This window comes from Metabacillus sp. RB-C-LZQ-3-1, from assembly GCF_058315175.1.
This window is the reverse complement of the sequence record NZ_JBZFLI010000024.1, coordinates 1-56,951: the sequence shown is the minus strand read 5'-3', so window position 1 is coordinate 56,951 and position 56,951 is coordinate 1. Positions and strand designations below refer to the sequence as shown.

The window sequence follows — 56,951 nt, the reverse complement described above, 5'->3', positions numbered from 1 at the left end:
ATTGCTTAACACAACTTTTATATCATAACAAACTTCCAAGATGTTTGTCAACAACTTTTTTATTTTGTTTTTAAAAGTTAACTGCATGTTTCGCAGCAACGTATTCAAATATACCATCACCTAATAATTAAATCAAGAACTTTTTTAAAAAAAATTAAAACTCCTGCAATTGCAGGAGTTTTACCTTAACGATGTCTCATTTGAGGGAATAATAACACATCTCTAATGGATGGAGAATTAGTTAACAGCATCACCAAACGGTCAATACCAATGCCTAATCCGCCTGTCGGAGGCATACCATATTCTAGCGCTTCTATAAAGTCCTCATCCATCATATGAGCTTCATCGTTCCCTTGCTCACGTTCTTTAAGTTGAGCTTCAAAACGTTCTTTCTGATCAATTGGATCATTTAACTCAGTGAAGGCATTTGCATGCTCACGTGCAACAATAAATAGCTCAAAACGATCCGTAAAACGAGGATCTTGATCATTTTTCTTGGCCAAAGGAGAGATTTCTACTGGATGTCCATATATGAAGGTTGGTTGAATTAACTTTTCTTCAACTTTTTGTTCAAAAAATTCATTTACAATATGTCCATACTGCATATGTTCGTTTATTTCAACATTATGCTTATCAGCAAGTTCACGCGCTTCTTCAACCGACATCTCTTTCCAGAAGTCTGCACCGGTATGTTCTTTAATAGCATCTACCATATGAAGTCTTGCCCATTGAGGCTCAAGATTCACTTCATAGTCTCCGTATTGAACTGTTGTAGTTCCCAATACTTCTTTCGCCACGTGTGCGATAACATTCTCGGTTAATGTCATAATATCTTGGTAATCTGCATATGCTTCATAAAGTTCGATCATTGTGAATTCAGGGTTGTGACGTGTTGAAACTCCTTCATTTCTAAACACTCGGCCAATTTCATAAACCTTTTCTAACCCACCGACAATTAGACGTTTCAAATGAAGTTCAATCGCAATACGCATATATAACGGCATGTCCAAAGCGTTGTGATGAGTTATAAATGGACGTGCAGATGCTCCACCAGGTATAGAGTGCATTGTAGGTGTTTCAACCTCTAAATATCCTTGATCATCTAAATAGCGTCTCATAGCTTGAATAATTTTACTTCTTGTAATAAATGTTTTTTTGCTTTCAGGACTCATGATTAAATCTACATATCTCTGACGGTAGCGTTGTTCAATGTCTTTTAAACCATGAAATTTATCAGGTAATGGACGTAGAGATTTCGTTAATAATTCAAAGGATTTAACTTTAATAGAAAGCTCTCCGACTTTTGTCTTGAAAATAACACCCGAAACACCAACAATATCACCAAGGTCAGCTGTATTAAAGATTTCATACGCTTCCTCACCAATTTCATCTTTACGAACATAAATTTGAATCTGTCCCGTTAAATCTTGGATATGCGCAAAGCCGGCTTTCCCTTTTCCACGCTTTGTCATAATTCTGCCAGCAATTGTGACAGATACTTCTTTTTCCTCTAGTTCTTCCTTCTCAAACTCATTGTACACAGTAATAATTTCTTCCGTTTGATGTGTTCTTTCAAAACGTTTACCGAATGGATCTAACCCTTTTTCTCTTAAGTTATGTAATTTCTCTCGTCTGACTTTAAGTTGGTCACTTAATTCTTCATGATTCATTTCTTCCTGACTCATCCTGCCAACACTCCTTCTTCACAAATTTAAAAAAGCAGAAAACTGCCAGGTGTACTGGCAGTATAACAACGACTTCAAATCCTTAGAATCAACCTGCTTGGCTAGTGCTTTTTTCTTTTGCCTCAATCTCTAGAACAAACTCATCTAAAAGTGCAACTAGCTCATCTCGTGTGTTCATTAAATTAACTTCATTACGAACCTTTGCATTGCCTCTAATACCTTTTAGGTACCAAGCTGCATGCTTTCTCATTTCACGAACTGCTATATTTTCATTTTTAAGAGCAATCAGGCGATCTAAATGAAGCTTACAAACTTCCATTTTTTCACGCACCCCTGGTTCATCCATTAACTCGCCAGTTTCTAAATATTTTACTGTACGATAAATCATCCATGGATTTCCTAAAGCAGCACGGCCGATCATTACACCGTCTACACCTGTCTCATCAAGCATGCGCTTCGCATCTTGAGGTGTTGTGACATCACCGTTTCCTATGACAGGAATATTAACTGATTCTTTTACTTCTTTAATGATATCCCAATTTGCTGTTCCTTCATACATTTGTACACGAGTACGACCATGCAAAGCAACTGCTTTTCCACCTGCACGTTCAACAGCTTGTGCGTTACGGACAGCAAAAATATGCTCATCATCCCATCCCATACGCATTTTAACTGTAACAGGTTTATCAACCGCTTCAACTACAGCAGATACCATGTCATAAATCTTGTTTGGATCTAAAAGCCACTTCGCTCCGGCATCACATTTAGTAATTTTAGGAACAGGACAACCCATATTTATATCTATAATATCAGCCGTTGTATTTTTATCAACAAATTTGGCCGCTTCAACAAGGGTTTCCTTTTCCCCACCAAAAATTTGCAAGCTTAGTGGTTTTTCACGCTCATCAATATAAAGCATTCCCATTGTTCTAGCGTTATTATATAGAATCGCTTTATCACTAACCATTTCCGCACAAACTAAACCTGCACCAAATTCTTTTACAGTTAAACGAAATGCTGAGTTACAAACTCCTGCCATCGGAGCTAAAACTACTCTGTTTTTTAATTCAATATCACCAATTTTAAACATTCTTTCTTACCTCCTTTCTAGTTATCCGGGCTTAGCTCATCAATTGATACATTAAGAGATTTAGCCACATCCTCTAAAAATTCTTTGCTGGGTTCACGATTGCCTCTTTCTATTTCACCTAATACGGAAACAGACACACCAAGATCTTTCGCAAAACTTTCTTGGGTGAATCCTTTTAACTTTCTAAAAGCGCGAATACGTCTACCCCATTTTTCTGCTTCCATATTCGTACTCCTTCTTTATCGTGTAATTGATCTATGATAGTTAAGATTGATTCATCTACATTTGGAATGCTAACTTCTTGATTTAATTCATATAATGGTATAAGAACAAAAGCTCGTTCATGCATTCTAGGATGAGGAACAATTAATTGTTCTGCTTCAATATTTTCATGATTAAAAAGCAAAATGTCAAGATCTAAAGTTCTTGGTCCCCATTTTATCTCTCGTTTACGATTTAGTTGCCTTTCAATTTCCTGTAAAGTTGAAAGAAGCTGAAATGCTGTTAAATCAGTATTTACGTAAATAACCATGTTTAAAAATTGATCTTGATCTGTGTATCCAACAGGATCTGTTTCATAAATAGAGGATATATTTACCACTTCAATATTAGGTTGTTGATGTATTTTCTTAATTGCTTCTATGAGATATCGCTCACGGTCTCCCATGTTTGATCCAAGAGCTATATAGGCTTGATTTTTCATGATCTTCCCCTTCTAATTTCCACAGCCACTTCTTTATAATGGCCAGGAATAGGAGGATCTGGCTTAACGACCTTTACGGTACAATCATTTATTAATGAAAAATCGGCTAAGATATTAGCAGCAATTTGTTCTGCAACAGTCTCAACAAGCTTATACGGCTTACCTTCAACAATATCCTGACAAACTTTATATAATGATGCATAGTTGACACTATGTTCTAAGGAATCCGATTCTCCAGCCCTCTGCAAATCTAATTCTACCACTAAATCAACTCTAAATCGTTGCCCAAGTTTTGTTTCCTCTTTAAACACACCGTGGTAACCGTAAAATTCCATTCCATTCACGTAAATTTTATCGATCGTGCTCCCCTCCTTTTCCGAGCATTGCATCCATCATTTTGGCCATTCTGGCTATTTCTAACACATCATGAACTCTCACCATGTGGCAACCTTTCTGAATTCCGAGACAAACTGTAGCACCTGTACCTTCCATTCGTTCTGTTGGAGGTAAATCAAGAACATGCCCGATAAACCTTTTACGAGAAGTAGCTAACAATAATGGATAACCGAGTTGAACAAACGCTTCTAAATTTCTCATGACTACTAAATTATCCTCCATTGACTTAGCAAAGCCTATACCAGGGTCTAGAATAATATTCTCATCCTTCACTCCAGCATTTTTAGCTATTGTAACTGATTCCATTAAATCTGCAATCATGTCTGGTATTAATTGATCATAATTTTGGTTGTCTCGATTATGCATGAGGATTATTGGGACATTATAGTCGGCTGCAACCTTCGCCATATTTGGATCTGCCTTAGCTCCCCAAACGTCATTTATGATTGTAGCACCAGCTTCGACTGCTTGCTTTGCTACTTCAGCTTTATACGTATCAATTGAAATAGGCACACTAATTTCACGAGAAAGTCTTTTAATAACCGGAATCACCCGTTTCATTTCCTCTTCAGCTGTAACAGTGGTGAACCCAGGTCTTGTAGACTCTCCTCCAATATCAATGATATCAGCACCTTGTTTAATCATTTCCTTTGCATGAGCTACTGCTTTTTCAATATCAATATAACGGCCGCCATCAGAAAATGAATCAGGAGTAATATTTAAAATCCCCATGATCATCGTCTTATCCTGAATATTAAGTGTATATTTACCACACTTTACTTGTTGATGCTTCACTGTCGTTTGTTTCATCTTCTTCAATCCTTTATAACTCATCTATACTTAATAGTTTCATCCTATTCTTTGCATATAAATCATTTAGCTTTTGAATCATTATTCCATCTTTACCACTAAATTCATACCCATCTATTTCTTTTATAGCTAAGACCTCTTGTGAAGAGTTTGTCATGATCACTTCTTTAGAATTGAACATTTGTTCCTTAACGAAGAATCCTTCTTTTACTGGTATTTGCAGCAACTGTAAACATTTCAAGACAAATTGCCTTGTAATTCCATTAAGAATACCTGTATCTAGTGATGGAGTATATACCCCATTCTCATCACCCCAAAAAACGTTTGATACAATCCCTTCGGCAACAAAGCCTTGTTCAGTTAAAAAAATACCGTCTATATTCGGAGTCTCGATAAGCTCTCTTTTTCCAAGAATATTATTTAAATAATGATGTGACTTAAGACGGTAGTTTCCTTCTGGGGTATTTCTTCTTAATTTTAAGACAGTCGCATTTTTTTCAATCATTTTTGCCGGAGGAGCTTTTCTTAAAAAACAGAGAACCGTTGGATTGTCATAAGCCTGGAGAAGTTGTCCAACTTCTCCATTTCCCGCAGAAATGTTTAAACGAACCGTTACATCCTCAAAATCACAGTGATTAAGTGTGATTAACTCTTGAATCATATCAAAAATTTCTTGACGATTTATTCTATACGATATTCCCAGCTCATCTACGGCAACTTGAAGGCGATCAAGGTGATCATGCAATAGGAATGGAAAGCCTTTATATACTCGGAATGTTTCAAATACACCTAAACCATAAAGAAAGCCATGATCAAATGGAGAAATCGTGGCTTCAGAATCTTTTATAAACTTTGAATTATGATATATATACACTTGTTTAGCTCTTTTCTACAGGTTTATATTGAGTAATAAAGTTTTTTAACAAATCTTTTCCAAACGAAGTCATAATGGATTCTGGATGAAATTGTACACCTTCTATAGGTAAAGTTTTATGTCGAATTGCCATGATTTCATTGTCTTTAGTCCGAGCAGTTACTTCAAGGCAATCAGGTAATGTCTCATTTTTTACAATTAGAGAATGATATCGTGTCGCTGTAAAAGGATTTTCCATTCCTTTAAAAATGGTTTCTCCATTATGGTGCATTTCAGACGTTTTTCCATGCATTAATCGTTCAGCGCGAACAACATCTCCCCCGAAAACCTGTGCAATCGATTGATGGCCTAAACAAACACCAAAAATCGGGATTTTCCCAGCGAAATGTTTGATAGCGTCCATACTAATTCCCGCCTCATTTGGACTACATGGTCCTGGAGAAATCATTAGAAATTGCGGATTTAACTCTTCAATTTCAGAAATTGTGATTTCATCATTTCTCTTTACGACTAGTTCCTCTCCAAGCTCACCTAAGTACTGCACTAAATTAAACGTAAATGAATCATAATTATCAATCATTAAAATCACTAGACTCACCTCAACCTAATATTTTCTCTTCTTTGCTCAACTCAATTGCTTTTACTATAGCCTTCGCTTTCTTTAAGGCCTCTTTATATTCATAATCCGGATTAGAATCAATCACAATACCTGCACCAGATTGAACATACCCATAACCGTCTTTTGCAATCATTGTCCGTATAACGATATTTAATTCCATATTCTCATCAAAACCAATCCAACCAATTGAACCTGTATATATTCCTCTTCTGGTCGGTTCAAGCTCCTCAATGATTTCCATTGTTCGAACTTTAGGTGCTCCTGTTATTGTACCACCAGGGAATGTCGCTTTGATAATATCTGCATAATTTGCATCTTTTTTTAATGTCCCTTGTACATTTGAAACAATATGCATGACATGAGAATATTTTTCAATTACCATAAATTCATTTACATGAACAGAACCATATTCACATACACGACCAAGATCATTTCTCTCTAAGTCAACAAGCATCACGTGCTCGGCTCTTTCCTTCTCATTCTGAATCAGCTCATTAGCTAGTCTCATATCTTCTTGTTCATCCTTACCTCGCGAACGTGTCCCAGCAATTGGGCGAGTGCTCACAAGGTTTTCCTTCTTTTTGACAAGTAATTCAGGTGAGCCACTAACAATCTGAAGATCAGGAAAATGCAAATAAGCCATATAAGGCGAAGGGTTTACTTCACGTAAAGCTTCATAAATCTTTAGCGGATGGCTTTCTAGTAAAAAATGCTGCCTTAAGGATAAATTGACTTGGAATACATCACCTTGTCCAATATAATCCTTTATTGATTCCACAGCTCTTTTAAACGCATCCTCTGTAAAAATAATTGGATCAGAGGTTTTAACCTTGATGCTTTCCATTTTGCTTATAACCTTCTGTTCACACGTCCACTTTTCCTTCATTTGTTTTAATTTTTCATAAGCTTGTTGGGTTTGTTCCTCTTGATAGTAATGTGTAATTAACCATAGCTTTGACGTATCGTGATCATACACTGCGATATCATCAAACAATAAAAAATATAAATCAGGAGTTTCTAAATCATCTACAGCAATTTCAGGTAAGGTTTCAAAATGACGAACACAGTCATAGCTAATAAAGCCAATAGCTCCTCCTTGAAAATCAGGTAGATTTGGGTCTGTACTTGTATAATATTGCTTAAACCACTCTCTAAAAAGATCCAGAGGCTTGCCTTCTAACACAGTCTTCTCGTCACCATTTGAGATAACTAGCTGTTCAGCTTTTCCTCTGACCGTAGCAAATGGTCTAATTCCTGCAATACTGTACCTTCCACCACGTCCACTTTCTAAAAAGGCATGTTGTTCTTCATCTTTAGAAAGATATTGATACTGGCTGAAAAAATCGAGTGTATAGTCAAAATGTACACTTAAAGGTGTCCTTCTTTGCTGCATGATTCAATCGCTCCTTTAAAACTCTTACTTACATTTTACATAATTGTTATCAAGAAATCATAATATTTTATCTTTTTTCTAAAGATTGTTTGTCTTAGGTTGTTTATTTCAAATTTTATTGCTATTTAACAAGTATTGATGCACTCCAGGATGATCACTTCTAGTTATTCCCATATAATGCCGACCTTCTGCTACAATCAACCTAAATCGCTATAAATTAAAATCCTAATAAAAACAGACTTAGAAAAAGATCCTTATCTAATATGAACTTTCCTTAGTATGCGGCAGTCCTTTCGATAATATAAAGTGAATCAAGTATATTAAAAAGAGGCTGACTAAGTAGTCAACCTCTAAGCGAGCATGATATTAATCAAATTGGTATAAAGGTGTGCTTAGGTAACGTTCACCGTTACTTGGAAGTACAGCTAATACTTTTTTGCCTTTACCTAATTCTTTCGCAACTTTCAATGCTGCATAAATTGCCGCACCTGATGAAATACCGCCTAGAATACCTTCTTGGCTAGCTGCTTTTCTAGCTGTTTCGAAAGCTTCTTCATTTTTTACAGTGATTACTTCATCATACACGTTAGTATCTAAAATATCTGGAACAAACCCTGCTCCAATACCTTGGATTTTATGTGGACCTGGTTTCCCACCAGAAAGAACTGGTGAATCCGTTGGTTCAACTGCATAAATTTTAATTGAAGGATAGTTTTCTTTTAAAACTGATCCAGCACCAGTAATTGTACCGCCAGTACCGATACCCGCTACAAAAGCATCAAGTTGATCACCCATTTGTTCAACAATTTCTTTCCCTGTTGTTAAACGGTGTACTTCTGGGTTCGCTTCGTTTTTAAATTGCTGTGGCATAAAGTAGCCATGCTCTTTTGAAAGCTCTTCCGCTTTACGGATCGCGCCTCCCATTCCTTCAGAACCAGGTGTTAAAACAAGTTCTGCACCATATGCACGAAGTAAGTTTCTACGCTCCATACTCATTGTATCAGGCATTACTAAGATAGCTTTAAGACCTTTTGCTGCAGCAACCATCGCTAAACCAATTCCAGTATTACCGCTAGTCGGTTCAATGATTGTATCGCCAGCTTTTAAATCACCCTTCTTTTCAGCAGCTTCAATCATCGCAAGACCGATACGATCTTTTACGCTGCTACCAGGGTTCATAAATTCTAGTTTTAAATAAACATCTGCACTATTATCATCAACAAGTCTGTTTAATTTTACAATAGGTGTTTCACCGATTAATTCATGTATTGAATTTGCAACGCGTGCCATGCTTTTCCTCCCCTATCCCGAGTAAATTTATTGGATTTATAAGTAATATAGCAATTTAATTCGAAATTGTCAAAACCTTTTGTGCTATTTGTACTATTTTTTCCTTATTCCTCACCATAAAACCATGTAACACCCATTTCTTCCCATAAAGGATCAACCGTTACTGAACCTTCCATTTGCTCTAATGCAATCTGTCTTCGGATTTGATCTTTTACATCCTCAAAACTAAATGTTTGTCCCTTCATCTTTTCATGCAAAAAAAGAACAGCATACCCTGTATCAACTTCGACAGGTTCACTCCAATCTCCTTCTTGTAATGTTGAAGCTACTTCAAAATATGGTTGTGGAACATACGTATTGCTCTTTGAAATAAACCCTAAATCTCCTCCTGAATTAGCCGTGAACTCATCAATTGAAGCCTCCAAAGCAAGAGCTTCAAAACTTGAACCACCTTCTAATTCATCGATAATTACCTTCGCTTCTTTTTCGGTTTTTACGACGATATGTGATAAATGATAGGATTCATCAATATCATATAAATCCTTATTGTCCTCGTAAAACTTTCTTATATCTTTCTCAGATACTGAAACATCACGTGTTAATAGTTCCTCTAATAAGATACTATAGCGAATTTGCTTTTCCCAATTATCCTCATTACCAAACTGCTCTTCATCTAACGAATTATACATAGATTTATAAACAGCCAGCTCTCTATTAATAACCTCTTCAGATACCGTAATGTTATGCTTTTTTGCTAACTCTTCCACTACTTGAATATTAATTAACTCTCTTAATGTATCTTTTCCATAACGACTTTCAAGCTCAGCCATCCACTGCTCTCGTGTTATGGTTGTATCACCAATTGTGGCAATCGTTTCACTAGTTGTTTCATGACTAGCCACTGGTATTGCCTCCGTTTTTCCTGACACAAAGTAGCCTATTGTTAAGCAATTAATAATAACTAAGCCAAAAATAATGCTCCACAACACTTTACCGCTCAAGTTCTCAACTCCCAGTACTTCTCCATATCTATTTCTTATTTACTTGCTTCTGCTTTTAATTCTTCTAAGTCTTCTTTCGTTAATAAATACACTTCATTGCAAAAATGACATTGTGCCTCAGCTTGTCCATCCTCATCAATCATAGCCTGAATTTCATCGGGTCCTAAACTAACAATTGCATTTTCAATACGCTCCTTAGAGCATTGACATTTAAACGCAACAGGTTGTTTTTCTAATACTTTAACATTTCCCTCACCAAGTACTTCCTCAAGTATTTCTTCTGGTGTTAATCCTCTTTGTATTAGTTTTGAAATTGGCTCCATTGCTCCTAATCTTTTTTCGATTTCTGTAATTGTTTCTTCATCCGTTCCAGGAAGCAGTTGAATGATAAAGCCGCCTGAAGCTAATATGGTGTTGTCAGGATTCACAAGAACACCCACGCCTACCGATGATGGAATTTGTTCAGAAGTAACAAGATAGTATGTAAAATCCTCTCCTAATTCGCCTGATACAATTGGTACTTGTCCTGAAAAATGGTCTTTTAACCCCAGGTCTTTAACAATCGTTAAGTTCCCTTGGGTCCCTACTGCTCTTGCTACATCTAGCTTACCCTTTTCATTAAGATCAAAATGCGTCTGAGGATTAGTGACATACCCTCTTACTTCTCCCTTCGCATTGCTGTCAACAATAATAACTCCGATTGGGCCGCCACCTTCAACCTTTATTGTAAGCTTCGCATCTCCCTTTAACATCGACCCAAGCATTACTCCAGCAGTCATAGATCTACCTAATGCAGCAGATGCCGTCGGCCAGGTCTGATGTCTTCTTTGTGCTTCGCCTATCGTCTCGGTTGTTCTTGCAGCATAAGCTCTAACCTGATTATTAAAAGCGATAGCTTTAATTAAATAGTCTGTCATAAGTATTTAACTCCCTTTCAAAAAGCAATGTGATTATTTTATCTGATTCTTATTCATTCACATTACGTTTATAAATAAGTTGCAGGCCTCGTAGTGTTAAGAAAGGATCTACAATATCAATACAATCCGATTCTTTAGCAATAAGAGTAGCAAGGCCGCCAGTTGCAATAACTCTTGGTACTTCCTTAGATTGTTCTTTCATACGCTTAACAATACCTTCTACTTGTCCTACATATCCATATAGTATCCCTGATTGCATTGCACTAACAGTGTTTTTCCCAATAATATGATCAGGGCGTGTAATTTCTATCCTTGGCAATTTTGCCGCTCTTGAGTAAAGGGCTTCTGTTGAAATGTTGATGCCAGGGGCAATTGCTCCCCCCATATATTGTTTATGTTCATTGATATAGCAATATGTAGTTGCTGTTCCAAAATCTACAATGATAAGGGGACTGCCATAGTCTTGTATTCCTGCAACTGCATTGACAATTCTGTCAGCTCCAACTTCTCTTGGATTTTCATATTTAATATTGAGTCCTGTTTTTATTCCAGGTCCAACCACTAACGGTTTTATGTCAAAATATTTGCTGCACATTCTTTCAAGTGCAAACATAATAGGAGGGACAACAGAAGAAATAATGATACCCTCAATTTGATGAAATGAGATATTTTCATGCTCAAAAAGATTTTTTATAAGCATACCAAATTCATCTTCGGTCTTATTACGACTCGTCTCAATTCTCCAATGATGTTTTAATGTATCTTGACTATATACCCCTAAAACGGTATTTGTATTTCCTACGTCCAATACTAAAATCAAAAGGATCACCACTTTATCTAGTTCTATTTTTCTTTACCGTACTATTTTATCATAAAGTACCTTTACTTCCATATTCGGAGATTATCAGAAAAGCGCAAGCGCCTTGATCAGCCCCGACAAGCATAAGACGATTTGGAATAGAAGGTGTTCTTTACCTTCAATTCCAAATTGGCTTATGACTCGAGGGGCTAGGCGCTGGAGCTAGATACCAACACTCTGTAAAATGTTATACTTTCTTAACGTACAAATAAAAGACCGGTGACAAATGTCACCGGTCTTTTTAAAGGGAAATTATTTATCAGAAGAAGTGTTATCCTCTTCTTTTTTTGTATTGATATTGACTTTTACATCCTCTGATTTATCTTCCTTGTCCTCATTAACGACTGCTGGACGTTCAGGAAGTTTTCCTGTTTCAACAAGGCTTGAAATTTGAGCTGCATCAAGTGTTTCTACTTCTAACAATGTTTGTGCTACAAGCTCCAGCTTCTCGCGGTTTTCTGTTAGAATTTGACGTGCTCTTTCATACGATTCCTTAATGAAACGTTGAATTTCCATATCAATTTCATGAGCGATTGCATCACTGTAGTTTTGTTCATTATGAAGATCTCTTCCTAAGAACACTTGACCACCTTGCGCTTGACCAAATTGTAATGGTCCAAGCTTTTCGCTCATTCCATATTCTGTAACCATTTTTCTTGCAATATTTGTCGCTCTTTGGAAGTCGTTATGTGCACCTGTACTTACTTCACCAAAGATGATTTCTTCAGCAACTCGACCACCAAGCAAGCCAGTGATCTTATCTAGCAATTCAGGTTTTGTCATGAAGTAACGATCTTCTTTTGGAAGCATAACAGCATATCCGCCGGCTTGCCCACGAGGAACGATTGTTACCTTATGTACCATATCCGCTTCATCTAAGACAACACCAATAATCGTGTGACCTGCTTCATGATAAGCAACAATATTTCGCTCTTTCTTAGAAATAACACGACTCTTCTTGGCAGGTCCGGCGATCACGCGGTCTGTTGCTTCATCAAGGTCCGTATTATCAATTTTCTTCTTATTTTGTCTTGCCGCTACTAGAGCCGCTTCATTTAATAAGTTTTCTAAATCTGCACCAGAGAATCCTGGCGTACGGGCAGCGATTGCTTTTAAATCAACTGATTCATCGAGCGGTTTATTGCGAGCATGCACTTTAAGTACTGCTTCACGTCCATTTACATCTGGACGGTCAACTGTAATTTGACGGTCAAATCGTCCCGGACGAAGTAATGCAGGGTCTAAAATATCTGGTCTATTCGTTGCAGCAATAATGATAATTCCTTCATTCGCTCCAAAACCATCCATTTCAACAAGCAATTGGTTAAGTGTTTGCTCACGTTCATCATGACCGCCACCTAAACCAGCTCCACGTTGACGTCCGACAGCATCAATTTCATCGATAAAAATAATACATGGTGCGTTCTTTTTAGCGTTTTCGAATAAGTCTCGAACACGTGAAGCCCCGACACCGACAAACATTTCAACGAAATCTGATCCACTAATTGAGAAGAAAGGAACGCCAGCTTCACCAGCTACAGCACGGGCAAGTAAAGTCTTACCTGTACCAGGTGGTCCAACTAAAAGAACACCTTTAGGAATTCTAGCACCTAACTCAGCAAATTTGCGAGGGTCTTTTAAGAATTCAACAACTTCAACGAGTTCTTGCTTTTCTTCATCAGCACCCGCTACATCTTTAAATTTAACTTTTTTCTTTTCCTCACTGTAAAGCTTAGCCTTACTTTTCCCGAAGTTCATAACACGGCTGCCACCGCCCTGAGCTTGGTTAAGCAAAAAGAAGAAGAGTATAAAGATAATGACGAATGGTATGATGGATGTGAAAAAAGTTACCCATCCACTTGTTTCTTCTGCTGGGGCAATATCCAACTTCTGAACATTGTTCGCTTCAGCAGCCTTATCAACACGGTCTAGCCCTTGTTCAGTTGGTATATATGTTAAAAAGGTCTCGTCATCTTCATAACCTTTCATTTTACCTCTAACCTCAAATACACCTCGAACCGGCTGTACGGTCATTTCTGTTACATTTCCATTGTTTAAGTCAGAAATGAAATCATTATACGTGATTTGCTCTGTTTTTGGATTAGCACCTGTAAAGAAGCTAACAACTCCAATGATGACTAAAAATATAAGTAAATAAAATATGGTATTACGGAAGATCCGATTCATTCCTTACCTCCTCCCACAGTAAACACAACTATTTTAAATAGTATCATAGAAAATCATGGTAATACAACAAATTAGAAAAACTGATTATTTCTGATAAATCTCAGGCTTTAACACGCCGATATACGGAAGGTTTCGGTATTTTTCAATATAATCCAATCCATAACCAACAACAAATGCATCCGGAACTTCAAAACCTACATAATCTGCATTTATATCGGCTTTTCTACCTGTAGGCTTATCAAGCAAAGTAACAATCTTAATTGATTTTGCTTTACGATAACGGAAAAGTTTAACCAAATAACTTAATGTTAAACCACTATCAATGATATCCTCAATAATCAGGATATCTCTTCCTTCTACAGAAGTATCTAAGTCCTTAATAATCTTTACTTCACCAGAAGAAACTGTGGATGTACCATAACTTGAAACATCCATAAAATCCATTTCCAAGTATGTATCAATGTTCTTTAAAAGATCACCCATAAAAGGCATTGCACCTTTTAAAACACCAATTGCAAGCGGAAAACGGTCTTTATATTCTTCTGTTAAGACTTTTCCTAATTCTTTTACCTTTTCTTGAATCTGTTCTGATGTAACTAAAATTTCTTGAATATCTTGTCTCATTAATGTGTGCCCCCTAGAAGATTAGCTTCTAAATTCTAATACAATACATCTATCCCCATCTATACTCCTTGTCTCAAAGCTTGATTTTTTAAGACCTGGAATCCAAAGGATGTTCCCTTTCCCATCTTCTACGATTGGCCAGGAATTTCGGCTATGTAATGGAATTTTTTCATCAATAAATATATCTTTGACTTTTTTCCTGCCGTTCATGCCTTTCAATTTAATTTTGTCTCCCTGTCTTCTCGTTCGAACAATTAGAGGTTCAGTTAAATCTTTTTCACTCAGTAGAAAAATGTCGTTTCCCTTGTCCTTTATAGGAACCTGAGTTAACTTACAAGAAATACTATACCCATTTGGGAGTGTGACCACAGAAGGAATTTCAAGGACATGAAAGTATTCTCTATCTTCATCATGTTCAAAAGTAAACAAACATGTCTGATAGGATTTAATCACTTTAAGACCGTCTGGGTAATCAAGCGAACCTGAAGGGTGATCCTGTGAGAGCAATGAAAGTAAACTCTCGATATGTATTGAAGAAAGGGAAGATGGAATATTTACATATAGATAGTTTAATATTAGTTTAATCCCTCTTCTTTGTAAAGGCAAAGGTAGGCTTAGAAACGTGTTGATATCCATTTCAACAATCGAATTTTCCTTCCTTTTGATTACTGTATTCATGTTTTTTTCGGTTAATGCATGTAAATACGTTTCATCCTCTAATAAGGTTTCACTAAAATATTGAAATTTTTCATGAGCTAGTGGATTTTCTTGTTTTACAAAAGGAAGCACATATTTTCTAAACCGATTCCTTGTGTAATCTGTTTTTTCGTTGCTGGGATCAAATCTCGGCCTTAATTGATTTTCATTGCAATAATGAAGGATTTGCTCCTTTGAGAAATCTAGTAACGGTCTAATAATATACCCATTATGAAATGGTCTCTCCCGCTTCATTCCAGCTAACGCTTCACCTGTATTACCTCTTACAAGTCTCATAAGGATTGTTTCGATTTGATCATCACCATGGTGACCTAAAGCCAAATAGGTTGCCTGATGCTTATCAAGAATTTCTTTAAAAAACTGATACCTGCATTCTCTTGCAGCAACTTGTGAGCTCAATTTATTTTTTATTGCATAAGCTTTTACATCAATTTGCCGGGCTTCACACGTGATCCCCAGCTCTTCACAAAATGTTATGACAAACTCCATTTCAGCTCGGGACTGTTCCCCTCTAAACATATGATCTACATGGGCAGCCACAACATTCAGATCCAATTTCTCCATATGTTTGTAAAGCATATGGAGCAGAGCTAAAGAATCGGGCCCACCTGATACACCTACAACAATCGATGATCCTTTTTTAATAAGTTGTTGTCGCTGAATCAGGTTATCTAAATTTTCCACCTTTTTCCCCTCTTTATACGGTATTCCTCAAAGTTTTCATATATTTATCCTACCATTATTTTAAATAAAATAACAAAGAAGAAGGAACCGTTCACATATTCAACATATTTTTTCTACAAATTGACAAAAATTCGGTAATTATAATAGAACATGATAAACATATAATGAATAGATAACACAGACTCCGATTAAAATTACAACTGTTTCAAGAAAAAAGTTTGCCTTCTTTTTCTTCTTTTTTACTTGCTGCCTTGTCTGCTGTGTCTGTGTTTTTTTAGGTTTATGTGGTTGGGGTCCACTTTGTTTGGAAACCTTTGTTTTATAGGAAGAAGAAGCTGATCTTCCTTTGCATGTTTTCTTAGACAGCAAATGGATAAAATCTGACTTCATTTCACCTGCACTTAGGTAATTCCCTGTTAATGCCTTTTCTAAAACATCCTCATGTTTAAGTAAAAAAGGGTGTTGCTTAATTTTTTCTATTAGCTGACTTTGTCCATCACGATCATTTGATTTTTTAAAGCGTTTTGGATATGCAGCATTAATCATAATCATTGCTACTGAAAACAAATCATATGCCGGCTCTGCCTTTCGGTTTCCCATTCCCCAATATCCACGATCAAAGAACTCTGTAAACTCTTTTATCGATCTTCCTTGTTGAGTTGTTCCTCCTACATCAATGCATCGAATTCTCGGTGGTGGTCCTGAAACGATTAAATTTTCAGGCTTTAAGTCACCAAATATCCAACCCGCTTGATGGAGGCTTTCTAAGTTTGTTAAAAGTTGAAGAGTTAAGACCCCTGCCCACTCTATACCTCTTTGTTCTGTAAACTCAAGAAAGTTTTTACCTTGCACATATTCCATAACATAAAATGAAACTAGCCTCTGTGAGTTATATTTCCAATCATCCACATCAAGTAAAGAAGGTCCAAGTAAAGTACCTTGGACCTTAGAGAAATGTTTTAGTACATTTACCTCAGATGTAATTGCCATGCTGTTTTCACTAAGTTTAAGTGCTACGTTCCCTCTTCTGCAATCTGCCAAGTAAACATTGCCTGTTGCACCTTGTCCTAAGGCCTTAATGATTGTATAACGCTCCTGATTCCATTTACCTGTAATAACGGAACCAGGAGCGAGGTTACATACTTGATTCATCGTAATACTCTTCTTCATTTCTTAATAGATTTCTAAGGGAACGCTTCTTTTTAAACTGCCCTATAGCTTCTCTAATTGCTGGACCTGTTGGAGTGATTCCTCCTGTTGATAACTTAGGAAAGATTGATGATAGTGATTCAAGCCTTGGTGTCCAATCAAGAACCTGTTCAACATCATCCTTTTTCCCAGGAAATACTGAGACCGAGAAACGATTATCTCCTATCCTTGAATTTAAGCTAATGGATAGATCTAGTAATGCTTCTTTCACTGTTGGAAGTTTTGGTTTCATACTCGCGCTTGTATCAACTAAAATTAGAATCTCCAGGCTTGTAGTCTCACCCAACTCATCCACTACTTCCATTACTTCTCCTCTTTTTTCAGGCGGTAATTCCTCCATTGATGTATGTTTACCTAAAATTTGTTGAAGTTCCTTATTTACCACACCTTGTAAAGTTTGTGTCATAGCTTTTCTTGTCACATGCTGTACAGTTTGTGAGAGCTGATGAGCGTAGACAATTTGGTGAACACCTCCACCTGACATGGCAATTCCTTCAACCTCTTGTAGAGATTCCTGATCTATCACATTTTCCTCTAATACACCAATAACGTTAACTGTAATACCTTGTTCTTGGGCTAAAGCCGCCATTGCTATTGGATCTTCCCCGTGATTTGAGCAACCATCTGTAATAAGTAGAATTTGTTTTAAATGACCTTTTTCCATACTTACCCTCCTAGAGAGATGTTCCATTCTCCATAAATTTTCCCTTTGTTCAATCATTCCGTGACGTAAAACTATTATCATACTCGCCAGGAGGGTTTTATTTTATACTTCTTCCTATCCTATTTTCTTTGATGAAACAGGGATGCTCGCCCACTTTGGTGTATTATGCTCAATAGCTGAAACTACAACTGTCATATCATCTTCTATTTTCCCTGATCTTGTTCTAATCACTTCCTCCATAATGAGATCTGCAATTTCCTGCGGATCAGTTGTTTTCATTTCACTGATTTTTCGCTTCATCCATAAATCATGATTTTCTACATGCTTCGGCCCTTCAAAGATTCCGTCACTCATCATAATAAGTAAATCTCCAGCTTTTAGCTTTTCACCTACAACGTCAACATCAAAATCGTCAATGATCCCCATTGGTAAATTACTTGCCTCAATTTTAATAATTTGATCTCCCCGCTTCACAAAACTAGGTGTTGAACCAATTTTTAAGAATTTACTGTTTCCATCTTGTAGATCAACAATTGCTAGATCAAGAGTCGAAAAGATTTCGTCTGTTGTTCTTAAAGATAAGATCGAGTTAATTGTTTTAATAGCAACCTTCTCTTCAATGCCTGATTGTAAGATTTTTTGCAGAAGCTTAATGGTTTCATTGCTTTCAAAATGAGCTCTAACTCCATTTCCCATTCCATCACTAATCGCAACAGCAAATTTCCCTACACCTAAATCAATCATTGAATAACTGTCTCCTGATACTAAGCCACCACCTTTAGCTGCATGTGCAACCCCTGTTTCAATCCGGTATTTCTTAGCTGATCCAAAAGAAACATGACAATATCCATTTGGATAGTTTGCACATTCTTCATTTTTTACGATAATTGACTCTTCTAGTATGTCTGAAAGCATCGGAGCAATAATTTTTTCACACTCCCCATGTCCATTGCAGAACGGGATGCTCATTTCAATATCAACATTTCCTTGTTCTAAACTGAAAATATCAACATTCACGATTTCAATTCCGAAGTTTTGTAGTGCATCTAATATTTGCTCTTCTTGTACAAAGTGATTTTCCCTTTCCCTTTTAATTTCTTTTGATAAATCACCCATAACATTAGAAACTCCTAATAATTGTTCAGCAACTAATCTTCTGCTTTCCTGCACCTCTTTCTTTAATTTTTGATTTGCTTGGAAATAATTAATTTCCTGCTCAATTGCCTCCTCTACTTTATTTGCTTTTGAACAATGTCGATCAAATTCCTTTCTAAGTTTCATATTGCTCTTATACGTATTTTGTTTATTCTCATGCATAATGTTTTGCATTAAATCATAAGTTTTATCAAAGTTCTCAACCCAACATTTTTCTTTTTTGAAACAATGCTGACAGGTGCTTTCTGTAATACTGCTTAAGAATAAATCTGTTTCACGTTGCTCTGTATTATCTTGTTCATCCTTATCATAAAATGTAGCGAAGCTCTCTGATAATGCATGAAAAACATGTGAAAACTGCTCAACTCTATGAGCTGTGACATCTCGAATTTTTCGCACATACTGCTGTTGCTCTTGCGCATGCTCGTTTGTCCCAGGTATATGTTTAGCTAATCTCGCTGTAACCGCCTTTGGTGTAAGTAAAAAAAGCAAAATGGCAATCATTGATTCTAGTAATGTTGTCATTAAATCTGCTGACCCTTGTCCATATAAGGAGATTAGAACAGTGCCTACTAATAATCCAATTGCTGTTCCAAGCTTTTGCCCTTCTCGCAAAAGCCCGCCTAGTAAGCCCGAAAATGCTAGGAGACTCATATGATATAAATTCCCCACGTTCGCTAGACTTAGAATTAAACCTGTCACCACTCCAACTGTACAACCAATACTTGAACCGCCAATAAAAGCAAACAGAAGAACGATATAGCGTGAAAAAATATGTTCTGCTTGGAGATTTTGGAATGATACTCCCACAAGTCCAGTCATAACTGAAGCAAGAAGGATCATAATGCAAATAATCTCTTCAACCTTTAAAGAATGCTTATATTTTCGTGCCGAAATTAATGGAATACTTTGAAGAAAAATTAACGTAAGGATAAATGAAAGTCCTGATTCTACCCCTGCCATCATATAGTCATACAACATTAACTCTGATTTAACAGCAAGGGAGTAAGCTAGTCTTGTTAAAGCAACCGTACCAAATATAACAAAAGGAAGGACTTTTATTTGATCCTTAAATACATAAGATACAAATCGATTTAAAATCAGAAAGAAAATGATAGAGATCGTAATCACTAAAGAAACCTGATAAGAAATCGTTAATCCACCGGCAATAAGTGAGACCCCTGCTAACATGGCCTTATCCCGCTTCATAAGTAAGACTGCCCCAAAGAATGGAAGAGCAAAAGGCAATACCTCTGATAGAATAATGGCTCGTCCTAACAAAAATCCGATCAATGCATAAATAATCCCTTTGTGTAAGAGGAAAAGTTGTATTTTAGATGAAATTCGATGAAAGAGTCGATTGAACACTTGTTGGGTTTTTTCCATTCCCAATTCCGAGATTGGCTCCATTAACCTTCTTTCTACTTTTTCCATTTTTTCATTCCTCCACTTATTCATGTTGCTTGTAATTATAGCGAAGCTTATCATAGGAATTTGTCAAAAGAAGGTAGAGTATCCAAAGAACCGTTCGACTGTTTTTGAAAAAAGCGACAAATATCTAATCGTTTAGTATTTTTTCCATCAAGTCTTACATCAAATTTGTGTGAAACCTGTAATGTCTAGTCAGGAATAGTCAAAAGAAAATTGGAATAGAATGAATGTTATTAGGGGAAATTTTTTAGATCCCCAATTTATACTTTCTTAAACAACAAAAAAACTAGCTGCATAGAAGCAACTAGTTTTTTATACTGATGACCCGTACGGGATTCGAACCCGTGTTACCGCCGTGAAAGGGCGGTGTCTTAACCGCTTGACCAACGGGCCTTAAATTTTCTATGGTAGCGGCGGAGGGAATCGAACCCACGACCTCACGGGTATGAACCGTACGCTCTAGCCAGCTGAGCTACACCGCCATAGTTTTAAAAACACAACGCTTATTTGTACCTGTTTTAAGACACAAGATATATAATACAATCGATTGAGACTATCGTCAATATAAATTTATAAAATTTTTATAATTTCTTTAGGAGTTTGTTGTTGCTTACTTAGCATTAAAAAAGGAAAACATGCAGAACATGTTTTCCTTACACACAAAATGTATATGAAAGCAGCAAGCTATCCTCTTCTAGCTCCACGACCACCACGTTTTGATTCGGTATTGCGCTTTAATGAAGCTAGACGATCTTCACTATCTTTTAAGAAACGATTCATCTTTTGTTCAAAGCTTTCTTTGTTATTATTACGGAAATCATTCCCTCGTTGTCTAGGGCGATCTGAGTTTCTAGGGCGTTCCGGACGTTCTGGGCGCTCTGGACGGTCTATTGCTTTTTTAATTGACAAACCAATTTTACCATCATTTTCAACATTTATAACCTTAACTGTAACTTCATCACCGACTTTTAAGTGATCATTAATATCCTTCACATAATTATCGGCTACCTCACTAATGTGAACGAGACCTGTGGATCCGCCTGGTAACTCCACAAACGCTCCAAAATTAGTAATGCCCGTCACTTTACCCTGTAACTTGCTGCCAACTTCAATCGACATAAAAATAATGCTCCTCCTTAAACAGATAAAAAATCATTCGAACCTTTATTATATTATACATAAATAAAAAATCTAGTGTCAACAAGGCTACTCTTTTATATTGAAGATGATCTCATTATCATCTGATAAAAAATAGTCTCGTCTTGCAATCTTAGCTATATACTCATCATCATTAAGTTTTACAATTTCTTCTCTTAACAGCTTTTCTTCTTTTTCCAAGCCAGCTAATTCTTCTTCGAGCTTTTCTTTTTGTTCGAGCTTTTCATTTATTGCTGATGACTGACTAAATAACGTGGTCAAAATAACAGAAGAAGTGATGATGACTAAGATTCCCAGTACCAATAGTCTCCTAAACAAGCCTCTTTTCCGCCTTTTGGACAATTGCTGTTGTCTCTCTTGGTCCATTGCATATTGTGATTGTAGTTCTGTAATTTTCTTCGATCTTTCGAGACTCATCATTCTCCTCCTTACTTCTTTGTTAAACGTTGCCACCACAATTTTAGCTTAATCAATGTATTCTTGATTTTCTTTAGATATCCTGCTACTTTAAAAACAATTCTTGTAAGAAACTGCCTGAATTGTAATGGGATAAGTTTCCACAATAAACCTATTATCCATCTGACAGGTGCTAATAAAATTTTAACCAATGAATATAGAAATTGAAAAGCCCATTTTAACAAATTCCATATAACTTTTAAAATTCCAAGAACAATTATGATCAAAAGTTGTATGAAGGCCTGGATTGGCCGAACAATCATTAGCTGTCCGATCTTAATTGTGATGCTGTATATTCGAATGCTTGTCTCTATTAAATATTCTAACAGCTTTAAATAGAGATGCTTAAATAGTCCCTGATATGCGGCATATCCACAAAATAAGGCAAGGAAGATATAGATCCTAAGTTCCCCTTCATTTACAAGTAACAAAAGATAGAATAGAATTAGCCCCTGTACAACCCAAAACATAAAGTCATTGATAAAAACGACCCATCTAGCCCTCAATGGCCGCTTCAAAAAGCGACCATATGTGTCAAGAGCCACACCTATCCAACTACCCATTCCTACCATCGCAAGCATAGTGTAAAACTGTGTTGTTAAGCTCATTTAAATAACTTGCTAAAGAGTCCTTTAGCTTTCTCCGAATGCTGCTCATCTAGATAAATAAGGTCGAAAATTCTACTCCCCTTTATCGATACGATTCCTTTATCCACATCTAAATTTTTCATTTGAAGGTTTTGACCTCGTATCGCTAAAGCCCCCATGACCGTATCCAATAAGAACTCCTCACTATCAAAGCTTTCAACCTGCTTTACCCCTGTGATCTCTATCAACTTCCTGCCTCGCATGATTACATCATGCTCTTGAATCGTACCTTTATGGACAGACGCATTATTTTCATAGTATTGGCTCATATTCTACCTCCGAATTCTAATAAAGGATTTTCTTTTACATGTGTATGTTCCTTAAATTCGGTTTAGAACAAGCTATTAGAAAAGCGCAAGCGCCCCGTTTAGCGACGTACGGACTGGACTGAGCCTGTAGGAGATAAAGGAAACACGACGAACGAAGTGAGTCGATGTTGACTTATCGTACAGAGGGGTGAGGGAAGTCTCGCCGGGCGCTGGCAGTCAAAATACGCGACGTCCTGTGCTTCGGAGCTAGACCCAAAACTAAGTATAAAAAACTAATACTCTTTTACCTTTTTAGAAATACGCAAGCGCCTTGATCAGACTTAGGCAGACATTAAGACCACCACTTATAAAGATTCTTGCTCGATCTTTTCTTCCTTCACCACTCGATAAAGATTTGATGCCTCTTCCTTTCTAGTGGTTTCCTTGAGGTCTTCAATGACGACAGTCACTAGCTTTTGCCCAAAACGAATAACAAGCTCGTCACCAACTTTTACATTGGAGCTTGCCTTTCCTGATGTTCCATTTATTGAAATTCTCCCTTGGTCTGCTATTTCTTTTGCTAATGTTCTTCTTTTTATTAATCTTGAAACCTTTAAAAATTTATCTAATCTCATCTTACATCCCTCATTCTTTATCTAGTTTTTTCGCTTCATTCCAATAGTAATCCATCTCTTCTAATGACATATTCTGAAGTTCTTGATGACGTTCATGAGCCATCTTTTCTATGTATCTAAACCGATCAAAGAATTTTACATTTGTTGAAGATAATGCTTCCTCAGGCTCGATCTTATAATGTCTTCCCACATTCACAAATGCAAATAAGAGGTCACCAAACTCTTTCATAATGAACTGCTGATCGTTATTCACAGCAAGTTCTTCCTCAAATTCTTTTAGTTCCTCTTTTACCTTCTCCCAAGCTCCTTCAACTGAAGGCCAATCAAAACCAACCTTTGCCGCCTTCTTTTGTAAATGATAGGCTTTAGATAGTGCTGGAAGTGAAGATGCAACAGCATCTAATACAGATTGATCTTCTCGTGTCCCCTTCTCTTTCCGCTTTATTTCTTCCCAATTCGCTAGGACTTCATTTGAGTCAGAAACAGAGTGGTTCCCAAAAACATGAGGGTGTCGACGAACCATTTTTTCGGCTACTCCTCTAATCACTTCATCAATGGAAAACATCCCTTCATCCTCACCAATTTGTGCATGAAGAACGACCTGTAATAATACATCTCCTAGCTCTTCAATGATATGATCAATATCATCCTTGTCAATCGCCTCTAATAATTCATAGCATTCTTCAATGAGATACTTCTTCAAGGATTGATGTGTTTGTTCTTTATCCCAAGGACAACCATTTGGTCCCCGTAACTCAGCAATAATCTCCCGGAAGGAAGAAAATTGATGATAGAGAATTGTTTCATCCTTAACAGGTGGAACATAAATGCTTGTTAAATTATTGATCGTTGTTTCGCGATCTAATTCATAGAGCTCAATTTCTTTTAATTCCTGAAAACTACTGCCTGCAGCTGTAACAATCTTAATTTTATAATCATCTGGTAATTGCTCCATTAACGTCAGCTTGACTTCTGAAGCAATGATTTGATCATAAACTTGTGTGATAATGACATGTCCCTTTAGCTGAAGCATATCTCTTTTTAAATCAAATGCATCAACAAGTTGGAATCCTTCCACAGGATCAATCTCTAATGCTTGGAAAGTGGAATCTAAAAAGCTTTGACCTCCCTCTATTTTAACTGTATACCCTTTTTCTCTTCCTTCTTTTAAAAGAAGCTGAACCGTTTTTTCAGCAACAAGCGGATGACCTGGTACGGCATATATTAAATCCATTTCATTTGCTTTTGTAAGGAGATTTTCAACAATCGATGTATATACTTGATCAAAATCATCATTTTCCTCATAAATGACATCAAAGGATTCATAGTGTATCTGATCCCCTAACTCACTTATCACCGGATGCTCCTTCGTTCGCAAAAAAAGCTGCTTCGATTGAGTTAATAATCGATAAACACCATAAGGCAATTGGTTCAGATCCCCTGCCCCTAGTCCTACAATTGTTATTTCTTTTGTCATCTATGTACCTCTTTTCTATTTGAAAAGTTTTTTATTACAGGAATATATTGAATCTCTGTATGGGAAAATACCTCTATTTTCAAAATCGTTATCACATAAAGAATTCCGCCTATTAATACTCCGATTAAAGCAATCATTGATGAGTGTGCACGAGTTTCAGCACCTACAAGAGCCAGCCCTAACTTGAGAATAATAACCATAATAAAAATTGAAATTCCTATCTGACCAAATGTTTTTAAGTATGAGAAAGAAAAACCTTTCGCTTTTATGAATACCATCATGACCAAAGCAACAATGAAATATGCTACTAAACTCGATATAGCTGCTCCCATTACAGCATACTTTGGAATAAGCACTAAATTTCCAAAGTATTTAAAGCTCACACCGAGCAAAACTGCTATTGCAGGCACAAATGTATAGCCTAAACCTTGCAAAATAGCAAACATTGTCAGGCATATTGAAGTAAATATAATAGAACAACTTAAGATCATAAGTACGCCTGACCCGGAAGCATCTTTAAAAAGCATCATATTAATCGGCTCTATTAACGCAATTAATCCTCCAGTTGCTCCTGCTCCGATAACTAAACATAATTTTAAAGAAAGTTGTAGCTTTTCCTTTATAAAATCCTCATTGTGTTGCAGTTTTGCTTGGGCTATAGCGGGAACAAGGGATAATGCAAAAGACGTTGCCACAACTGTACCTAATTGAATTAAGGGCTGTCCTCTGTCATACACACCCTTTGCTACCTTTGCAAGTTCCTCATCCATTCCAATATGAAGTAATAAAGCATATAAATGTAATGCATCAACTAACTGAATGAGAATAAGCAATAAGCTGCTTATCCCAAAGGTAAAACTGTATTTTATTAAGGTTGTTACAATATCTCTAGTTTGAATTGAAGCCGACACATTCCATTGTAATATTCGGCTTCTTCGGTTTCGTCTCCACATTAAAAGAAGGATAAGAAGTCCCGCTAAACTTCCTATGACAGACGATAATAAAGCCCCCCATCCAGCTGTATAGAGATCAAATCCCAAATGAATGAAAAGATAAGAGCTTATCAAAATAAAAGAAACTCGAATGCCTTGTTCAACCACTTGTGATATAGCAGTTGGTTGCATATTCTGCTCATATTGAAAATATCCTCTTAGTAATGATACAAAAGGAACTAACAAGAATGATATAGATGCTATTTTTATAAGAGGTGCTAATTGCATATCCCCCATAATAGCAGAGATAGGATTGGCATATATGTAAAGAAGTAAAAACAATAGGCTCCCAAAGATCGTAAGGTATATCATTGTTATGGACATAATTTTTGAGCGAACTTGCTCAGATTTCCCGTGCCCCAAGTCACTCATTACCTTTGATATCATAACAGGAAAGCCTGAAGTTGCTAAAACAACACTCATTCCATAAAAAGGATACACCTGCTGATAAATATAAAAACCAATATCCCCTACGATATTTTGATAGGGAACACGATAAACTGCACTTAATACTTTTGTAACTAACCCTGCAATCGTAAGGATGACGACCCCCCGCAAGGCTATTTTCATATGTTTTTTTTCGGTGTTCATTCTAACTCCTCTCAAACAACCCCTATGTGCAATTATAGCATAGACAAAAGCGCAAGCGCCTTGTTTAGCTCCGACAAGCATAAGACGCAAATGAATAGAAGACGTTCTTTGTCTTCAATTCATTTGTGGCTTATGACTCGAGGAGCTAGGCGCTGGAGCTGGATGTCAAGCGCTAACTATTACTTAACAACGAGAACTAAAGCGCAAGCGCCTCGTTTAGCCACGACAAGCGTATAATTAAAAACTCATAAAAAGAGGTAGCGATATCGCTACCTCTTCCTTATTGCTCCATTTGGCGAGCTAAAAATCCTGCAGCTGTTTCAACTGCCTTGTGTTCAACCTCTCCAATCGACTGCTCCTTGGAAAGAATGATAACAGCTCCAATTGGGTCCCCATTTGCCACGATTGGTCCAATTGTATATGATTTAATATCCTCGCTTAAACCTTCAACGATTTGCATGTCTCCTGCATCGGTTTTGAGAACTGAATTTCTTTCCTCCATTACCTTCTCGACAACTTCACTAATGTTCTTGTTTAAGTATTCTTTTTTAGAGCCGCCGGATACAGCAATGAATGTGTCTCTATCACAGATTAATACTGGATGTCCTAAACTATCGTATAGGGCATCGGCATATTCTTTAGAAAAATCGCTTAGCTCGCTAATTGGTGAATATTTCTTTAAAATAACTTCACCATCGCGATCTACAAATATTTCTAAAGGATCTCCTTCCCGAATTCGTAGAGTTCTACGTATTTCCTTCGGGATTACTACGCGACCTAAATCATCAATGCGACGAACAATACCAGTTGCTTTCATCTTATGTTGCCTCACTTTCATCGGATGATAGGAAATTGATGATTGTTGATCCTGCTTGTAAGTATAAAAATAATAATCATTTATGACAGGAATTTTTCTTTCTATGTAACAATCACCTTTTGTTGAAATTAGTATCCTTCACCAATCGTGTAATATACATCCTTAACCGGATTTTTTAAGGAGAAAATAAAAAGCAACTAATAAGATTTGCCTTTAAATACATTTTTTAAACTTATTTCGCTGGGATTTCTTCTTTTTTTACCTGTGAAAGACCATTTAAAAGATCTGTAACGATTGCCAGCCATTTCGGTACATCAAGACCTTTTGTATTAACCGTTAACTTTAACCTGCTGCCTTCCATTCCTAACCCGACAATTCGAGGATATTTATTACTTAAATCAAACAGCTTTTGGCCATCAATTTGATTACTTGCTTCATCTTCTATAAGCATAATAATTGTTTCTTTTTCTTGCTTAATGAGTTCCACTCGTTCCTGAATAGCAAAAACCTTAATTTTTGCAATCTTGAAGAGGTACTCGACTTCAACTGGATATTCTCCAAATCGGTCGATCATTTCTTCCTGTAACTCTTCTAGTTCTTGTAATTCTGTAATTGATCTAAAGCGTTTATACATATCAATTTTTTGACGTCCATCCGTTATATATGTCTGTGGAAGATAAGCATCAACCTGGAGATCAATTTCCACATCAATCTTCTTCTGCTTAGGCTTATCTATTTGTCTTTCTTCAATAGCTTCTTTTAGCATTTGAGAGTATAAATCAAACCCAACAGAATCAATAAAACCATGCTGTTGAGCGCCTAATAGATTCCCGGCTCCTCTAATGGAAAGGTCCCTCATCGCGATTTTAAACCCTGAACCAAGCTCAGTGAATTCCTTTATTGCTTGTAATCGTTTCTCTGCAACCTCTGTTAAGACTTTATCTTTTCTGTAAGTAAAATACGCATATGCGACTCGATTAGATCGTCCAACCCTGCCACGGAGCTGATAAAGCTGTGATAATCCCATTTTATCTGCATCATTCACAATTAATGTATTAACATTAGGGATATCTACACCTGTTTCGATAATCGTCGTACTTACCAGCACATCATATTCTCCCTCAAGGAAGCTCAGCATGACTGATTCAAGTTCATTTTCAGTCATTTTCCCATGAGCAAAGGTAACCCTTGCATCAGGTACAAGCATCGATATTTCCTCTGCTTTCCGGTCTATATCTTCAACACGATTATATAAGAAAAACACTTGACCACCACGAGCCATTTCTCTTTCAATTGCTTCTCTTACTAATGCCCCATTGTACTCTACAACATATGTCTGAACTGGAAAGCGATTTTCAGGCGGTGTTTCGATAACTGATAAATCTCTTACTCCAAGCATTGACATATGTAATGTTCTTGGAATTGGCGTTGCCGTTAATGTAAGCACATCTACATTTGCTTTTAATTGCTTTATTTTTTCTTTATGTGTTACTCCAAATCGTTGCTCTTCATCAATAATAAGTAATCCTAAATCCTTGTACTTAATGTCCTTTGAAAGCAGACGATGGGTTCCTATAACCATATCAACGGTTCCATTACTTAACCCTTTTGTTGTCTCATTAATTTCTTTTCTTGTTCTAAAACGGCTCAGTAGGCCCACATTAATAGGGTAATCCTGGAAACGCTCTCGAACTGTTTCATAATGCTGTTGAGCTAAAATAGTTGTTGGTACAAGCAATGCGACTTGTTTCCCATCAGCTATTGCCTTAAACGCAGCTCGAATCGCAACCTCTGTTTTTCCATACCCTACATCTCCACATAATAAGCGGTCCATTGGGCGAAGTCTTTCCATATCCTTTTTAATCTCTGCAATGGAACGAATTTGGTCCTCGGTTTCTTGGTAAGGAAATGCTAGTTCGAATTCTTTTTGCATTTCACCATCAGGAGAAAAGGCAAAGCCTTCACTTGCTTCCCGCTCAGCGTATAGTTTGATTAAATCGTCTGCAATATCCTGTACAGAAGACTCAACCTTCTTCTTCACTCTACGCCAGTCATTTCCACCTAATTTATAAATTTTCGGCTCTTTTCCTTCAGAGCCCACATATTTTTGAACTTGATCAATTTGATCAACAGGAACATAAAGCTGGTCACTACCTTGGTATCGAATATTTAAGTAATCCTTATGAATCCCGTTAATCTCAAGTGTTTCAATTCCAAGGTATTTCCCTATCCCATGATTAACATGAACAACATAGTCCCCAATTTCCAACTCCGAGTAACTCTTAATCCGCTCAGCATTTGAAAGCTTTTGTCTTCTAACCTGCTTTTTGACTCTCTTCTTAAACAGCTCTTCTTCTGTAATAATAGCTAATTTTTGCATTGGGAGTTCAAAGCCTGTTTGCAAATCCCCTTCAACAATCGAGATTTTTCCAGCTTGCAGAAATTCATCTTCCCCTAAAATCTTAGCCTCAATTTCATAGTCTTCTAATACATCTTGAAGCTTTTTTGTCCTTTCCTCATTTACACCTAAAAATGCAACCGAAAACTGTGCTTTCTCCCAACGCTCCAACTCATTTTTCAGCACATTCATTTGGCCATGGAAGCTTTGCATTTGTTTGCAAGATAGATTTAGTATATTTTGAGGACTAGTATGTGGTACATGCCTTAGAAATAGGGAAAGATAAATGGAAGGATGCTTGCTCTTTGACATAACTTCCATATAAGAATGCGACATTTTCACATCCTGAAAAATCTTACCTTCCTCTAGCAAACCAGTAAACCACTCTGCTTCTTCACGTTCTAACTGATCATATGTCTCATGGATTCTGCTTATTTCATCAAGAATCACCATGGAATCTACTGGAAAATAATCTAGTAAACTAGCAGGCGGTTCATAGAAGAGAGATGAGAACTTAAACATATCCTGTGTTAGCTGATTGTTACGTAATCGTTCGATATCATATTGAATATTCTCAATAAGCATTTCCTTTTGCTGTTCACTCTTCATTTTTTTGAGACTTTTGGCCAGTCCCTCTTCTACTTTTTGGATACATCTTTCTCTTGATTCATCCGTTACAATCATTTCCACAGCAGGACCGATCATAACACTTTTTAACATCTTAATTGATCTTTGGTCTTCTATATTAAACGATCTAATTGAATCAATTTCGGTATCAAATAATTCAATTCTTATCGCATGGTCTTCAGTAAGAGGATAAATATCAATAATCCCTCCACGGACACTGAATTCTCCCGGAGAACTGACCATATCAACTCGTTCATATCCTAATGAGATAAATTGCTGAATATATTCATCTAAGTCTATATCTTGTCCTAAAGACAATGTAAATTGCTTTTGTTTCCAAAGCGATTTTGGTGGTAGTAATCTTCTTATCCCTGCGACCGGAGCTACTACGATTGAAGTTTTGCCTGCTGACAATTGATTTAAAACTTCGATTCTTTGTGCTTTTAACTCAGGACTCGCTACAGCAACCTCAGAGGCTATTAAATCATTGACAGGATAAAGATAAACATCATCTTTAATTAAGTTTATTAAATCCTCATAAACCTTTTGAGCTTGGAAGAGGTTATGTGTCACAATTAAGATCGATTTATTTAATTCACGATAGAGTGAAGCCGTAAAAACTGTTCTTGCTGAACCAGAAAGACCTGCGACAAGTTGTTCTTTTAGACCTTCTTCAATGCCAGATACAATTGTTTTAAAATCATCATTATCATAAAAAAACTGCTGTAAACTTTTCAAGCTCAGCCCCCCTCTCAATATTTGCATTCTTTTTCCTTTTTTAATTAAGCAATGTTTGTTAATTTTTGCTCCGCATAGCAAATTTTCATGGTATCAACAATTATATCATTCGTATAAATGTATCTCTTTAAAAACCATTCTTCTATCGGCAGTGGAGAGGCAAACAGAAAAACGCTTTGGGTGTCACCCAAAGCTCTTACTGAATGAAGTGCTCCACTTGATGAAAATCAGGGTTTCTATGTAATGCATCCTGACAATCCTCGCAAATCGTTTTAATGTGCATATCACCATTTTGCTCATATGTAATCATCTCTTGCCGTTCATCATGTGTTAAATGATGAAAACCCAGCTGTTCACTAGAAACGGAGATATTATCAAGGCTACCTACCTTTACTCCACAGTGTCTACAATAATAATGCAAAGCCATCATTTGCCTCCTGTAAAAAGGAATGTTTTATGTCTATTATGATCCTTTTTAAAAGAGACTATACGTACTGTCGATTAAGATGAGCAAAATGTTAACTAGAGTCTTATTTAGTTATATTCATTCATCACTTGAACAAAGCTCTTTTGAATCCAGCTTTCACAAGCCTTCGAACTATTATCAATCGCTTGATTGATATCTTCTATTTCTTCATTAGTGAATTTTCCTAACACATAGTCAGTGATTTTCATTCCATTTACCGGACGATCAATTCCTACTCGTATGCGGTTGAACTCTTGTGTTCCTAAGTGAAGAATCATAGATTTAATTCCATTATGTCCGCCAGCACTTCCTTTAGATCTTAATCGGATTTTTCCAACCGGAAGATCTAGATCATCATATATGACAACGATTTCTTCTGCACTTATATCATAGAAATCCATTAAAGGGCGAATGCATTCCCCTGATAAATTCATGTATGTAAGTGGTTTTAATAATATGACTTTCTCTCCGGAAATATGACCTATACCATATACCCCGTTAAATTTTTGCCGATCAAGAGGAATAGCTAAGTCCTCAGATAGCTTATCAATCACTTTAAATCCAACATTATGCCTGGTATCTTCATACTGTCTCCCAGGGTTTCCAAGCCCAATGATGAGCTTCATAAACACCCTCCTCATCTAAAAAAAGATTATCTATTCAAAAATCATTAGAATCTAATATTCGTTTAGTATTTTTCATATTATCCTATTTAGCATATAAATTCTTTCCATAAAAGTAAAGTGCCAGCCTCCATTTCCTTAAAATATAGAAAATAAAGATCTATATAAAGGCAGATAAAAGACTGACACTATTTTGGTTCTATTTTATTTATCCTATTCTCAACAGGCAGTTAAACCCACCTTAAGATTCTAGAGAAGATAGGCAGGGGATAATTGCTCGTAAAGATTCGATAAGTCTCGTTTTATTTTACTCTTCCCGACCTTCTTCATTCTCTGGTTGTCCTGGCTCTTGCTCCTCTCCATTATCAATTTCTTCTTCCTGTTGTGGAGGTAAAATAGAAGCAATAACCTGTTCCTCATCTTGAACAAATTGATAATTTTGACTTGTTGAGAGATCTTTAATATAGAGAGTTTCATTCACACCTAAATTTGCAATGTCTACATCTATAGATTGAGGGATGCTACCTGGTTTGGCTGTAATGGTCACTTCATGTAATGATTGCTGCAATACGCCTCCGTCTTTGACACCTTGCGCTTCTCCAATTAAATGAACGGGTACTTGAACCTCAACATCTGCATGCATGTCCACAATATGAAAATCAGCATGGATGATTTCATTTTTTAACGGATCTGTTTGCATATCATACAACATAACAGCGTGTGATGATCCATCTACATCTAAGTGAAGAACGGTATTTTTCCCTTCTTCTCTGAGGGTTTTAATTAATTCTATACTATCTAGTGCTACTGGCTGGCTTTCTTTAGCCTTACCATAGATAATAGCTGGAACCTTACCAGATTCACGTACTTTTCTTTTTGCTGAATTAGTAAACTCTGTTCTTTTAATTGCTTGTAATGTTGTCATATTTACACCTTCCTAACGGTATTCGTTCATATATATTGTTTGCCCATAACGAGAAAGGTATAAACATTTTTCTTTAAATTATAGAACAGCAGCAGTGCGTTTTTTTGAGGGAGTTTTTGTGCAACTGATACCAAAAAGCCTATTCAATACCTTTATTCTTTTAATAGAAATAAGGATTAAATAGGCTTTTTATATGATATTAATCAAAAAGTAAACTTACTGATTGCTTTTCATGTACTCGAATGATCGCTTCTCCAATAAGCGGAGCAACTGAAAGTTCTACTAGCTTATCGATTCTTTTTTCTTCAGGAAGTAGAATTGAATTTGTCACAACTAATTCTTTAATTTTAGAATTAGCGATTCTGTCAATTGCTGGTCCTGATAGAACAGGATGTGTACAGCAAGCATAAACAGCCTTAGCTCCATTCTCCTCTAGAGCATTTGCAGCTAATGTAATTGTCCCGGCTGTATCAATGATATCATCAATCAGGATTGCTGTTTTACCTTCAATATGACCAACAATATTCATAACCTCTGCCACATTTGGTCTTGGACGTCTTTTGTCAATAATCGCAATAGGAGCTTTTAACTTATCGGCTAATTTACGAGCTCTTGTTACACCACCATGGTCAGGAGAAACAATAACGATATCTTCTAGATTTTTACCTAAGAAATATTCACCTAAGATCGGTACTCCCATCAAGTGATCAATTGGAATATCAAAGAACCCTTGAATTTGTGGTGCATGAAGATCTAATGTTATCACTCGTGTTGAGCCAGCTGTTTCTAGTAAGTTCGCAACAAGTTTAGCTGTAATTGGCTCTCTTGCTCTCGCTTTTCGGTCTTGCCTAGCATATCCGTAGTAAGGAATAACAATGTTTATTGTTTTTGCTGATGCACGCTTCAAAGCATCAATCATAATTAGAAGTTCCATGAGATGCTCATTTACAGGATTACTAGTTGATTGGATAATGTACACATCACATCCACGGATACTTTCCTCAATGTTTATTTGAATCTCTCCATCACTAAAACGTGTAACAGAACATTTTCCTAAATCAACACCAACAATATCAGCAATTTCCTTTGCCAATGCAGGATTTGAGTTTAGTGTAAATATTTTTAAATTTGAATCTCCATAGCGATTAGACATGTAAAGTGAAAACCTCCATTAGGAATTTTTATGATTTAAACGGTCGACATAATTCTCTTTATTTACTTGTCGAGCACGCGCAACTGTTAAAGCTTTTTCAGGTACATCATTCGTTACAGTAGAGCCTGCCGCAACATATGCTCCTTTTCCAACTGTAACCGGTGCAATTAAATTCGAATTACAACCTATAAAAGCACCATCTTCTATTTTTGTTAAGAATTTATTTTTTCCATCATAGTTAACTGTAATAGATCCACATCCAAGGTTTACATCAGATCCAACCTCAGCATCTCCAATATAGCTTAGATGAGATGCCTTACTACCTTTGCCCATTGTTGACTTCTTCACTTCGACAAAGTTTCCAATCTTCACTTCATCAGAGATGTTAGAAGAAGGACGAATATGTGCAAATGGACCTATTTGTACTTCGCTGCCAATTTTACTATCATGTGCAACTGATTGTCTGATCGTCGTTTTATGATCAATGTTACAATTTTTTATTTCTGTATTTGGCCCGATTACACATTCTTCGCCAATTACAGTTTCACCAATAATCATTGTTCCAGGATAAATAGTCGTATCACGTCCTATCTTTGCATCAACAGAAATATACGTATTATCCGGATCTATGATCGTCACACCATTTCTCATATGCTCTTTATTAATACGCTGCTTCATTATTTTTTCCGCTTGTGATAACGCAATTCGATCATTTACTCCTAATGTTTCTTCAAATGATGCTGTTTGATACGCTGAAATGACTTTTCCTTCTTTTTGTAAAATTTCAATTACATCTGGTAAATAATATTCTCCTTGAACATTATCATTTGAAACATTATTTAATGCCTTGAATAATTCTTTATTGTCAAAGCAATATGTACCTGTATTAATTTCCGTAATCGTACGTTCAGCATCAGTCGCATCTTTATGTTCGACAATCTTTTCTACTGTTCCCTCTTGATTACGAACAATACGCCCGTATCCAGTTGGATCTTCTGCATTAGCTGTTAGAATCGTTGCTTTTGCATTTGTTTCTTGATGATGTGCTAATAAGGCAGACATCGTATTGGCTGTAATTAATGGCGTGTCACCACAGATTACGATTGTTGTTCCCTCTTCATTCTCAAGAAATGATGCAGCTTGCATAACTGCATGAGCCGTCCCTAATTGTTCACTTTGTAATGCATACTCTGTTTTATCACTAAGCTCAGATTTCACTTTTTCTGCCCCATGGCCAACAATTGTGACAACTTTCGACAATGATAATTGTGTTACTTGATCTAGTACATGCTGAACCATTGGTTTTCCACAAACAGGATGCAATACTTTATATAGTGAGGATTTCATTCGTGTCCCTTGTCCAGCAGCCAAAATAACTGCATACCGATTATCCATTTATTAAGCCTCCAATTAGCTAATAATCATTAGAAAAAACCAAATAAGCCTGGGCTTTTCCTATTCGTAAAAAAACAGAACCTTTTTATCCATAAAAAAATATATCTTAATTTAAGTCGTATTTCAAGACAGCAAACAAAAGTACATGATATTTCTAATTTTATCACAAGTTTTTCTTTTCCGAGTGAGTGTGACATGAAAATCATTATTCTTGTCAGCAGTTTTGAAAATATTGTCGAAAAACAACCTTTCATATAGTACTTTATTATTCCCAAAATCAAAAAAAGAACCTTGTACAATTGTACAAAGTTCTTTTGTTATTTTATGAAGCACCTGCTTCTTCAAATTCTACTTCTAATTCACCTAATCGATGATATTCAGCTAGTACAGCATCTTGAATTTTTCCGCGTGTACTAGAATTGATAGGGTGTGCAATATCTCTGAATTCACCATCAGGAGTGCGCTTACTTGGCATCGCAACAAAGAGACCATTATTACCATCAATTACGCGAATGTCATGAACAACAAACTCATGATCTAACGTAATAGATGCAATTGCTCTCATACGTCCTTCGGTATTTACGCGGCGTAATCTTACGTCTGTAACTTCCATTCTGTTCACCACCTTTTCCCCATATGAAAAACTTTAGTTACTAAATTCAACGTTACTTCTGTTATTCCTTCCTTATTTTGAATTTTTTTTTAATTTTAGGCAAAATAATTGCAAAAAATTTTATTTTCTTCAAAAATATGACAAACACGCACAAATCCCACTTATCGATTATTGCCTTAGGGATTCTCCCCCTATACATCAAAGCAAAAACAAAAAGCCAACCACATCTGTGATTGACTCTTTTCCATTTATTTAACTAACGCAATGACTTCAATTTCAACTAGAGAATCTTTTGGTAATCTTGCAACTTCAACACATGAACGTGCTGGTTTATGGATAGAGAAATATTGTCCGTATACTTCATTAAACCGGGCAAAATCATTCATATCATGAAGAAACACTGTTGCTTTTACAACACTTTCTAGAGATGAACCTGCTTCCTCTAGTACAGCTGTTAAGTTCTTAAATACTTGGTGGGTTTGAGCTTCGATATCCCCTGTGATCATGTCCCCTTCAGCTGTTAGAGGGATTTGACCTGAGCTGTAAAATAGATTGTTCACAATAATTCCTTGTGAATACGGTCCAATTGCTGCTGGTGCTTGACTTGTACTAACTGTCTTCATTAAGAATCCTCTCCAATCTCCTCATTATTTACAATTTGAAAATAGGTACCTTCTGATACTTGGATATTGCGTTCACGAACATCAACGTCAGCTAGTTTTACCAATGATACATATTCATCAACTAATCTTTCTTCAACACCCTCTGTTTCCACTAGAACACCAATGCCCGCCACAGTTGCTTTAAATTCTTCTAAGAGGCTAATCATGCCGTTGATTGTTCCCCCAGCCTTCATGAAGTCATCAATAATGAGAACATTAGAGCCTTCTTTTAAGCTGCGCTTTGCAAGCAACATTGTTTGAATTCGCTTTGATGATCCAGAAACATAGTTTATGCTCACTGTCGAACCTTCTGTTACCTTACTGTCTTTTCTCACAATGACAACAGGTACATCTAACTGTGCTGCTACGGCATATGCCAATGGAATCCCCTTTGTTGCAACTGTCATAACCACATCAATTTTCCGGTTATTGAAAACCGTTGCAAAAAGTCGGCCAATTTTATTTACGATAGATGGGGTTCCTAAAAGGTCTGTTAAATATAAATAACCCCCAGGAAGTAATCTCTCTGGTTTTGCTATAAGCTCACATAAGTCGGCAATAAATTGCTTTGCCTCATTTGCTTCTACCTTCGGGATAAATTTTACTCCGCCTGCAGCACCTGGCACAGTTAATAATGTCCCGATCCCTTGTTGTTCAAAAGTTTCTTTAATAATCGTTAAGTCTTCACTAATGGATGATTTAGCAGATTGATATTTCTCAGAAAAATATGTTAATGGTACTAAAGAATGTGGATGATGAAGCAAGTAGTTTGTCATATCAACAAGTCGACCACTACGGCGAAATTTCATGAACTGGTTACCCCCAAAATCCGAATATTATTATTGTAAATATAACTTAATATCCGTATTTAATCAAGGATGTTTCGCTCACCAAGCATCCTAACAGCAAAAACCTGATCACAGAAGCCCCGCAATCCATTATATACACGCGGCAAGCGTGACTCATACTGTACCAAACCGAAAACTGTTGGTCCGCTTCCACTCATTAATACAGCATCAGCACCAAACCTTTTCATTTGGTCTTTGATATTTGCTACTTCCGGGTGCATACGTAAGGTAACTTCTTCTAATACATTTCCCATTAAAGCACAAATTTCTTCATAATCATTTCTATGTAAGGCATTTATCATCCCATCTACATCAGGATGTTGAATCGTTTGAAGATTTAAATTTCGATAAACATCTGCTGTTGAAACTCCTATTGTTGGTTTTGCAAGAACAACCCAACAATGTGGCGGAGGATCAATTTGTTGGATAATTTCACCGCGACCGGTAGCTAATGCAGTTCCTCCATAAACACAAAAAGATACATCCGATCCGATCTCTGCCCCTAGCTCAGCTAGTTCATCAAGGGTTAAACCGAGCTCCCATAACTTATTTAATCCTCTTAACGTTGCTGCCGCATCACTGCTGCCTCCAGCTAACCCTGCAGCAACCGGGATTGTTTTCGTTATCGAGATAGACACACCTCTTTCAATATTAAAACGATCCTTCAAAAGCTTTGTTGCTTGATAAGCTAAATTTCGCTGATCATCTGGTACAAACCGATTATGTGAAACTATACGAATTTCATTCAAGGGAATATCAACTAATTCAACACGATCAGCCAGATCAATCGTCGTCATGATCATTTTAACCTCATGGAAACCGTCATCCCGTTTGCGAAGGACATCCAGCGATAAATTTATCTTGGCTGGTGCTTTTTCTAAAACACGCATCATTGTCACCTACTTAAACGAACTAAAATTGTATCAACATTGTACCACAAAAGCAGGTATCGTATTGCTTTTTTCGACATTTCTATCGTATTTGAAACAGATTCTTAAGAAAAGCGCAAGCGCTATGATTAGCCTCGGGCAAATAAGACGCAAATGAATAGAAGACGTTCTTTGTCTTCAATCCATTTGTGGCTTATGACCTCGAGGCAGTTACTTACGGGGCTAGGCGCTAGAGCTAGACACTTTAAGTACAAAATTTTATACTTTCTTATTTTCTTAAAAAACTTGGCTTGTTGCCACGCCTATTGCATAAGCCTTATTTCAGCATAAAATCTTTATACTACCGATGATACAAGTTCCTCTGTTCATTTCTTATCATAATCCGGGTATTTTATTCTTTTTAGGGGTAAATAGTCTAGAAAACACGGTGATTAAGTTTTCAACATAAAAAAAGGCTGGCTAAATATCATCCAAAAAATGAATGAATTTAAGCCAACCTATTGCCGCTATCTATTCTTTATTTATGTTGTTGGGCAAGCTGTGCCTCAGCTAATTCAATCGCCCGCTTAACCATATTTCCTGCATCGCGTGAGCGAATTGCTCCCCAGCCTTCTTCCTTCACGGTATCGTAAAATCCTAGGTCTTTTGCTAATTCATATTTAAAGCTCTCAGACATTATTCCACGACGTCTCGCCATAAAGCAAACACACTTCCCTTCAAAGGATAAGCTTAGAGTTTCCAAAACAGAAAAAGTACTGCGGCATATTTAGTATTTGTATAAATAAAAGAAGGTATGTAAATATGTCATTCACTTCGGTTTTTAGACAAAGAAAAAACAGTAAACATGTGCTGTTTACTGTCCACTAACTGCAAAAGATCCTGTTGTATCTTCAAAAAATGTAAGTTGTACTGTTTCAGTTAAAACATCGGCATAGCTGTAAGATACACGTTCAAACGAGTTTTCATCTTGATCAAGCTCAATAACAAAGACAGATGGATAGGTTTCTGCTAGTACACCACAGCGTTCTATCGTTTTTCTACGACCACCATTAGCTTTAAGAGTTAGTCGTCTGCCAAGATTACCATCCAAGGATTTTTTAATATCCGTTAGAGTTTTTCCCATTGCATCCACCTCACTAAGATTATTATACAACCTTTCGCCTATGTAAGTCAAATAAAATTTAAATTATAACAGTATCTTTTCATCACTGTCAATAAAATATTTTCAACAAAATTCTCATTTGACCCTCATAGTTTAAACGAATCTCATCGCTTTTATGTAAGAATAATGAATGTTTTTTATTTTTTAGGTATGAATGTTCATTTTTATAATATAAAGCAAGTATTTAATAGGGGAAAAAACCGAGAAAATATGAAAATAATGAATATTTTCTTTTCATGTAAAAGATGGAAACCAGTTAAAACAACTAAAATTTAGTCGAAAACAGCAGATGAAATTTTTCATTTAAACATAGAAAAGTCTCGATCGTTTCAGAATGGGATTTTTATGTTTCATTTTAGGATAAAGAAAACCTGGCAATTGGCGGGCATGTAAAGGGCGAAGATAGAGTCCTAGTTGCCCTTATGCTCCATACATTAAATGTCACCACGCGCTCGAATATCCCCCTCGCTGCCAATTTATACTTTCTTAGTATAAAAAATAGCCACTTACATACTTAAAACGTAAGCGGCTATAACTCATTGACTTGTTGGCTTTCTATACGGCATACCTGTTCTAAGGACTCCTCTTGTTTCAACCCCTCCAAGTCCCTTTTCCCTTGTGAGGGTGTTTCGTAAAACATCCCATACATTGATCCGCTCGACAAAAGGTGTGAAGCTGATCTTTGCCACGATATAAACAGGGTCTAGTGCATGAATATTAACTCTAGATGGAGAGCTTGCAAAATTAGCACCTGCCCGGATAAGTGATTCAAAATGTGACTGACATGCTCCGGCAAAGATCACTAGCTGATCAAGATGAGGAACTTTATTTCGTGCTTGTCGTACGGTTTGAACAAAGTGCTTAGAATGCCTATAAGCATTAATATCATCAATGCTTCCTTTATGCTTTGAATAAGCATCATGTCCTGTAACAACTAATATATCTGGTCGATACCGCGTTAAAAGATCTGTAATTTTTTCAGGCATTTCTTTTTCATTTACATGGACACCATTTACAGGTACTCCAATCTTTTCATAAAGTGAGAGGCACTTTTGTAAATAAAGAGGATCTCCATCAACATGAAGAACTCTACCCGGAATGTGAAAAAACTCCTCGTTATGACTATAGCTTGAAGTTGCATAGTATTCCTGTTTTTCTCTAAGTAGCTGGTAGTCCTGTCGAAATAAAAAATATGATTGATCTATTCGTTCTTTTTCTTTTTGTTTTCTCGTATTTTTTTCTGCCTCATCCACGACGACTAAATCATTGCACACTGCATCTGCAATTAGTCTTACTTCATCACCATATAAAATTGCTACCTGCTCTCCGGTAGCAGATATTTTTACGTCTATAACACGAAATAATAAATCTTGATTATATGATTTTCTCGCTACAACATCTCCAATTTTCACTTGCATAATATATCACTCCAATGAATGATTCACCTGTTGTCCTCTCAAGTTTACACAAAACGTCAGGTCCTTTTGGCTAGGGTCCTCATAAAATAGATCCTTTTCTAGCCTATGTAGGTTTTTAAAATTGGTGATATTCTAAAGAAAAACAAAAAAATCTAGGGTTACCCGCAACGAGCTAATCCCTAGATTATGATTATTTATTCACTACTTTAGCTAAGACATCACTTAGCTTAGCAAACTCTTCGATTGAAAGAGATTCCCCTCTTCTTTTGCCATCAATTCCAATTTCAAGAAGAGCCTCTTCAATGCTTAACTTCTGTTCTTTTCCATTAGGTAGATAATGAACAAGATTGTTTAATAATGTTTTTCTTCGTTGAGCAAAACTTGCCCGAACTATTTGAAAGAAGAAATTCTCATCTTCCACTTTGACAATTGGTTCATCTCTAACTAATAAGCGGATGATAGCCGAATCAACATTTGGCTGTGGTACAAAGACTGTTTTTGGTACAGTCATGACCGTTTTTGCTTCTGTATAATATTGTACAGCAATTGAGAGAGATCCATATTCCTTTGTTGAAGGAACAGCTGATATTCGATCGGCTACTTCCTTCTGAAGCATAACAACAATACCCTTTAAAGGGAGTTTATCCTCTAAAAGCTTCATAATAATTGGTGTTGTAACATAATACGGCAAATTGGCTACAACCATGATCTCTTCACAATCATGAAACGAATCCTCAATCGTTTTATGTATATTTGCTTCTAAAACATCTTGATGGATAATCGATACATTTTTATAAGGCTCTAATGTCTCATTAAGAATTGGAAGCAAACGTTGATCAATTTCAAAGGCAACAACACGCTTCGCTCTTCGGGCAAGCTGTTCAGTTAGAGCTCCGATACCTGGCCCAATCTCAATAACACCTGTTTTATCAGTTACATCAGCATGATCAACAATTCTAGAAAGAACATTTGGCTCAATCAAGAAATTTTGACCTAAGCTTTTTTTAAACGAAAACCCGTACTTTTCTAAGATGGCTTTCGTTCGTATTGGAGTTGCTATATCCTTCATCATCACTTGTTTTCCTCCTGCAGGATTTTGTTAATGGCTGTTATATAGTCTTCTCTAGAGATTTGAAACATTTGCAACCTTTTGTGAAGTTGTTTTCCATTTGTATAACCAATTTTTAAAAGTATGCCTAGTTTTTCGCGTCTATCCTTTGCTTTGCTTCCACCTATTAAACCAGCATCAAGCAAATCGTCAAAAGAGATTTCGCTTGTAAACTCCTTCATTTCTTCCTTAACTGCAGAAAGAGCTTGGCGGATTGCATCAATTGAAGCATGCTCAACCCCTATTCCTCTCCCTCTTTTAGGTCTTGCTTCTTCCTTTGGTAAAAATGCATGCTTACAGCCGGGAACTAAGTCTGAAATGGTCTTTCGGATCTTTTCACCGGGAAAATCAGGATCAGTAAATAAAATGACTCCTCGTGTTTGCTGGGCTAATTTAATTTGTTCAATTACACTATCACCTATTGATGACCCATTTGTCTCAATTGTATCTGCATCAACAGCTCTCTTTATAGCTGTCGTATCGTCTTTTCCTTCAACAACGATAATTTCTTTTATTTTCATTATTTCCTCCAAAAAAGTTGAAACTTTTCCCCATGTCATTACGTCATATGTAATAGAGAGATATAAACAGTATACCTTCCTTTTAAAAGGAACAAAAGTGGGTTAAGAAAAGCGCAAGGCGCTTAGCATTCAGCGATAAGCATATGGAGAGTAGGAAATAGATGGTGTCCTTTACCTTCAATTCCTATTTATCTAGGCCCTAGAGCCGATGGCGCCTGGAGCTAGGCACAAAAAACTAAGGATAAAACTTATAAATTCTGATACTAAAATAAAAAACAGAGGATTAAAATCCTCTGTCAAATCTATTCTAAAATTTTAATTTTTACTCTTTTCGAACCCCATCGATAGGCAGCTGATTTTGATGATAAAAACACATCGATTTTGTTCCCTTTAATAGCAGAACCAGTATCAGCAGCAACTGCATATCCATAGCCCTCGACATATACCTTAGTTCCTAAAGGAATAACATTAGGGTCAACAGCAATAACTTTTGCATTTGGATTCGCTCGTAGGTTCATTCCTGTCGCAGTGGTTCCAGAACAGCCATTACAATGTGCTGTATAGGCAGTTGAATTCACATAAAACTCTTTTGAGACAGAATCATTTCCACGGGAAACCGAAGCTGTACTTGTTTGGACAACTTTTGTCCCTAAAGCAACCACTCGATCTTCACTTTTTTGAACTGTTTCAGTTTTTAATAGTTTTCTTGCTACTTCTTGGCCGTTTTCAAGTGTTACTTCATAATGCTTTTCTTGCTTACCTTCTTTTCCTGAGTTGATAACTTTTTGTACGCCCTTTTCAATATTGTCATCTTTCTTTTTTACAACATTGAAGGCGATCGGTTCTTCCACTACATCGGTGACTTTTTCTATTCGGGTTACTGTAACCTTACTCTGTTTAGTTAATTCTTCTGTAAGAGCAGGTTCAACTTTATCTAATTCATTTAATTGAACATCTTGATTCTTTAAAAAGTCAGCGACAGTAGTCGAAGTAGTCCAAACTTGTTGCTTTTCTTCTTCGCCAACATTTAGGGTAATTGGGAATGCTTTATCAATTGTTAGTGACAAATCGTTCTTTATTACTGTATCTAAAGCTGGTTCAATTCGATCATGCTCAGTGACATCAATATTCTCTTGTTGTATCAGTTCTTTAACTGTATCCGCTGTTGTCCAAATTGTCCTTCGTTCATCACCCATTGCAACTTTAATCGGTTTTGCTGCTTTGTAGGTTATTTTCATATCATCTTTTATTTTTTTATTAATTGCAGGTGATATTTCATCTTCTTTTCTAATATTTATTTCACTTTCTTTTAGTAAATCTTCAACTGTGTTTGCATGTGTACGGACTGTTTCTTCTTTTCCGTTTACGGTCAATAAGACAGAGTCTTTTGTTGCCTCATATGTACCGTATGCAGATCCAGAACCTAAAACTATTAAACTAGTAGCTGTAAGGACAAATTTGTTTTTTATTACTTTTTCGGAAAACAGCTTTTTCATATTTTCACTAAAAATGAAAACCGCCTCCTTCTTCCTCGTGGATTATATAGAGTATCTCTCATCTTGTCAACCCTTTGGACGTTGTCTCATTTTTCCAACGTAATCATAATTATGCTTAAAAAGTTGGAAAAAGTGAAGCAAGAGTTATCGACAAAGATATCCTATGAAGAAGTTAAGACATGTAGAACAGAATGATTTTTTCAAAAACTGGACAAGCTCTTGCATAACTCGACAACATTCGTTATCGAGTTATGCCGAATAGCTTCATCGCATTGTCGGATGTTTTTTGAGCAATTTCTTCAAAACTCACTTCTCTTAGCTCAGCAATTTGTTCCGCTACATACTTTACATAACTTGGTTCATTCCGCTTTCCTCTAAATGGATGTGGAGTTAAATAAGGGCAGTCTGTCTCAATTAATAATCGGTCTATTGGAATATCCTTTACAACTTCCTTTGGTTTTTTTGCATTTTTAAAGGTAACAGGTCCACCAAATGAAATATAAAAGTTCATATCCATACATTGCTTAGCCACCTCCAAACTTCCAGTGAAACAATGCATAATGCCGCCTACCTCATATGCATTTTCTTCTTTTAGGATGTTGACTACATCTTCCGTTGCATCACGATTATGAATAATGATTGGGAGTTTCACTTCTTTAGCTAATTGAATTTGTTTGCGAAAAACCTCTTTTTGTTTGTCCTTTGGGGATTTATCCCAATAATAATCTAATCCCATTTCACCTATCGCAACTACTTTTGGGTGTGAAGACAGCTCTTTAATCCATTGCAAATCCTCATCTGTCATATCGATTGCATCAACAGGATGCCACCCCACTGCAGCATAGATCATGTCATACTTTTCTGTAAGTTCCATTGCTCTTTTAATTGTTTCCTTATCAAATCCTACTACAACAATATGTGTAACTTTTTCCAATTTAGCTCTCTCAATTACCTCTTCCAAATCCTCGTCATATTGGATCGCATTTAAATGGGCGTGTGTATCAAAAAGCATCTTTCATACCTCTTTCTTCAATTATATTCGACAAAACCAATTCATGTTTTACAAAATGTTACACGTGAAACATTTTGTTTTTCGTCAACTTTCACCAATTCCTTATCATACAAAAAGTGAGCGTCTCATTTATTAAATAAGACGCTCAGGTAACATTATTTTACTCTTGAACCATTCGGAAGATCTGAATCAACTGTTGCAACAGAGAGTAAATCTCCTTGCGATCCCGCTAAAATCATCCCTTGAGATAATTCACCGCGAAGTTTTACTGGCTTCAGATTAACTACACAGATAACTTTTTTACCTACTAGTTCCTCCGGTTTATAATGTTTCGCTATTCCAGAAACAACTTGTCTTTTTTCATAACCTAAATCTAACTGAATTTTCAACAAACGATCAGCTTTTTTTACTGGCTCTACATGAAGAACTTCTGCTACCCTAAGTTCAACTTTCATGAAGTCATCAATCGTGATTTCTTCCCCTACTTCGGGAGCAGTTTCTTTTTTCTCCTCTTTTTCTACAACTGGAGCAGAACATTTCATCTGTTCTTTAATATAATTCACTTCTTCCTCTACTTCTAATCTTGGGAAGATTGGCGACTGCTTGTTTACTTTTGATTGATCAATTTGACCAAAAGACTCAAGGCTATCCCAACTTTGCAGCTCCTCTTTATGAATACCTAATTGAGTAAAGATTTTATTCGGTGTCTCAGTTAAAAATGGCTTTAATAAAACCGCTGTAATTCGTAAAGATTCAGCCAAGTGAACCATAACGGAAGCCAATTTATCGCGATCTTCTTCATTTTTAGCTAATACCCAAGGCTGAGTTTCATCAATGTATTTATTTGTTCTACTTATAAATTGCCATAATGAAGAAAGTGCAATTGAGAATTCCATATTTTCCATTGCCTCTTCATACTTTTTAATCGTTTCCTGTGAAGCCTTTACAAGTAGATCATCAAATTCTGTGCGACTTCCATTATATGAAGGTATATTTCCCTCAAAATATTTGTCGATCATAGCAACAGTTCGATTTAACAGGTTCCCTAAATCATTTGCTAAATCATAGTTAACTCGATCAATAAATCCTTCTGGAGTAAAGACTCCATCAGAACCAAAAGGTACTTCTCTTAGTAAATAATATCTAAGCGCATCTAAACCATATTTATCAATCAAAGTAACCGGATCCACTACATTTCCTTTAGATTTTGACATTTTACCGTCTTTCATTAAAAGCCAGCCATGAGCAAATACTTTTTTTGGAAGCGGTAAATCTAATGCCATCAGCATAATAGGCCAATAGATTGTATGGAAACGAACAATTTCCTTCCCTACAATATGGACATTTGCCGGCCAGTATTTTTTATATTTTTCATCCTGCTCAGTCCCATATCCAAGTGCAGTAATATAGTTTGAAAGGGCATCAATCCAAACATAGATAACATGCTTGGGATCTCCTGGTACTCTTATTCCCCAATCAAAAGTTGTTCGTGATACAGCTAAATCTTCCAGACCAGGTTTGATAAAGTTATTAATCATTTCATTTTTCCTTGATTCAGGTTGAATGAATTCTGGATTTTCTTCATAGAACGCTAAAAGTCTATCTGCATATTTACTCATCTTAAAGAAATATGATTCTTCTTTAACTAATTCAACTGGATGTCCACTGTCAGGGCTTTTCCCTCCAACAATTTTCCCGTTTTCTTTAATTGGGTCAACAAGCTGAAGCTCAGTATAGAAGGTTTCATCTGGAACAGAATACCAACCTTCATATTCATCTAAATAAATATCACCTTGTTCAACAAGTTTAGCAAAGATTTTTTCTACTACTGCTTTATGTCGATCTTCAGTTGTTCTAATGAAATCATCATATGATATATCCATTTTCTCCCACAGATCTTTTATTCCCGATACTATTCCATCAACATATTCCTGTGGTGTTATGTTGCTTTCTTCCGCTTTTCTTTGAATTTTTTGTCCGTGTTCATCTGTACCTGTTAAATACATAACATCAAAGCCGCGCATACGCTTATAACGAGCCATTGCATCACCTGCTACGGTCGTATAGGCATGTCCTATATGTAACTTTCCACTCGGATAATAGATCGGAGTTGTAATATAAAATGTCTTTTGATTAATTTCCATTGTATAACCTCCTCAAACTAACAATTAATTAGAAAAGCACAAGGCGCTTTTCATTTGGCGACAAGCATAAGGCTAGCAGGAAAAGAAAGTATTCTTTGCCATCAATTCATATTGACCAGACCCTAGAGGCAGTCAAAATCGCGACGTTAATCTCCATGACTGCACTTGCACATCCTGTTCTTCGCCGATGGCGCCTAGAGCTAGATACTAAAACTTATAAAATTTTATACTTTCTTACCTTTTGAAAAAGTACCCGGCAAGTCATCAAAAACGCCCTCGCCCCAAAGGACGAGAGCGATAAGAAACCATTAACCTTTATGCTATTCAATACCCTAGTCCAAAAGGTACTTCAGGTACTATTATGTAATCTTAAGATTATTGATCAATAAGTATCCCTTACTAACCTAACCATCTCAAACTTTTTCATACTCTTAATGATACCATCTTAGCCTCTAATATCAAGAATATATACCTAAAGTTTTAACATTTCTGTGATTCGACATATAGATTTAATCTTTGTCGAAAAAACAAGGGTATATGTCGAATTCATATTAGTTATATTTTGAAAAAAAGTATGTGATTTACATATTTTATTTTCCATTAATAGGTTTTATATACATAATTTATGGGTATTTAATAAATGAAATCCTTTTATATTAAGGTTTGTATAACAGCACCTATTTTTTTACATGGAAAAAACAATAAAAATGATTGACGTTTATTGGAAACACTGATATGCTTAAAAAAGCAAAGATTTTGTCGAATATTGACGAAGTATAATAAAAAAATATAAATATATATATAATTGAGAGGAGATTACTTAAAATTATGAAATCTACTGGAATTGTACGTAAAGTTGATGAATTAGGTCGTGTGGTTATTCCTATTGAATTACGCCGTACTTTAGGTATTGCTGAAAAGGATGCTTTAGAAATCTACGTTGATGATGATAAAATTATCCTTAAAAAATACAAACCAAATATGACTTGCCAAATTACTGGTGAAGTTTCTGATGATAACCTTGCTTTAGCTAATGGTAAATTAGTTTTAAGCCGCGAAGGTGCAGAACAAATTTTAGCTGAAATCAAAAATCAATTAGTAAATAAGTAAGTTTTAAGGGATCATTTTTGATCCCTTTTTTGTTTAAAAATTATTCTATATGGTATGCCTGGTAAATATCTCTTTTTTGAACATTTCGATCTGTAGCTACCTTTTTTATAGCCTCTTTTGAGGATAACCCCTCATTTATGTAGTATTCAACATGTTCTTTCACACCTAATGCATCCCACCAAATATCTTTATCATCTATTAATTCTTCTTTTGATCCTTCAACAATAATACAAAATTCCCCACGAATTTCATTGTTTTCAGACCATGCTATGATATCTTCAATATTCCCTCTAATAAATTCCTCAAACTTCTTCGTCAATTCTCTCGATAAACAAATGGAACGATTCCCTAAGCTTTCAAGCATTAATTGAAGTGTTTCTTTTAGACGATGTGGTGACTCATATAAAATAAATGTTTCTTTCCGAGTACTTAATGCAGTTAATTGGTTTCTTTTTTCTTTCTTTTGGCGATCTAAAAATCCGAAAAAATAAAAGGGCTGTGGTGTAATTCCAGAAGCAATAAGCGCTGTTAACGCAGCATTAGCACCTGGTAAAGGGATAACCTTTGCACCTGATTCTAACACTTGCAGCACTAGTTCGCTTCCAGGATCTGATATTGTCGGCATTCCCGCATCACTGATTAAAGCAACACTCTTATTTTGCTGTAAATACTCAATGATCTTTTGCCCACTTGTCTCTTTATTATGTTCATGATAACTAAAGATAGGCGTATCAATCTCAAAGTGGTTACATAATTTTTTGGATTGACGCGTATCTTCCGCAGCAATAAGGTCCACTTCCTTCAAAACCTTAATCGCTCGAAAGGTCATATCTTCTAAATTACCAATTGGTGTTGGCACCAAATATAAATCCCCTACATCATTTCCATCCAGAACAAAGCTTTTTTGGGTATGTAGCATATTCCTTTCACCTGCCTTCTATATACATTTGTTTCTTTTTCTTTGAGAACTTTTTGAACTTGATTTCCATTCTTAATGCTTCACTTTTCGAATCAAATTTTTCAGAGTATAAAAGTTTTACAGGGGTTCTCCCTCTTGTATATTTTGCCCCTTTCCCACTGTTATGATTATGCAAACGTCTTTCGATATCTACTGTATAGCCGGCATAGTAGCTTCCATCACTACACTCTAATACATAAAAATAGTGAGCCTCTTTTTCCATCTATTCTACTCCTACATATATTGGTGCCCTTTTAATCATTATCCTCTTCTTTTCCATATAAAATCTCTCTAATAACTGGTGTATACTCGTGATTCTCGTCATATACAAAGATAGGAGGCAGTAATTTTAAATCCGCTTGGCCTCCTTTAATTCCTTCAATTAAGACCGTATTCGCTTCTTTTCCTTGCTTTGGATAGACAAATTGCAATCTTTTTGGCTCAATTCCATATTTCCTCATGAACTCAACAAGATCAACTAATCGTCCTGGTCTATGAACAATAGCAACCTTTCCACCTTGCTTGACAAGCTGACTGCTAACCCTGATAACATCTTCTAATGTACATAGAATTTCATGTCTCGCAATCGCCAAATGTTCATTGATATTTTGTTTATCTTTCTGCGGTGTTTTGAAATAAGGTGGATTACAAGTAACTACATCAAATTTCCCAAGTCCTAATTCCTTTGGCATATCCTTTAAATCAGCGTGAATAAGCTTAATTTGTTGGTCCAACCTGTTATATTGGACACTTCTGACCGCCATATTGTAGAGTCTTTCTTGAATTTCAACACCAATAATATTGCCTTTTGTTCTTGTACTAAGAATAAGCGGAACAATACCATTTCCTGTACATAGATCAATTATATTCCCCTTTTGAATAGGCATATAAGCAAATCTGGATAATAACACGGCATCTAATGAAAAAGAAAAAACTGACGGACTTTGGATAATTCTTAAATTCTCAGCTAATAAATAATCTAACCTCTCATCTCCAATTAACTTAACCATAGTTCTTTTCTCCTTTAACAATTAGAAAAGCGCAAGCGCCTTGACCAGCCTAGAGCAAATAAGACGATTTGGAATAGAAGGTGTTCTTTGCCTTCAATTCCAGATTGGCTTATGACCTCGGGGGCTAGGCGCTGGAGCTAGACACCTAAACTAAGTATAAAATAAATTTCATACTTTCTTACCTTTAACAAAAGCGCAATCACTAAATGGCAAAAAAAGACTGACACATAACATGCGGTTTCGGTCTTTTTGGACACAACCAGTATGAGTCAGTTCTATTATTTCTTATTTAGGAATGATAAGCAAAATAAACAATCTCCATCTTTACGAATACTTCCATAATGTAGATTACATATATGAAAGCCTTCTTGATAAAGCCTCGCTAAATTATCGTACCCCTCACCTATATCAACCTGCTGATTTGGCTTCTTTTGCTGTTTATCCTTCGCCTTTGTCTTTTTTATTTTTGTTGAGCTTTTCGTATCAGTCATTGTTGAATCTAATCTTCGGCGAAGGTTCTCATTTTCGATTTGTAAGTGATGATTTTCTTCAATGAGTTCTCCTAAATGTTGCTTAAGTTCACCTAATTGAGTATATAAAGATCCTATTTGTTCCTCCATACTACTAACAGATTCAAATATTTCCTTTTTATCCACTTGTTCCACCTCATCAATCTGTGGATTGCATTGGAACTACGCCTTCTTTCTGCAATTCATCCCAAGTGTATTCAACCACGCGTTCTTGCTCCACAAGGTTTACCTGTAGAATCTTTTCTAATATATTTAAACCGACCACTTTTCCTAACCCATTAGGAGTCCCAATCATTTCTCCTAAATCAGGAAGTTGTTCTTTGGCAGATTCATATTCATCATTCTCATACTTCAGACAACACATTAATCTTCCACATAAACCCGAAATTTTCGTTGGATTTAACGATAAATTTTGGTCCTTTGCCATCTTTATTGATACAGGTTCAAAATCTCCAAGGAATGTAGAGCAACATAACATACGGCCACAAGGGCCTATACCACCCAGCATTTTTGCTTCATCCCGAACACCGATTTGGCGAAGCTCTATCCTTGTTTTAAAAATCGCAGCTAAATCTTTGACAAGCTCTCTAAAGTCAACACGCCCATCTGCTGTAAAATAGAAAATGACTTTGTTTCGATCAAATGTATATTCTACATCAACGAGCTTCATATCAAGACCATGCTCTGAAACCTTTTTCTGGCACACATGATATGCTTCAGATGCAGCCTCCTGATTTTCTTGAACCATTAACCGATCCTTTTCATCAGCCAAACGAATAACTTTTTTCAGAGGTAGAACAACATCGTTTTCCTCCACTTTTTTATTATTTAAGACGACTTTACCATACTCAATCCCTCTTATTGTTTCCACTATGACAAAAGCGTCATCCTCTATTTGAAGACCATTTGGGTCGAAATAATATATTTTGCCCGCTTTTTTAAAGCGAACTCCTACAACATTATACAAACTTATCCCTCCTGCAATGTTAAAACCAATTGTTCCATTAATAATTGTGGATTTACATTGGCATGAAGCCGTTTCTTAGCTTCTAATATAGAAGTTACCTTCTCAGTCACACTTCTTTGAGTTATTTGAAGGGCATGCTGTTTAATTTGCTGAATGATGTCCTGATAGATCACATGTTCATCATTTCCTAATTGAACAGATAAGACATCCTTATATATATATAATAACAAGTCTAACCCTGTTTCTTGTTTTTCCTTATCGTTAAAATAATTCATCCACTCAGTGTGTATATACAAAGGTGCCTGTCCTTTCCGAGTGGTGAGGATTTCATATAATTTTATCACTTTCAATCTAGCCTGCGCAAACCAATCATCTTTTGACATGTCAAAAGCCGCCTCTGTGTCGTTCGTTAATTGTGACACTAATGAAGCAATATGTGGTGGTATATCAGAATTTATCAATGTTTGTTCAATTGCTTTTGGCTGCAATGGCTGGAAGGATAGCAACTGACATCTAGATAGAATTGTATTCAACATTTTATGATACTGTTCAGTTATAAGAATTGCAATTGTATTGGCATTTGGTTCTTCTAAAAACTTAAGCAGGCTGTTTGCTGCATTTACTGTCATTTTATCTGCGTGAACAATCATATAAAGTTTTTTATTCGATTCTACCCCTGACTTTGAAAATTCCTCTTGCAGCGCCTGAATTTGTCCTTTTTTAATAGAAAGCCCGTCAGGTTCTACAAGGTGTACATCCGGATGATTACCCGATTGTATTCTTTTGCAATTTCTGCAATTTTCACAGGGCTCATAGTTTTGAAGATTTTCACAAAAGAAGCTTTTTGCTAAAAGAATCCCCACTTCTTTTTTACCTGTACCTTTTTTTCCCTCAAAAAGGTAGGCATGTGCCAGCCGGTCCTTCATGATACTATTCGTTAATAGCTTCATAACCCTCGGCTGATATGAACTTAATGTATTCCAATTTTTTGTCATACTCTTCACTCTCTACGTATAAAGGTTAATAAGTAATCCCTTAACCTCACCTATTTTTGCAAGAATATCTATCGTCGAATTTTCCTTGCTAACAATCTCATCTGCTAACTGTACAAGTGATTCATCAACCAGCTCAATTATTTTTAATGATCGACTATTCCCATTAAAATCCCAGCTTCTTGATTGTTTCATATTCATGCCGAATTCAACAGCTTCATGAATAAATTTCTTCACTAAAAGCTTATATTTTGAAAGGTCACTGAAGTTTCTGGACTTTGCTAATCTTCGTCCAGCACTATCAATATCCACTAACAATTTATTCAGCTGTTCATGTTGAAGCTTGCTTCCTTGTTTAACGATTAAATCATGGAATCCTTTTGTAGACGCTTGAGCGACCTTTTGCTCCAATCCCCTCTTGTCCATCATTGATCTAATATCTTGACTAATTTTCATCCCTTACCTCCATGGCATAAACGCCATTTAGATGATTTTATTAAAATTGATGAAACTGCTCGACAGGAAGAACAAATACAGTTGCTCCGCCTACCTCAACTTCAACAGGATATGGAATAAAAGAATCAGCATTACCACCCATTGGTGATACAGGAGCAACAAGCTGATCTCTTGATTTACAATTATCCTTAATGATTTGCAAAGCCTTATCCACCCGTATATCTTCTGTCCCTATCATAAATGTTGTATTGCCAGATTTTAAAAATCCACCTGAACTTGATAATTTAGTAACGCGGAAATTATGCTCAGTAAGGGCATTCAATAATTTGTTACTATCTTGATCTTGTACAACCACAATAATTAACTTCATATAAAGAAGCCTCCTTTTATTGTAACATGTTCAATTAAGTGAATCATTGCACGTTTAATGGTAATTTTATGTTAACGTAAAATAAGAAAAGCGCAAGCGCCTTGACCAGCCTAGGGCAAGTAAGTATAACCTCGAAGGTAGTAACTTACGCGACGTCCTGTCCCAACGACTGCACTTGCACATCCTGTGCTTCGGAGCTGAACAAACAAAACTTATAAATTTTGTTATTCTTAAAAAGAAATCACTTTTTTTAATGTAACCTTCACATCTTCTACAACTTCCTCAAGCGATTTTTCAGCATCAATGATAATAATTCTATCAGGAAACATGCTGATTACTTGTTCATACCCTTCCTGGACTTTTTGATGGAATGATAAGTCCTCTAAGTCAAGGCGGTTCTTCTCTCGTTCTGAACTCTTTGTAATCCTTTGTAAGCCAATCTTTGGATCTATTTTAAAATAAAATGTTAGATCTGGCATCACTCCATTAATAGCAAACTCATTTATTGATAATACTTCTTTTATTCCTAATCCCCTTGCATACCCTTGGTATGCAAGGGAACTATCGATAAAACGATCGCAAAAGACGATTTTTCCATTCTCTATTGCGGGAACAACTCTTTCCACGAGATGTTGTCTTCTTGCTGCCGCATATAATAATGCCTCTGTTCGCGGATCCATCTCAGTATGTTCTTTATTCAAAATGACTTCACGTATTTTTTCAGAAATGTGTATTCCACCTGGTTCTCTTGTGAAAACTATTTCCTTCTTTGTTCCATTTAATTCTTTCATTAACATTTCAAGCACAGAGGTTTTTCCTGCTCCCTCCGGCCCTTCAAATGTGATAAATTTACCCTTCAAAAAGATTCACCTTCTATTCATAAATATACTTAATTTCCCGTTCTTAATATGATTGTCTCCTTGAATGTTTACACCCAATTCAAGCATCTCTTTTATCTTTTGAATTAAATCAGTTGATATTTTTTCACCGACCATAATAAGAGGAATTCCAGGGGGATATGGAATAATAGCTTCTGCAGAATAGTAACCGGCTGCTTCATCTAATTCCACTATCCTTTTTTTATATTTTTTTATCTGTGAGTAAGGAATATCTAAAGATTGTATACTTTCCTCTTCCTGTTCCAATAACTTAAATTGTTCTTGTCTTTCAAGTTCAGGTCTTTCCATATCAAAACTAATATTTTTAAACTTATTTATTATATAAGTACTAGCAGCAAGTGGTAATATACATAAACAATGGTCAGAATTGGCTAACTCTACAAAGATATTATTTGCTTCAAAAATCTCTTGTAATTGATAGCCTGATAATGTATTTGTCGATCTTATTGTTAGCTTTAATGGATCGCTTTGAACAAGCGGATCACTTGATTCAATAACCTCTATGCCCCTTATAGAGTCCAGGTATGCTTTAACCGTTTGGACTGATTCAATAATATCTTCCTGTTTCTTTTCTTCGATTATTTCCTTTAAATAGGCACGTGCTAAATCTAAAGAAGCCATGATTGGATAAGATGGACTACTACTTTGAAGCATAGAAAGATAGGTTTCTACTGTTTCTTGATTAATATAGTCACTGTTAAGATGTAGGAACGAGCCCATTGTCATCGCTGGTAAAGTTTTATGTGCTGAATGAATGACAATATCCGCACCAGCCTCAACAGCAGATAAAGGAAACCTATCACCGATAATAAAGTGAGCTCCATGTGCTTCATCAACAAGCACTGGAATTCCATGTTCGTGTGCATATGCAATGATCTCTTTTAGATTGACGGATAGACCATAATAGTTCGGATTCGTTAAAATTAGCACTTTTGCATTTGGGAAGAGAGTTATTGCCTTTTTTATCGTTTCAAATTCAATATAACTTGGAACACGATACTCTGCATCTAATTTGGGTGCTAAAAAGATCGGTTTCACTCCAGCAAGCTGTAACCCATTCATAATGGATTTATGAGAATTTCGCTGAACTAGCACCTCATCACCTTCCTGGCAGGTTGATAAAATCATTGCTAAATTCCCAACAGTTGAACCATTTACTAAAAAATATGAATGTCTAACTCCATATAAGTTTGCTGTAAGCTGTTGTGCTTTTAGGATGACATCCTGTGGGTGGTGTAAATCATCTAACCCTGTTAATTCTGTCACATCTATATGTAAAATATCTTTATAGAGATGTTTTGCTTCTTTTAAAAAAACTGCTCCATTTTTATGTCCAGGTACATGTAAAGATAAAGGGTCATCTTTAGCATGTTTTAATAAAGCAGAATAAAGAGGCGTTTCCATCATGAAATCAACGTCCTTTTTTATGGTTAAAATCATTATAACAATATCTAACTTACTGAGTATATATAGATTCATCATATAGTATAAACTATAGAATAGTTTTACTGCTTTTTTGTAAGACCAGGTAATTTTTTTGATATATTAAGAGTATCCTTGTGTATCATAAAAATGATTTTTTATAAAAAAAAGACTGATTTTAATCAGCCTTAGGATTTATGAATAAAGTGGTGAGTTTTTAACTATTCTTAACTTTTCTAAGTAATATTGATATTTAGGATCAGACGTTTGCGTACTTGTCATTTCTTTCTCACATTCTATACAAATAAAACTTGTATAAAGATGAATTCCTGTATCTTTTTTCTTATCACATATAATACACGTTTCCCCAAGAGACTTTTGCGTACTGCTTGAATTCAAAATCTCCACCTCCATACTTTTATTCTTACCAAAAAGTATTATTGTATACACAATTTTGAATTTAAATAAATTAATTTCAATTACAATATGCCTCGATTTTTATTTCGTGCTTGTTTATTCTCCCTATATGTAGCACCTAATTGATTATTAACTTGGTGATGGTATTCTCCCCACACACTGGCGCTTTCCCTCCACTGCTCAGGCTATATCCCATGATTATTTTTCTACCCTTCTGTTTAGTATCTTCCATACTTGAGTTTTTTCTTACCATACCATACCATCTGGTATCATCGGTATATGCGTTCTTTCA

General features: G+C 36.1%; 57 protein-coding genes and 2 tRNA genes. 1 reads left to right on the top strand and 58 read right to left on the bottom strand.

Annotation, left to right across the window (positions count from 1 at the left end):
• Nucleotides 1-185: 185 nt before the first annotated feature.
• The 47 genes from lysS to metG form a co-directional block, all read right to left on the bottom strand.
• Nucleotides 186-1,685, bottom strand: a complete 1,500-nt coding sequence (lysS, locus tag AC4GZ8_RS23600) for a lysine--tRNA ligase (RefSeq protein WP_491084326.1) — start codon at nt 1,683-1,685, stop codon at nt 186-188.
• Between the two features lie 88 nt (nt 1,686-1,773).
• Nucleotides 1,774-2,775 (bottom strand): tRNA dihydrouridine synthase DusB, encoded by a 1,002-nt coding sequence (gene dusB, locus AC4GZ8_RS23595; RefSeq protein ID WP_491084325.1) that lies wholly within the window; start codon nt 2,773-2,775, stop codon nt 1,774-1,776.
• Nucleotides 2,776-2,792: 17 nt separating this feature from the next.
• Nucleotides 2,793-2,999, bottom strand: coding sequence for a helix-turn-helix domain-containing protein (locus AC4GZ8_RS23590; RefSeq protein WP_491084324.1), 207 nt, complete (start codon nt 2,997-2,999; stop codon nt 2,793-2,795).
• Complete coding sequence (gene folK, locus AC4GZ8_RS23585) at nt 2,951-3,478, bottom strand: 2-amino-4-hydroxy-6-hydroxymethyldihydropteridine diphosphokinase (protein ID WP_491084323.1); 528 nt, start codon at nt 3,476-3,478, stop codon at nt 2,951-2,953. Before folK ends, AC4GZ8_RS23590 begins: the two co-directional genes overlap by 49 nt.
• On the bottom strand, nt 3,475-3,837 hold the full coding sequence (gene folB / locus AC4GZ8_RS23580; protein ID WP_491084330.1) for a dihydroneopterin aldolase: 363 nt from the start codon (nt 3,835-3,837) through the stop codon (nt 3,475-3,477). Before folB ends, folK begins: the two co-directional genes overlap by 4 nt.
• Entirely contained in the window at nt 3,830-4,684 is an 855-nt protein-coding gene (gene folP / locus AC4GZ8_RS23575) for a dihydropteroate synthase (RefSeq protein ID WP_491084322.1), read from the bottom strand. The genes folB and folP overlap by 8 nt, the downstream gene beginning before the upstream one ends.
• 13 nt (nt 4,685-4,697) lie before the next feature.
• Entirely contained in the window at nt 4,698-5,558 is an 861-nt protein-coding gene (pabC, locus tag AC4GZ8_RS23570; protein WP_491084321.1) for an aminodeoxychorismate lyase, read from the bottom strand.
• 4 nt (nt 5,559-5,562) lie between these two features.
• Entirely contained in the window at nt 5,563-6,147 is a 585-nt protein-coding gene (gene pabA / locus AC4GZ8_RS23565; RefSeq protein ID WP_491084320.1) for an aminodeoxychorismate/anthranilate synthase component II, read from the bottom strand.
• Between the two features lie 10 nt (nt 6,148-6,157).
• Nucleotides 6,158-7,570, bottom strand: a complete 1,413-nt coding sequence (locus tag AC4GZ8_RS23560) for an anthranilate synthase component I family protein (protein ID WP_491084319.1) — start codon at nt 7,568-7,570, stop codon at nt 6,158-6,160.
• A 366-nt stretch (nt 7,571-7,936) separates the two neighbouring features.
• Nucleotides 7,937-8,860 (bottom strand): cysteine synthase A, encoded by a 924-nt coding sequence (cysK, locus tag AC4GZ8_RS23555; RefSeq protein WP_491084318.1) that lies wholly within the window; start codon nt 8,858-8,860, stop codon nt 7,937-7,939.
• Nucleotides 8,861-8,964: 104 nt separating this feature from the next.
• On the bottom strand, nt 8,965-9,861 hold the full coding sequence (locus AC4GZ8_RS23550; protein WP_491084317.1) for a peptidyl-prolyl cis-trans isomerase: 897 nt from the start codon (nt 9,859-9,861) through the stop codon (nt 8,965-8,967).
• Between the two features lie 35 nt (nt 9,862-9,896).
• On the bottom strand, nt 9,897-10,778 hold the full coding sequence (gene hslO / locus AC4GZ8_RS23545; RefSeq protein WP_491084316.1) for an Hsp33 family molecular chaperone HslO: 882 nt from the start codon (nt 10,776-10,778) through the stop codon (nt 9,897-9,899).
• Nucleotides 10,779-10,827: 49 nt separating this feature from the next.
• Entirely contained in the window at nt 10,828-11,598 is a 771-nt protein-coding gene (locus AC4GZ8_RS23540) for a type III pantothenate kinase (protein ID WP_491084315.1), read from the bottom strand.
• A 291-nt stretch (nt 11,599-11,889) separates the two neighbouring features.
• Nucleotides 11,890-13,824, bottom strand: a complete 1,935-nt coding sequence (ftsH, locus tag AC4GZ8_RS23535; RefSeq protein ID WP_491084314.1) for an ATP-dependent zinc metalloprotease FtsH — start codon at nt 13,822-13,824, stop codon at nt 11,890-11,892.
• Between the two features lie 84 nt (nt 13,825-13,908).
• Complete coding sequence (gene hpt / locus AC4GZ8_RS23530; RefSeq protein ID WP_491084313.1) at nt 13,909-14,448, bottom strand: hypoxanthine phosphoribosyltransferase; 540 nt, start codon at nt 14,446-14,448, stop codon at nt 13,909-13,911.
• Nucleotides 14,449-14,469: 21 nt separating this feature from the next.
• A complete protein-coding gene (gene tilS / locus AC4GZ8_RS23525; RefSeq protein WP_491084312.1) occupies nt 14,470-15,849 on the bottom strand; it encodes a tRNA lysidine(34) synthetase TilS in 1,380 nt (459 codons plus the stop codon).
• A 138-nt stretch (nt 15,850-15,987) separates the two neighbouring features.
• On the bottom strand, nt 15,988-17,001 hold the full coding sequence (gene prkT, locus AC4GZ8_RS23520; RefSeq protein ID WP_491084311.1) for a serine/threonine protein kinase PrkT: 1,014 nt from the start codon (nt 16,999-17,001) through the stop codon (nt 15,988-15,990).
• Nucleotides 16,985-17,749: a VWA domain-containing protein gene (locus AC4GZ8_RS23515; RefSeq protein WP_491084329.1), complete on the bottom strand. Its 765-nt coding sequence runs from the start codon at nt 17,747-17,749 to the stop codon at nt 16,985-16,987. The genes prkT and AC4GZ8_RS23515 overlap by 17 nt, the downstream gene beginning before the upstream one ends.
• 87 nt (nt 17,750-17,836) lie before the next feature.
• Nucleotides 17,837-20,311, bottom strand: coding sequence for a stage II sporulation protein E (spoIIE, locus tag AC4GZ8_RS23510; protein ID WP_491084310.1), 2,475 nt, complete (start codon nt 20,309-20,311; stop codon nt 17,837-17,839).
• A 318-nt stretch (nt 20,312-20,629) separates the two neighbouring features.
• Nucleotides 20,630-20,701, bottom strand: a tRNA-Glu gene (locus AC4GZ8_RS23505).
• Nucleotides 20,702-20,713: 12 nt separating this feature from the next.
• A tRNA-Met gene (locus AC4GZ8_RS23500) sits at nt 20,714-20,790 on the bottom strand.
• 202 nt (nt 20,791-20,992) lie between these two features.
• Complete coding sequence (locus AC4GZ8_RS23495) at nt 20,993-21,427, bottom strand: S1 domain-containing RNA-binding protein (protein WP_491084309.1); 435 nt, start codon at nt 21,425-21,427, stop codon at nt 20,993-20,995.
• A gap of 87 nt (nt 21,428-21,514) precedes the next feature.
• Nucleotides 21,515-21,883 carry a septum formation initiator family protein gene (locus AC4GZ8_RS23490; protein ID WP_491084308.1) on the bottom strand — a complete coding sequence of 123 codons (369 nt, stop codon included), beginning with the start codon at nt 21,881-21,883 and terminating at the stop codon, nt 21,515-21,517.
• Between the two features lie 11 nt (nt 21,884-21,894).
• Nucleotides 21,895-22,530: a spore cortex biosynthesis protein YabQ gene (gene yabQ, locus AC4GZ8_RS23485; RefSeq protein ID WP_491084307.1), complete on the bottom strand. Its 636-nt coding sequence runs from the start codon at nt 22,528-22,530 to the stop codon at nt 21,895-21,897.
• A complete protein-coding gene (gene yabP, locus AC4GZ8_RS23480; protein WP_491084306.1) occupies nt 22,527-22,838 on the bottom strand; it encodes a sporulation protein YabP in 312 nt (103 codons plus the stop codon). Before yabP ends, yabQ begins: the two co-directional genes overlap by 4 nt.
• Before the next feature lie 344 nt (nt 22,839-23,182).
• Entirely contained in the window at nt 23,183-23,452 is a 270-nt protein-coding gene (locus AC4GZ8_RS23475) for an RNA-binding S4 domain-containing protein (RefSeq protein ID WP_491084305.1), read from the bottom strand.
• Nucleotides 23,453-23,462: 10 nt separating this feature from the next.
• Nucleotides 23,463-24,929, bottom strand: a complete 1,467-nt coding sequence (yabN, locus tag AC4GZ8_RS23470) for a bifunctional methyltransferase/pyrophosphohydrolase YabN (protein WP_491084304.1) — start codon at nt 24,927-24,929, stop codon at nt 23,463-23,465.
• Nucleotides 24,926-26,512 (bottom strand): putative polysaccharide biosynthesis protein, encoded by a 1,587-nt coding sequence (locus tag AC4GZ8_RS23465; protein ID WP_491084303.1) that lies wholly within the window; start codon nt 26,510-26,512, stop codon nt 24,926-24,928. Before AC4GZ8_RS23465 ends, yabN begins: the two co-directional genes overlap by 4 nt.
• 280 nt (nt 26,513-26,792) lie before the next feature.
• A complete protein-coding gene (spoVT, locus tag AC4GZ8_RS23460; protein WP_491084302.1) occupies nt 26,793-27,329 on the bottom strand; it encodes a stage V sporulation protein T in 537 nt (178 codons plus the stop codon).
• A 232-nt stretch (nt 27,330-27,561) separates the two neighbouring features.
• Nucleotides 27,562-31,092, bottom strand: a complete 3,531-nt coding sequence (gene mfd / locus AC4GZ8_RS23455; protein WP_491084301.1) for a transcription-repair coupling factor — start codon at nt 31,090-31,092, stop codon at nt 27,562-27,564.
• Nucleotides 31,093-31,288: 196 nt separating this feature from the next.
• Nucleotides 31,289-31,519: an anti-sigma-F factor Fin gene (gene fin / locus AC4GZ8_RS23450; RefSeq protein ID WP_491084300.1), complete on the bottom strand. Its 231-nt coding sequence runs from the start codon at nt 31,517-31,519 to the stop codon at nt 31,289-31,291.
• A 107-nt stretch (nt 31,520-31,626) separates the two neighbouring features.
• Nucleotides 31,627-32,184, bottom strand: a complete 558-nt coding sequence (pth, locus tag AC4GZ8_RS23445) for an aminoacyl-tRNA hydrolase (RefSeq protein WP_491084299.1) — start codon at nt 32,182-32,184, stop codon at nt 31,627-31,629.
• A 304-nt stretch (nt 32,185-32,488) separates the two neighbouring features.
• Nucleotides 32,489-33,106, bottom strand: a complete 618-nt coding sequence (locus AC4GZ8_RS23440; protein ID WP_491084298.1) for a 50S ribosomal protein L25/general stress protein Ctc — start codon at nt 33,104-33,106, stop codon at nt 32,489-32,491.
• Nucleotides 33,107-33,305: 199 nt separating this feature from the next.
• Entirely contained in the window at nt 33,306-34,259 is a 954-nt protein-coding gene (locus AC4GZ8_RS23435; protein ID WP_491084297.1) for a ribose-phosphate diphosphokinase, read from the bottom strand.
• Nucleotides 34,260-34,277: 18 nt separating this feature from the next.
• Nucleotides 34,278-35,654 carry a bifunctional UDP-N-acetylglucosamine diphosphorylase/glucosamine-1-phosphate N-acetyltransferase GlmU gene (gene glmU, locus AC4GZ8_RS23430; protein ID WP_491084296.1) on the bottom strand — a complete coding sequence of 459 codons (1,377 nt, stop codon included), beginning with the start codon at nt 35,652-35,654 and terminating at the stop codon, nt 34,278-34,280.
• A 322-nt stretch (nt 35,655-35,976) separates the two neighbouring features.
• Nucleotides 35,977-36,267: a septation regulator SpoVG gene (spoVG, locus tag AC4GZ8_RS23425; RefSeq protein WP_026562422.1), complete on the bottom strand. Its 291-nt coding sequence runs from the start codon at nt 36,265-36,267 to the stop codon at nt 35,977-35,979.
• 248 nt (nt 36,268-36,515) lie between these two features.
• The gene (locus AC4GZ8_RS23420; RefSeq protein WP_491084295.1) at nt 36,516-36,890 is read right to left on the bottom strand and encodes a RidA family protein; all 375 of its coding nucleotides are present in this window, start codon (nt 36,888-36,890) and stop codon (nt 36,516-36,518) included.
• Complete coding sequence (purR, locus tag AC4GZ8_RS23415) at nt 36,890-37,738, bottom strand: pur operon repressor (RefSeq protein ID WP_491084294.1); 849 nt, start codon at nt 37,736-37,738, stop codon at nt 36,890-36,892. The genes AC4GZ8_RS23420 and purR overlap by 1 nt, the downstream gene beginning before the upstream one ends.
• 59 nt (nt 37,739-37,797) lie before the next feature.
• Nucleotides 37,798-38,667 (bottom strand): 4-(cytidine 5'-diphospho)-2-C-methyl-D-erythritol kinase, encoded by an 870-nt coding sequence (ispE, locus tag AC4GZ8_RS23410; RefSeq protein WP_491084293.1) that lies wholly within the window; start codon nt 38,665-38,667, stop codon nt 37,798-37,800.
• 517 nt (nt 38,668-39,184) lie between these two features.
• The gene (locus AC4GZ8_RS23405) at nt 39,185-39,364 is read right to left on the bottom strand and encodes a small, acid-soluble spore protein, alpha/beta type (RefSeq protein ID WP_491084292.1); all 180 of its coding nucleotides are present in this window, start codon (nt 39,362-39,364) and stop codon (nt 39,185-39,187) included.
• Nucleotides 39,365-39,520: 156 nt separating this feature from the next.
• A complete protein-coding gene (veg, locus tag AC4GZ8_RS23400; protein ID WP_026562427.1) occupies nt 39,521-39,790 on the bottom strand; it encodes a biofilm formation stimulator Veg in 270 nt (89 codons plus the stop codon).
• Between the two features lie 575 nt (nt 39,791-40,365).
• Nucleotides 40,366-41,247, bottom strand: a complete 882-nt coding sequence (gene yabG / locus AC4GZ8_RS23395; protein WP_491084291.1) for a sporulation peptidase YabG — start codon at nt 41,245-41,247, stop codon at nt 40,366-40,368.
• Nucleotides 41,248-41,437: 190 nt separating this feature from the next.
• Entirely contained in the window at nt 41,438-42,319 is an 882-nt protein-coding gene (gene rsmA / locus AC4GZ8_RS23390; protein WP_491084290.1) for a 16S rRNA (adenine(1518)-N(6)/adenine(1519)-N(6))-dimethyltransferase RsmA, read from the bottom strand.
• The gene (rnmV, locus tag AC4GZ8_RS23385; protein ID WP_491084289.1) at nt 42,319-42,876 is read right to left on the bottom strand and encodes a ribonuclease M5; all 558 of its coding nucleotides are present in this window, start codon (nt 42,874-42,876) and stop codon (nt 42,319-42,321) included. The genes rsmA and rnmV overlap by 1 nt, the downstream gene beginning before the upstream one ends.
• 302 nt (nt 42,877-43,178) lie before the next feature.
• Nucleotides 43,179-44,372, bottom strand: a complete 1,194-nt coding sequence (locus tag AC4GZ8_RS23380; RefSeq protein ID WP_491084288.1) for a ubiquitin-like domain-containing protein — start codon at nt 44,370-44,372, stop codon at nt 43,179-43,181.
• A 241-nt stretch (nt 44,373-44,613) separates the two neighbouring features.
• Nucleotides 44,614-45,384, bottom strand: a complete 771-nt coding sequence (locus AC4GZ8_RS23375) for a TatD family hydrolase (protein WP_491084287.1) — start codon at nt 45,382-45,384, stop codon at nt 44,614-44,616.
• A gap of 155 nt (nt 45,385-45,539) precedes the next feature.
• On the bottom strand, nt 45,540-47,528 hold the full coding sequence (metG, locus tag AC4GZ8_RS23370; protein ID WP_491084286.1) for a methionine--tRNA ligase: 1,989 nt from the start codon (nt 47,526-47,528) through the stop codon (nt 45,540-45,542).
• Between the two features lie 828 nt (nt 47,529-48,356).
• On the opposite strand from metG, the gene abrB reads away from it, so the two are divergent.
• The gene (abrB, locus tag AC4GZ8_RS23365) at nt 48,357-48,638 is read left to right on the top strand and encodes a transition state genes transcriptional regulator AbrB (protein WP_491084285.1); all 282 of its coding nucleotides are present in this window, start codon (nt 48,357-48,359) and stop codon (nt 48,636-48,638) included.
• A 40-nt stretch (nt 48,639-48,678) separates the two neighbouring features.
• On the opposite strand, the gene rsmI is transcribed toward abrB, so the two are convergent.
• The 11 genes from rsmI to AC4GZ8_RS23310 form a co-directional block, all read right to left on the bottom strand.
• Entirely contained in the window at nt 48,679-49,557 is an 879-nt protein-coding gene (rsmI, locus tag AC4GZ8_RS23360; protein WP_491084284.1) for a 16S rRNA (cytidine(1402)-2'-O)-methyltransferase, read from the bottom strand.
• Nucleotides 49,558-49,564: 7 nt separating this feature from the next.
• Complete coding sequence (locus AC4GZ8_RS23355) at nt 49,565-49,819, bottom strand: GIY-YIG nuclease family protein (protein WP_491084283.1); 255 nt, start codon at nt 49,817-49,819, stop codon at nt 49,565-49,567.
• 31 nt (nt 49,820-49,850) lie between these two features.
• Nucleotides 49,851-50,606: a tRNA1(Val) (adenine(37)-N6)-methyltransferase gene (locus AC4GZ8_RS23350; RefSeq protein WP_491084282.1), complete on the bottom strand. Its 756-nt coding sequence runs from the start codon at nt 50,604-50,606 to the stop codon at nt 49,851-49,853.
• 278 nt (nt 50,607-50,884) lie between these two features.
• Nucleotides 50,885-51,262, bottom strand: a complete 378-nt coding sequence (gene yabA, locus AC4GZ8_RS23345; RefSeq protein ID WP_491084281.1) for a DNA replication initiation control protein YabA — start codon at nt 51,260-51,262, stop codon at nt 50,885-50,887.
• 13 nt (nt 51,263-51,275) lie between these two features.
• Nucleotides 51,276-52,103: a competence/sporulation regulator complex protein RicT gene (gene ricT / locus AC4GZ8_RS23340; protein WP_491084280.1), complete on the bottom strand. Its 828-nt coding sequence runs from the start codon at nt 52,101-52,103 to the stop codon at nt 51,276-51,278.
• A 2-nt stretch (nt 52,104-52,105) separates the two neighbouring features.
• Nucleotides 52,106-53,098, bottom strand: coding sequence for a DNA polymerase III subunit delta' (gene holB / locus AC4GZ8_RS23335; protein ID WP_491084279.1), 993 nt, complete (start codon nt 53,096-53,098; stop codon nt 52,106-52,108).
• 12 nt (nt 53,099-53,110) lie between these two features.
• Nucleotides 53,111-53,551 (bottom strand): YaaR family protein, encoded by a 441-nt coding sequence (locus AC4GZ8_RS23330; protein ID WP_491084278.1) that lies wholly within the window; start codon nt 53,549-53,551, stop codon nt 53,111-53,113.
• Nucleotides 53,552-53,591: 40 nt separating this feature from the next.
• Nucleotides 53,592-53,921: a cyclic di-AMP receptor DarA gene (gene darA, locus AC4GZ8_RS23325; protein ID WP_026562442.1), complete on the bottom strand. Its 330-nt coding sequence runs from the start codon at nt 53,919-53,921 to the stop codon at nt 53,592-53,594.
• A gap of 230 nt (nt 53,922-54,151) precedes the next feature.
• Nucleotides 54,152-54,781 (bottom strand): dTMP kinase, encoded by a 630-nt coding sequence (gene tmk / locus AC4GZ8_RS23320; protein ID WP_491084277.1) that lies wholly within the window; start codon nt 54,779-54,781, stop codon nt 54,152-54,154.
• Between the two features lie 6 nt (nt 54,782-54,787).
• Nucleotides 54,788-56,224, bottom strand: a complete 1,437-nt coding sequence (locus AC4GZ8_RS23315) for an aminotransferase class I/II-fold pyridoxal phosphate-dependent enzyme (RefSeq protein ID WP_491084328.1) — start codon at nt 56,222-56,224, stop codon at nt 54,788-54,790.
• Nucleotides 56,225-56,437: 213 nt separating this feature from the next.
• Entirely contained in the window at nt 56,438-56,650 is a 213-nt protein-coding gene (locus tag AC4GZ8_RS23310) for a sigma factor G inhibitor Gin (protein WP_491084327.1), read from the bottom strand.
• Nucleotides 56,651-56,951 lie beyond the last annotated feature (301 nt).

Excerpts from the sequence above, each read along its gene's own strand:
- lysS (WP_491084326.1), bottom strand. The coding sequence starts at position 1,685 with ATGAGTCAGGAAGAAATGAATCATGAAGAATTAAGTGACCAACTTAAA.
- dusB (WP_491084325.1), bottom strand. The coding sequence starts at position 2,775 with ATGTTTAAAATTGGTGATATTGAATTAAAAAACAGAGTAGTTTTAGCT.
- AC4GZ8_RS23590 (WP_491084324.1), bottom strand. The coding sequence starts at position 2,999 with ATGGAAGCAGAAAAATGGGGTAGACGTATTCGCGCTTTTAGAAAGTTA.
- folK (WP_491084323.1), bottom strand. The coding sequence starts at position 3,478 with ATGAAAAATCAAGCCTATATAGCTCTTGGATCAAACATGGGAGACCGT.
- folP (WP_491084322.1), bottom strand. The coding sequence starts at position 4,684 with ATGAAACAAACGACAGTGAAGCATCAACAAGTAAAGTGTGGTAAATAT.
- AC4GZ8_RS23560 (WP_491084319.1), bottom strand. The coding sequence starts at position 7,570 with ATGCAGCAAAGAAGGACACCTTTAAGTGTACATTTTGACTATACACTC.
- cysK (WP_491084318.1), bottom strand. The coding sequence starts at position 8,860 with ATGGCACGCGTTGCAAATTCAATACATGAATTAATCGGTGAAACACCT.
- hslO (WP_491084316.1), bottom strand. The coding sequence starts at position 10,778 with ATGACAGACTATTTAATTAAAGCTATCGCTTTTAATAATCAGGTTAGA.
- ftsH (WP_491084314.1), bottom strand. The coding sequence starts at position 13,824 with ATGAATCGGATCTTCCGTAATACCATATTTTATTTACTTATATTTTTA.
- hpt (WP_491084313.1), bottom strand. The coding sequence starts at position 14,448 with ATGAGACAAGATATTCAAGAAATTTTAGTTACATCAGAACAGATTCAA.
- prkT (WP_491084311.1), bottom strand. The coding sequence starts at position 17,001 with ATGAATCAAGTATGTAACCTCGCTCCTGGTTCCGTTATTACAGGTAAA.
- AC4GZ8_RS23515 (WP_491084329.1), bottom strand. The coding sequence starts at position 17,749 with ATGGAACATCTCTCTAGGAGGGTAAGTATGGAAAAAGGTCATTTAAAA.
- spoIIE (WP_491084310.1), bottom strand. The coding sequence starts at position 20,311 with ATGGAAAAAGTAGAAAGAAGGTTAATGGAGCCAATCTCGGAATTGGGA.
- AC4GZ8_RS23495 (WP_491084309.1), bottom strand. The coding sequence starts at position 21,427 with ATGTCGATTGAAGTTGGCAGCAAGTTACAGGGTAAAGTGACGGGCATT.
- AC4GZ8_RS23490 (WP_491084308.1), bottom strand. The coding sequence starts at position 21,883 with ATGAGTCTCGAAAGATCGAAGAAAATTACAGAACTACAATCACAATAT.
- yabQ (WP_491084307.1), bottom strand. The coding sequence starts at position 22,530 with ATGAGCTTAACAACACAGTTTTACACTATGCTTGCGATGGTAGGAATG.
- yabP (WP_491084306.1), bottom strand. The coding sequence starts at position 22,838 with ATGAGCCAATACTATGAAAATAATGCGTCTGTCCATAAAGGTACGATT.
- AC4GZ8_RS23475 (WP_491084305.1), bottom strand. The coding sequence starts at position 23,452 with ATGAGATTAGATAAATTTTTAAAGGTTTCAAGATTAATAAAAAGAAGA.
- yabN (WP_491084304.1), bottom strand. The coding sequence starts at position 24,929 with ATGACAAAAGAAATAACAATTGTAGGACTAGGGGCAGGGGATCTGAAC.
- AC4GZ8_RS23465 (WP_491084303.1), bottom strand. The coding sequence starts at position 26,512 with ATGAACACCGAAAAAAAACATATGAAAATAGCCTTGCGGGGGGTCGTC.
- spoVT (WP_491084302.1), bottom strand. The coding sequence starts at position 27,329 with ATGAAAGCAACTGGTATTGTTCGTCGCATTGATGATTTAGGTCGCGTA.
- fin (WP_491084300.1), bottom strand. The coding sequence starts at position 31,519 with ATGGCTTTGCATTATTATTGTAGACACTGTGGAGTAAAGGTAGGTAGC.
- pth (WP_491084299.1), bottom strand. The coding sequence starts at position 32,184 with ATGAAGCTCATCATTGGGCTTGGAAACCCTGGGAGACAGTATGAAGAT.
- AC4GZ8_RS23440 (WP_491084298.1), bottom strand. The coding sequence starts at position 33,106 with ATGACAACATTACAAGCAATTAAAAGAACAGAGTTTACTAATTCAGCA.
- AC4GZ8_RS23435 (WP_491084297.1), bottom strand. The coding sequence starts at position 34,259 with ATGTCTAATCGCTATGGAGATTCAAATTTAAAAATATTTACACTAAAC.
- glmU (WP_491084296.1), bottom strand. The coding sequence starts at position 35,654 with ATGGATAATCGGTATGCAGTTATTTTGGCTGCTGGACAAGGGACACGA.
- spoVG (WP_026562422.1), bottom strand. The coding sequence starts at position 36,267 with ATGGAAGTTACAGACGTAAGATTACGCCGCGTAAATACCGAAGGACGT.
- AC4GZ8_RS23420 (WP_491084295.1), bottom strand. The coding sequence starts at position 36,890 with ATGAAGACAGTTAGTACAAGTCAAGCACCAGCAGCAATTGGACCGTAT.
- purR (WP_491084294.1), bottom strand. The coding sequence starts at position 37,738 with ATGAAATTTCGCCGTAGTGGTCGACTTGTTGATATGACAAACTACTTG.
- ispE (WP_491084293.1), bottom strand. The coding sequence starts at position 38,667 with ATGCGTGTTTTAGAAAAAGCACCAGCCAAGATAAATTTATCGCTGGAT.
- AC4GZ8_RS23405 (WP_491084292.1), bottom strand. The coding sequence starts at position 39,364 with ATGGCGAGACGTCGTGGAATAATGTCTGAGAGCTTTAAATATGAATTA.
- veg (WP_026562427.1), bottom strand. The coding sequence starts at position 39,790 with ATGGGAAAAACTCTAACGGATATTAAAAAATCCTTGGATGGTAATCTT.
- yabG (WP_491084291.1), bottom strand. The coding sequence starts at position 41,247 with ATGCAAGTGAAAATTGGAGATGTTGTAGCGAGAAAATCATATAATCAA.
- rsmA (WP_491084290.1), bottom strand. The coding sequence starts at position 42,319 with ATGATGAAGGATATAGCAACTCCAATACGAACGAAAGCCATCTTAGAA.
- rnmV (WP_491084289.1), bottom strand. The coding sequence starts at position 42,876 with ATGAAAATAAAAGAAATTATCGTTGTTGAAGGAAAAGACGATACGACA.
- AC4GZ8_RS23380 (WP_491084288.1), bottom strand. The coding sequence starts at position 44,372 with ATGAAAAAGCTGTTTTCCGAAAAAGTAATAAAAAACAAATTTGTCCTT.
- AC4GZ8_RS23375 (WP_491084287.1), bottom strand. The coding sequence starts at position 45,384 with ATGCTTTTTGATACACACGCCCATTTAAATGCGATCCAATATGACGAG.
- metG (WP_491084286.1), bottom strand. The coding sequence starts at position 47,528 with ATGGAAATTAATCAAAAGACATTTTATATTACAACTCCGATCTATTAT.
- abrB (WP_491084285.1), top strand. The coding sequence starts at position 48,357 with ATGAAATCTACTGGAATTGTACGTAAAGTTGATGAATTAGGTCGTGTG.
- rsmI (WP_491084284.1), bottom strand. The coding sequence starts at position 49,557 with ATGCTACATACCCAAAAAAGCTTTGTTCTGGATGGAAATGATGTAGGG.
- AC4GZ8_RS23355 (WP_491084283.1), bottom strand. The coding sequence starts at position 49,819 with ATGGAAAAAGAGGCTCACTATTTTTATGTATTAGAGTGTAGTGATGGA.
- AC4GZ8_RS23350 (WP_491084282.1), bottom strand. The coding sequence starts at position 50,606 with ATGGTTAAGTTAATTGGAGATGAGAGGTTAGATTATTTATTAGCTGAG.
- holB (WP_491084279.1), bottom strand. The coding sequence starts at position 53,098 with ATGACAAAAAATTGGAATACATTAAGTTCATATCAGCCGAGGGTTATG.
- AC4GZ8_RS23330 (WP_491084278.1), bottom strand. The coding sequence starts at position 53,551 with ATGAAAATTAGTCAAGATATTAGATCAATGATGGACAAGAGGGGATTG.
- darA (WP_026562442.1), bottom strand. The coding sequence starts at position 53,921 with ATGAAGTTAATTATTGTGGTTGTACAAGATCAAGATAGTAACAAATTA.
- AC4GZ8_RS23315 (WP_491084328.1), bottom strand. The coding sequence starts at position 56,224 with ATGGAAACGCCTCTTTATTCTGCTTTATTAAAACATGCTAAAGATGAC.